54 protein-coding genes (2 of these 54 running past the window's edge) are annotated in these 55,275 nt (G+C 71.4%); 26 read left to right on the top strand and 28 right to left on the bottom strand.

The annotated features are described in order from the left end of the window. The 4 genes from ACZ60E_RS38400 to ACZ60E_RS38385 form a co-directional block, all read right to left on the bottom strand. Positions 1–111, bottom strand: partial view of an ABC transporter ATP-binding protein gene (locus ACZ60E_RS38400; protein WP_384800007.1) — the 5' portion only. 573 nt of this gene lie to the left of the window's left edge; 111 of the gene's 684 nt are visible here — the first part of the coding sequence; it begins with the start codon at positions 109–111; its stop codon lies beyond the left edge, outside the window. Positions 112–441: 330 nt separating this feature from the next. Next, complete coding sequence (locus tag ACZ60E_RS38395) at positions 442–1,926, bottom strand: ABC transporter permease (protein ID WP_469446569.1); 1,485 nt, start codon at positions 1,924–1,926, stop codon at positions 442–444. A 194-nt stretch (positions 1,927–2,120) separates the two neighbouring features. Further along, positions 2,121–3,392, bottom strand: a complete 1,272-nt coding sequence (locus tag ACZ60E_RS38390) for a L,D-transpeptidase (RefSeq protein ID WP_384800013.1) — start codon at positions 3,390–3,392, stop codon at positions 2,121–2,123. 211 nt (positions 3,393–3,603) lie between these two features. Continuing rightward, positions 3,604–3,945 carry a hypothetical protein gene (locus tag ACZ60E_RS38385; RefSeq protein ID WP_210880640.1) on the bottom strand — a complete coding sequence of 114 codons (342 nt, stop codon included), beginning with the start codon at positions 3,943–3,945 and terminating at the stop codon, positions 3,604–3,606. 110 nt (positions 3,946–4,055) lie between these two features. Here ACZ60E_RS38385 and ACZ60E_RS38380 point away from each other — a divergent pair, with 110 nt between their 5' ends. After that, positions 4,056–4,424, top strand: a complete 369-nt coding sequence (locus ACZ60E_RS38380) for a cell wall protein (protein ID WP_384800016.1) — start codon at positions 4,056–4,058, stop codon at positions 4,422–4,424. 79 nt (positions 4,425–4,503) lie between these two features. Here the strand turns inward: ACZ60E_RS38380 and ACZ60E_RS38375 are convergent, their stop codons facing one another. From ACZ60E_RS38375 to ACZ60E_RS38360, 4 genes are all read right to left on the bottom strand, one after another. Continuing rightward, the gene (locus ACZ60E_RS38375; protein ID WP_469446566.1) at positions 4,504–6,129 is read right to left on the bottom strand and encodes a DEAD/DEAH box helicase; all 1,626 of its coding nucleotides are present in this window, start codon (positions 6,127–6,129) and stop codon (positions 4,504–4,506) included. 140 nt (positions 6,130–6,269) lie between these two features. Next, positions 6,270–6,473: a cold-shock protein gene (locus tag ACZ60E_RS38370; protein WP_003969786.1), complete on the bottom strand. Its 204-nt coding sequence runs from the start codon at positions 6,471–6,473 to the stop codon at positions 6,270–6,272. Positions 6,474–6,663: 190 nt separating this feature from the next. After that, positions 6,664–8,202 (bottom strand): histidine ammonia-lyase, encoded by a 1,539-nt coding sequence (gene hutH, locus ACZ60E_RS38365; protein WP_469446585.1) that lies wholly within the window; start codon positions 8,200–8,202, stop codon positions 6,664–6,666. 98 nt (positions 8,203–8,300) lie between these two features. Then, positions 8,301–9,443 carry a GGDEF domain-containing protein gene (locus ACZ60E_RS38360; RefSeq protein ID WP_469446564.1) on the bottom strand — a complete coding sequence of 381 codons (1,143 nt, stop codon included), beginning with the start codon at positions 9,441–9,443 and terminating at the stop codon, positions 8,301–8,303. 125 nt (positions 9,444–9,568) lie between these two features. Between ACZ60E_RS38360 and ACZ60E_RS38355 the strand changes: the two genes are divergently transcribed. Together ACZ60E_RS38355 and ACZ60E_RS38350 are read left to right on the top strand one after the other, a co-directional pair. Then, positions 9,569–10,426 (top strand): enoyl-CoA hydratase-related protein, encoded by an 858-nt coding sequence (locus ACZ60E_RS38355; protein ID WP_469446562.1) that lies wholly within the window; start codon positions 9,569–9,571, stop codon positions 10,424–10,426. 615 nt (positions 10,427–11,041) lie between these two features. Continuing rightward, positions 11,042–11,605, top strand: a complete 564-nt coding sequence (locus ACZ60E_RS38350) for a hypothetical protein (protein WP_469446560.1) — start codon at positions 11,042–11,044, stop codon at positions 11,603–11,605. Between the two features lie 23 nt (positions 11,606–11,628). Here ACZ60E_RS38350 and ACZ60E_RS38345 read toward each other — a convergent pair whose 3' ends face one another. Beyond that, positions 11,629–12,735, bottom strand: coding sequence for an adenylate/guanylate cyclase domain-containing protein (locus tag ACZ60E_RS38345; protein ID WP_384800459.1), 1,107 nt, complete (start codon positions 12,733–12,735; stop codon positions 11,629–11,631). 473 nt (positions 12,736–13,208) lie between these two features. After that, complete coding sequence (locus ACZ60E_RS38340) at positions 13,209–14,123, bottom strand: biotin--[acetyl-CoA-carboxylase] ligase (protein ID WP_469446558.1); 915 nt, start codon at positions 14,121–14,123, stop codon at positions 13,209–13,211. A gap of 136 nt (positions 14,124–14,259) precedes the next feature. Between ACZ60E_RS38340 and ACZ60E_RS38335 the strand changes: the two genes are divergently transcribed. Both ACZ60E_RS38335 and ACZ60E_RS38330 read left to right on the top strand, forming a co-directional pair. Next, complete coding sequence (locus ACZ60E_RS38335) at positions 14,260–15,858, top strand: acyl-CoA carboxylase subunit beta (RefSeq protein WP_385833165.1); 1,599 nt, start codon at positions 14,260–14,262, stop codon at positions 15,856–15,858. A gap of 35 nt (positions 15,859–15,893) precedes the next feature. Next, positions 15,894–16,103: an acyl-CoA carboxylase epsilon subunit gene (locus tag ACZ60E_RS38330; protein WP_469446557.1), complete on the top strand. Its 210-nt coding sequence runs from the start codon at positions 15,894–15,896 to the stop codon at positions 16,101–16,103. A 52-nt stretch (positions 16,104–16,155) separates the two neighbouring features. Here ACZ60E_RS38330 and ACZ60E_RS38325 read toward each other — a convergent pair whose 3' ends face one another. Then, a complete protein-coding gene (locus ACZ60E_RS38325; RefSeq protein WP_469446556.1) occupies positions 16,156–17,301 on the bottom strand; it encodes an SGNH/GDSL hydrolase family protein in 1,146 nt (381 codons plus the stop codon). A gap of 177 nt (positions 17,302–17,478) precedes the next feature. Between ACZ60E_RS38325 and mmpB the strand changes: the two genes are divergently transcribed. Both mmpB and ACZ60E_RS38315 read left to right on the top strand, forming a co-directional pair. Beyond that, positions 17,479–17,607: a morphogenic membrane protein MmpB gene (gene mmpB / locus ACZ60E_RS38320; protein ID WP_107020342.1), complete on the top strand. Its 129-nt coding sequence runs from the start codon at positions 17,479–17,481 to the stop codon at positions 17,605–17,607. A gap of 33 nt (positions 17,608–17,640) precedes the next feature. Next, a complete protein-coding gene (locus ACZ60E_RS38315; RefSeq protein WP_469446554.1) occupies positions 17,641–18,261 on the top strand; it encodes a Maf family protein in 621 nt (206 codons plus the stop codon). A 50-nt stretch (positions 18,262–18,311) separates the two neighbouring features. Here the strand turns inward: ACZ60E_RS38315 and ACZ60E_RS38310 are convergent, their stop codons facing one another. Next, positions 18,312–18,836 carry a hypothetical protein gene (locus ACZ60E_RS38310; protein ID WP_385833162.1) on the bottom strand — a complete coding sequence of 175 codons (525 nt, stop codon included), beginning with the start codon at positions 18,834–18,836 and terminating at the stop codon, positions 18,312–18,314. Between the two features lie 373 nt (positions 18,837–19,209). On the opposite strand from ACZ60E_RS38310, the gene ACZ60E_RS38305 reads away from it, so the two are divergent. Both ACZ60E_RS38305 and ACZ60E_RS38300 read left to right on the top strand, forming a co-directional pair. After that, the gene (locus tag ACZ60E_RS38305) at positions 19,210–20,982 is read left to right on the top strand and encodes an acetyl/propionyl/methylcrotonyl-CoA carboxylase subunit alpha (RefSeq protein ID WP_469446551.1); all 1,773 of its coding nucleotides are present in this window, start codon (positions 19,210–19,212) and stop codon (positions 20,980–20,982) included. Positions 20,983–21,213: 231 nt separating this feature from the next. After that, positions 21,214–21,780, top strand: coding sequence for a TetR/AcrR family transcriptional regulator (locus ACZ60E_RS38300; RefSeq protein WP_384800053.1), 567 nt, complete (start codon positions 21,214–21,216; stop codon positions 21,778–21,780). A 62-nt stretch (positions 21,781–21,842) separates the two neighbouring features. Here the strand turns inward: ACZ60E_RS38300 and ACZ60E_RS38295 are convergent, their stop codons facing one another. Continuing rightward, positions 21,843–22,805: a DeoR/GlpR family DNA-binding transcription regulator gene (locus ACZ60E_RS38295; RefSeq protein ID WP_107020346.1), complete on the bottom strand. Its 963-nt coding sequence runs from the start codon at positions 22,803–22,805 to the stop codon at positions 21,843–21,845. Between the two features lie 244 nt (positions 22,806–23,049). Continuing rightward, entirely contained in the window at positions 23,050–24,498 is a 1,449-nt protein-coding gene (locus ACZ60E_RS38290) for an NAD(P)H-quinone dehydrogenase (protein ID WP_107020347.1), read from the bottom strand. A gap of 140 nt (positions 24,499–24,638) precedes the next feature. On the opposite strand from ACZ60E_RS38290, the gene ACZ60E_RS38285 reads away from it, so the two are divergent. The 3 genes from ACZ60E_RS38285 to ACZ60E_RS38275 all read left to right on the top strand — a co-directional run bounded on the left by ACZ60E_RS38285 (position 24,639) and on the right by ACZ60E_RS38275 (position 28,151). Further along, complete coding sequence (locus tag ACZ60E_RS38285; RefSeq protein ID WP_107020348.1) at positions 24,639–25,076, top strand: gamma-glutamylcyclotransferase family protein; 438 nt, start codon at positions 24,639–24,641, stop codon at positions 25,074–25,076. Positions 25,077–25,199: 123 nt separating this feature from the next. Further along, complete coding sequence (locus ACZ60E_RS38280) at positions 25,200–26,024, top strand: purine-nucleoside phosphorylase (protein ID WP_384800058.1); 825 nt, start codon at positions 25,200–25,202, stop codon at positions 26,022–26,024. Between the two features lie 477 nt (positions 26,025–26,501). After that, positions 26,502–28,151 (top strand): phospho-sugar mutase, encoded by a 1,650-nt coding sequence (locus ACZ60E_RS38275; RefSeq protein ID WP_469446548.1) that lies wholly within the window; start codon positions 26,502–26,504, stop codon positions 28,149–28,151. A gap of 55 nt (positions 28,152–28,206) precedes the next feature. On the opposite strand, the gene ACZ60E_RS38270 is transcribed toward ACZ60E_RS38275, so the two are convergent. The 3 genes from ACZ60E_RS38270 to ACZ60E_RS38260 form a co-directional block, all read right to left on the bottom strand. Further along, positions 28,207–29,013, bottom strand: coding sequence for a hypothetical protein (locus tag ACZ60E_RS38270; protein ID WP_469446583.1), 807 nt, complete (start codon positions 29,011–29,013; stop codon positions 28,207–28,209). A 169-nt stretch (positions 29,014–29,182) separates the two neighbouring features. Then, a complete protein-coding gene (locus ACZ60E_RS38265) occupies positions 29,183–30,856 on the bottom strand; it encodes a hypothetical protein (protein ID WP_469446547.1) in 1,674 nt (557 codons plus the stop codon). A gap of 237 nt (positions 30,857–31,093) precedes the next feature. Continuing rightward, the gene (locus ACZ60E_RS38260) at positions 31,094–31,762 is read right to left on the bottom strand and encodes a PH domain-containing protein (RefSeq protein ID WP_469446546.1); all 669 of its coding nucleotides are present in this window, start codon (positions 31,760–31,762) and stop codon (positions 31,094–31,096) included. Positions 31,763–32,076: 314 nt separating this feature from the next. On the opposite strand from ACZ60E_RS38260, the gene deoC reads away from it, so the two are divergent. Genes deoC through ACZ60E_RS38245 form a run of 3 tightly spaced genes read left to right on the top strand, consistent with a single transcriptional unit; the run spans position 32,077 to position 35,421 of the window. Continuing rightward, positions 32,077–33,036, top strand: a complete 960-nt coding sequence (deoC, locus tag ACZ60E_RS38255; protein ID WP_384800100.1) for a deoxyribose-phosphate aldolase — start codon at positions 32,077–32,079, stop codon at positions 33,034–33,036. 5 nt (positions 33,037–33,041) lie between these two features. Continuing rightward, positions 33,042–34,493, top strand: coding sequence for an aldehyde dehydrogenase family protein (locus ACZ60E_RS38250; RefSeq protein ID WP_469446544.1), 1,452 nt, complete (start codon positions 33,042–33,044; stop codon positions 34,491–34,493). Next, positions 34,486–35,421: an aldehyde dehydrogenase family protein gene (locus ACZ60E_RS38245; RefSeq protein ID WP_469446542.1), complete on the top strand. Its 936-nt coding sequence runs from the start codon at positions 34,486–34,488 to the stop codon at positions 35,419–35,421. Before ACZ60E_RS38250 ends, ACZ60E_RS38245 begins: the two co-directional genes overlap by 8 nt. Before the next feature lie 118 nt (positions 35,422–35,539). Here ACZ60E_RS38245 and ACZ60E_RS38240 read toward each other — a convergent pair whose 3' ends face one another. Beyond that, positions 35,540–35,944, bottom strand: coding sequence for a hypothetical protein (locus ACZ60E_RS38240; RefSeq protein WP_384800109.1), 405 nt, complete (start codon positions 35,942–35,944; stop codon positions 35,540–35,542). A gap of 127 nt (positions 35,945–36,071) precedes the next feature. Here ACZ60E_RS38240 and ACZ60E_RS38235 point away from each other — a divergent pair, with 127 nt between their 5' ends. Next, positions 36,072–36,743, top strand: a complete 672-nt coding sequence (locus ACZ60E_RS38235) for a uridine kinase (RefSeq protein WP_469446541.1) — start codon at positions 36,072–36,074, stop codon at positions 36,741–36,743. Positions 36,744–37,179: 436 nt separating this feature from the next. Here the strand turns inward: ACZ60E_RS38235 and ACZ60E_RS38230 are convergent, their stop codons facing one another. Continuing rightward, on the bottom strand, positions 37,180–37,941 hold the full coding sequence (locus ACZ60E_RS38230; RefSeq protein WP_384800115.1) for a SigE family RNA polymerase sigma factor: 762 nt from the start codon (positions 37,939–37,941) through the stop codon (positions 37,180–37,182). A 320-nt stretch (positions 37,942–38,261) separates the two neighbouring features. On the opposite strand from ACZ60E_RS38230, the gene afsQ1 reads away from it, so the two are divergent. From afsQ1 to ACZ60E_RS38205, 5 genes are all read left to right on the top strand, one after another. Beyond that, the gene (afsQ1, locus tag ACZ60E_RS38225; protein WP_099505496.1) at positions 38,262–38,939 is read left to right on the top strand and encodes a two-component system response regulator AfsQ1; all 678 of its coding nucleotides are present in this window, start codon (positions 38,262–38,264) and stop codon (positions 38,937–38,939) included. Further along, positions 38,936–40,540, top strand: a complete 1,605-nt coding sequence (locus ACZ60E_RS38220) for an ATP-binding protein (RefSeq protein ID WP_384800119.1) — start codon at positions 38,936–38,938, stop codon at positions 40,538–40,540. Before afsQ1 ends, ACZ60E_RS38220 begins: the two co-directional genes overlap by 4 nt. 185 nt (positions 40,541–40,725) lie before the next feature. Further along, the gene (locus ACZ60E_RS38215) at positions 40,726–41,292 is read left to right on the top strand and encodes a hypothetical protein (RefSeq protein WP_469446581.1); all 567 of its coding nucleotides are present in this window, start codon (positions 40,726–40,728) and stop codon (positions 41,290–41,292) included. A gap of 158 nt (positions 41,293–41,450) precedes the next feature. After that, positions 41,451–42,017, top strand: coding sequence for a VanZ family protein (locus ACZ60E_RS38210; protein ID WP_469446538.1), 567 nt, complete (start codon positions 41,451–41,453; stop codon positions 42,015–42,017). A gap of 101 nt (positions 42,018–42,118) precedes the next feature. Continuing rightward, the gene (locus ACZ60E_RS38205) at positions 42,119–42,322 is read left to right on the top strand and encodes a PspC domain-containing protein (protein WP_107020361.1); all 204 of its coding nucleotides are present in this window, start codon (positions 42,119–42,121) and stop codon (positions 42,320–42,322) included. Positions 42,323–42,403: 81 nt separating this feature from the next. Here ACZ60E_RS38205 and ACZ60E_RS38200 read toward each other — a convergent pair whose 3' ends face one another. Beyond that, positions 42,404–42,754 (bottom strand): ATP-binding protein, encoded by a 351-nt coding sequence (locus ACZ60E_RS38200; protein WP_384800126.1) that lies wholly within the window; start codon positions 42,752–42,754, stop codon positions 42,404–42,406. 125 nt (positions 42,755–42,879) lie between these two features. Continuing rightward, positions 42,880–44,034, bottom strand: a complete 1,155-nt coding sequence (locus ACZ60E_RS38195; RefSeq protein ID WP_469446535.1) for an adenosine deaminase — start codon at positions 44,032–44,034, stop codon at positions 42,880–42,882. A 113-nt stretch (positions 44,035–44,147) separates the two neighbouring features. On the opposite strand from ACZ60E_RS38195, the gene ACZ60E_RS38190 reads away from it, so the two are divergent. Then, the gene (locus ACZ60E_RS38190) at positions 44,148–44,909 is read left to right on the top strand and encodes a dienelactone hydrolase family protein (protein WP_469446533.1); all 762 of its coding nucleotides are present in this window, start codon (positions 44,148–44,150) and stop codon (positions 44,907–44,909) included. 232 nt (positions 44,910–45,141) lie between these two features. On the opposite strand, the gene ACZ60E_RS38185 is transcribed toward ACZ60E_RS38190, so the two are convergent. Further along, a complete protein-coding gene (locus ACZ60E_RS38185; RefSeq protein WP_469446531.1) occupies positions 45,142–45,615 on the bottom strand; it encodes a hypothetical protein in 474 nt (157 codons plus the stop codon). A 375-nt stretch (positions 45,616–45,990) separates the two neighbouring features. Here ACZ60E_RS38185 and ACZ60E_RS38180 point away from each other — a divergent pair, with 375 nt between their 5' ends. Beyond that, complete coding sequence (locus ACZ60E_RS38180; RefSeq protein WP_453791999.1) at positions 45,991–46,968, top strand: AraC-like ligand-binding domain-containing protein; 978 nt, start codon at positions 45,991–45,993, stop codon at positions 46,966–46,968. Positions 46,969–47,017: 49 nt separating this feature from the next. On the opposite strand, the gene ACZ60E_RS38175 is transcribed toward ACZ60E_RS38180, so the two are convergent. Both ACZ60E_RS38175 and ACZ60E_RS38170 read right to left on the bottom strand, forming a co-directional pair. Continuing rightward, a complete protein-coding gene (locus ACZ60E_RS38175) occupies positions 47,018–47,362 on the bottom strand; it encodes a hypothetical protein (protein ID WP_384800139.1) in 345 nt (114 codons plus the stop codon). Between the two features lie 89 nt (positions 47,363–47,451). After that, entirely contained in the window at positions 47,452–48,405 is a 954-nt protein-coding gene (locus ACZ60E_RS38170; protein ID WP_384800142.1) for a LysR family transcriptional regulator, read from the bottom strand. Between the two features lie 62 nt (positions 48,406–48,467). Between ACZ60E_RS38170 and ACZ60E_RS38165 the strand changes: the two genes are divergently transcribed. Beyond that, positions 48,468–49,775 carry an MFS transporter gene (locus ACZ60E_RS38165; RefSeq protein WP_469446528.1) on the top strand — a complete coding sequence of 436 codons (1,308 nt, stop codon included), beginning with the start codon at positions 48,468–48,470 and terminating at the stop codon, positions 49,773–49,775. Between the two features lie 186 nt (positions 49,776–49,961). Beyond that, positions 49,962–50,984, top strand: coding sequence for a sigma-70 family RNA polymerase sigma factor (locus tag ACZ60E_RS38160; RefSeq protein ID WP_384800148.1), 1,023 nt, complete (start codon positions 49,962–49,964; stop codon positions 50,982–50,984). On the opposite strand, the gene ACZ60E_RS38155 is transcribed toward ACZ60E_RS38160, so the two are convergent. Further along, positions 50,868–51,254 carry an STAS domain-containing protein gene (locus ACZ60E_RS38155; protein WP_469446526.1) on the bottom strand — a complete coding sequence of 129 codons (387 nt, stop codon included), beginning with the start codon at positions 51,252–51,254 and terminating at the stop codon, positions 50,868–50,870. The genes ACZ60E_RS38160 and ACZ60E_RS38155 overlap by 117 nt on opposite strands. Positions 51,255–51,556: 302 nt before the next feature. Between ACZ60E_RS38155 and ACZ60E_RS38150 the strand changes: the two genes are divergently transcribed. Further along, a complete protein-coding gene (locus tag ACZ60E_RS38150; protein ID WP_384800154.1) occupies positions 51,557–52,477 on the top strand; it encodes an AEC family transporter in 921 nt (306 codons plus the stop codon). An 84-nt stretch (positions 52,478–52,561) separates the two neighbouring features. On the opposite strand, the gene ACZ60E_RS38145 is transcribed toward ACZ60E_RS38150, so the two are convergent. The 3 genes from ACZ60E_RS38145 to ACZ60E_RS38135 form a co-directional block, all read right to left on the bottom strand. After that, positions 52,562–53,839, bottom strand: a complete 1,278-nt coding sequence (locus ACZ60E_RS38145) for a thymidine phosphorylase (protein ID WP_384800465.1) — start codon at positions 53,837–53,839, stop codon at positions 52,562–52,564. Positions 53,840–53,927: 88 nt separating this feature from the next. After that, positions 53,928–54,341 (bottom strand): cytidine deaminase, encoded by a 414-nt coding sequence (locus tag ACZ60E_RS38140; RefSeq protein ID WP_384800157.1) that lies wholly within the window; start codon positions 54,339–54,341, stop codon positions 53,928–53,930. After that, positions 54,338–55,275: the 3' portion of an ABC transporter permease gene (locus ACZ60E_RS38135; RefSeq protein ID WP_469446523.1), read on the bottom strand. 325 nt of this gene lie beyond the right edge of the window; only the last 938 of its 1,263 coding nucleotides appear in the window; the start codon falls outside the window, past its right edge; its stop codon occupies positions 54,338–54,340. Before ACZ60E_RS38135 ends, ACZ60E_RS38140 begins: the two co-directional genes overlap by 4 nt.

Genomic DNA, 55,275 nt, shown 5'->3' with positions numbered 1-55,275 from the left:
CTGGATGACCAGGCGGTCGCCGTCCGCGATGGTCAGGTCGACGCCTGCGAGGGCGTGGACGGTCTCCTTGCCCCGCTTGTACTGCTTGGTGATGCCTCTTAGTTCGTACACGTGTGGCTCCTGGGCCGGGCGCTCCGCGAGGGGCGCGGTGTGAAAAGGTGCGGGCCGTCCGTGGCTGGTCGCGCAGTTCCCCGCGCCCCTGAGGAGCGCGGGCTGCGACCGCCGTGTCGGAGGTGCGGGTCGGTCGTGGCTGAGCGCGCCGTTCCCCGCGCCCCCCGAGGAGGGGGCGGGTGGTGGCAGCCGTATGCGGAGTGCGGGTCGGTTGCGGCTGAGCGCGCAGTTCCTCGCGCCCCCTAGGGGGCGGGTGGTGGCCGCCGTATGGGAAGTGCGGGCTGTGCGTGGCTGAGCGCGCCGTTCCCCGCGCCCCTGACGGGGCGGGGGTTACTCGACCCGGCGCAGTGCGTCCGCCGGGCGGAGGCGGGAGGCTCGCCAGCCGCCGAACGCGCCGGCTATCAGGCCGCCGGCCACCGCGAGGCCCACCGCGATCACGATCGTGTTGAGGGCGACGGGTGCCGTGAGGGTCACGTCGAGGGCCTTGGAGGCCGCCTGGCGGGCCGGGCCGCCCATGCCGCCGCCACCGGGGCCTCCGCCGCCGCCGGGGCCGCCCATGCCCCCGCCCGTGGACGCGAGTTCGGCCTGGAGCGTCGGGCTGATCGCGGTGACGGCGTACGCGCCGCCGAGGCCGAGGGCGATCCCGAGGACACCGCCGACGAGGCCGTTGACGACCGCCTCCCCGACGACCTGCCGGGTGACACGGCCGGACTTCCAGCCGAGCGCCTTCAGCGTGCCGAACTCCCGTACGCGCCGGGACACGGCGGACGAGGTGAGCAGTCCCGCGACCAGGAACGCGGCCACGAGCACCGCGATCGAGAGCCACTTGCCCACGTTCGAGGCGAGGTCGGAGGCCGTGGAGAGGGACCCGGACACCGTGTCCGCGAGGTCGGCGGAGGTCGTCACCGTCGTACCGTCGATGTTCTTCTGGATGGTCGACTTGACGCTGTCGATCTGCTGCGAGTCGGACGCCTTGACGTAGATCGTGGTGACCTTGTTCTTGGAGTCACTGATCGTCTGCGCCTGCTTGAGCGGGATGTACAGGTTGGCCGCCGCGTCCCCGCTGTCGGGCGTCGCGATGCCGATGACCTTGTACTTGACGCTCTTGACGGTGACGGTGTCGCCGAGGGCGAGCTTCTTCTCCTTGGCGTAGGACTTGTCGGCGACGACGACCTTCGCGTCGGTCTCCGAGGTCTTGAACGTACGGCCGCTGGTGATCTTCGAGGAGGTCAGCGGGCCCAGGTCGGGCTTGGTGACGTCCGTGCCGTACACGGAGTAGTTGTTGACGTCGAAGTCGGCGCCACCGCCCTCGACGCGGCCCTGCGGGGACTGCTGGGCACCGGGGCCGCCACCCTGCTGGTTGCCACCGCCGCCGCCCTGCTGCTGGTCCTGCTGGAACTCGCCCCGCTGGAACTGGCCGCTGACCTTGATGACTTGGAGACTGAGCCCGCCTACGGCGTCCGAGACGCCCTTCTGCGTATCGACCTTGGAGACCGTGCCGGCCGCCAGGGTCTGGAAGCCCTGCACCATGACGCGGTCGCTGCTCTGCTCCTCGTCGGAGTCACCGTCCCGGGCGTCGAACTGGAAGCGCGGGCGCTCGCCCGTGCCCGACTGGGCCTGGGCCGCCTTGGTGACCGTCATGTCCGTGCCCAGCCCGTACAGCGACTGGAGGACCTTGCCCTGCGCCTTCTCCATGCCGGACGACACGGAGCTGACCACGATGACCAGGGCGATGCCCAGGGCGAGTCCGGAGGCGACGACGAGCGCCGCCTTTCTGCGGCGGCGCAGTTCGCGCCTCAGATAGGTGAAGAACATGGCCGCAAGCTAGGGACGGCGTGTGATGGCGGGATAAGCCCCGCATAAGAGAAGGATGAGAAGGCTGTGCAGAACCCCGGAAAGGCCCCCCAGCGGGCTGTGCGGGCCCGAGGAAGGCTGTGAAAACGCCGAGGGCGGCTGCTCGTGGTGAGCAACCGCCCTCGGCGCGAGGAGTGTTCGGGTCGGTCGGCGGGTCAGGCGGCCGAACCGGCCTTCCACGCCGCCCAGTCCAGGTTCCAGCCGTTGAGGCCGTTGTCCGGGGCGACGGTCTTGTCACCGGTGTTCCGCACGTCCACGACGTCACCGACGATCGAGTGGCTGTAGAACCAACCGCCCGGCGAGTTCGTGTCGTTGGCACCCTTGGTGTCCGACAGGCCCACGCAGCCGTGGCTGGTGTTGACGCTGCCGAAGATGGACTTGGCGCCCCAGTAGTTGCCGTGGATGAACGTGCCGGAGTTCGACAGACGCATCGCGTGCGGTACGTCCTTGATGTCGTACTCGCCCTTGCCGTCGTCGTCCGTGAAGCCCACGGTCGCGCCGTTCATCCGGGTCTCCTTGAACTTCTCGGAGATCACCATCTGGCCCTGGTACGTCTTGTTCTCGGGCGAGCCGGCCGAGATCGGGATGGTCCGGATCGTCTTGCCGTCCTGCATGACCTTCATCGTCTTCGTCTTGGCGTCGACGATGGAGACCTGGTTGCGGCCGATCTTGAAGGTGACCGTCTTCTGCTGCACACCGAAGACACCGGAGGCACCTTCGACACCGTCGAGGTTCAGCTTCAGGGTGACGGTGGAGTTGCCCTTCCAGTACTCCTCGGGGCGGAAGTCCAGGCGGTTGGCGTTGAACCAGTGCCCGACGACCTCCTGGCCGCTGGTCGAGGAGACGGTGATGCCCTTCTGGACGTCCGCCTTGTTCGTGATCGCCTTGTCGAAGTTGATCGAGACCGGCATACCGACGCCGACGGTGGAACCGTCCTCGGGCGTGAAGTTGCCGATGAAGCTGTTGGCCGGCGAGACCGTCGTGAACGACGCGTTCTCGTGGGCGGCGCGGCCGTCCGAGTCCTTGGCCGTCGCGGCGATCTTGTAGGCGGTGGCGCGCTCCAGCTGACCGCTGGGCTTCCAGCTCTTCTTGTCCGCGGATATCTCGCCCTCGACGGCGGCACCGGCCGCCGTCTTCATGGTCACCTCGCTCAGTGTGCCCTTGGTCACAGTGACCGCGGCGGCGCTGTTGATGGAGGCGTTGTCGGAGCCGTCCTTGGGCGTGATCTTGATCTGGGCCTCGGACGTCTTCTTCGCCGCGGCCTCGTCGACCTTCGACTGCGAGGAACCGTCCCCTTCGTCGTCGCCCTTGGGGTTGTCGCCGCCCCCTCCGCTGCACGCAGAGAGCATCAGCACCCCGCCGAGCAGTGCGGACGCGACCGTCAGGCCCTTGCGCCGCTTACTGTCCGTCATCACACGCTTCTCCATCGTTGCCGAATCCCCTGAACCACGAGAGTCCCCGTAACACCAATTAACGCTACGACCGGTTCGTCCCGTTCCACATCCATCACGGGTGTGGGGCATGCCACGTCGATCCACAGGGATACGCCTGGTGCGGGTGTCGGTCACTGCGTCCCATGAGACGACAGAACCCCGGGTGGCGGTTGCCGCCCGGGGTCATGAATTCTCCCGAGCGGTGTCAGCCGGTCGCTTCTTTCTCGTCCGAGGCGTCATCATCCTCGTCCAGGTCCCAATCCGGCGAATCGGGGTCGTAGTCGATGTGCTCGCTGCTCCACGAGGCCTGGGCGAGTTCGACCCCGGGCAGGTCCGCGACCAGGTCGAACGGGTCGACGAGGTACGCGAGGGCCTCGGCCGTGTTGTGCGTCACTGTGCTCTCGGCGTGGGCCCGCTCGTCGGCCGGGATCTCGGAATCCTCGGCCATGCGGGTCAGCGCCGCCTTGGTCAGCGCGTTCTCGTCGTCCACCTCGACGACCAATTCGACGTGCAACCGCACAAAACGTGATGTCTCAGGTGTGCTCATACCCCGGAGCGTACGACTCCTGGCCACCGTGACTTTCCCGTGACCCGCACCTTTCACTAACATCGCCCCACACGGCCAATTCGCCAGCGTCACAAGGGGATCGATATTCCGTGTCCGCACGTCGATCGTTGCTGACCGCCACCGCTGCGGGGACCCTCCTGGGTGCCCTGTGGTTCGTCCCGTCCGCCAACGCGACGGACGACAAGCCGGCGGAGCACACCACACGGACAACGACCACGACGGTGGTCCGCACCGCGGCACACACCTCCACGGACACGTCCGGGGAGGCCGCCACGAACACAACAGACACAGCCGAGACAACCGACACGACTGATACGACCGACACGACCCAGACCCGCCTGGCCGACACGGGAAGCTTCGACACGACCCCGTACGTGGCAGGCGGAACGCTGTTCCTGGCCCTGGGAGCGGGTTTCGTCGCCTACTCCGTCCGCAGGGAGCGCATGACAGAGCTCTGAGCCCCGTAAGGGGCGCGGGGAACCGCGCGGTCGGCCACGACGAACACGCGGCCGCCGCTCGACAAGTCCCCCCGCCCCGTCAGGCGGACCGACGCCCACCCTGCTGTCCACCCCGCGTACGCGGCGCCGCAGCGCCCCCGCGGCCACGAGCCGCACCCCCGGCGCCGGACCCGCCGCGCGCACCGCCGCCACCGGACCGCGAACCGGCGGAACGAGTACCGGCGGCAGCCGCCCCGCGGCCACCTCCGCCCCCGCCACCACCACGCCGTGCCCGGGACTTCCCCTGGGACGGCTGGGCGACCGCGGGCTCCGGTACGGGGATGACGACCGGGACGCCGGAAGGCTCCCGCGCGCCGGTGATCCGTACGAGCTCCTCGTCGCTGGACCTGACGCGGGCCGTGTGCGGGCTGATCCCCGCGTTGGCCATCAGCTGGGTCATGTCCCGCTTCTGCTCGGGCAGGACCAGCGTGACGACACTGCCGGACTCCCCCGCGCGAGCGGTACGGCCGCCGCGGTGCAGGTAGTCCTTGTGGTCGGTCGGCGGGTCGACGTTCACGACGAGGTCGAGGTCGTCGACATGGATGCCGCGCGCCGCCACGTTGGTCGCGACGAGGGCGGTCACCAGACCGTTCTTGAACTGGTCGAGCGTGCGGGTGCGCTGCGGCTGGGAGCGTCCGCCGTGCAGGGCGGAGGCGCGTACGCCGCTCGCGAGCAGCCGCTTGGTGAAGCGGTCGGCCGAGCGCTTCGTGTCGACGAACATGATCACGCGCCCGTCGCGGGCGGCGATCCGCATCGCGACGGCCTTCTTGTCCGTCTCGTCGGCGACGTGCAGCACGTGGTGCTCCATCGTCGTCACCGCGCCGGCGGACGGGTCGACGGAGTGCACGACGGGGTCCGTGAGGTACATCCGCACGAGCCTGTCGATGTTCTTGTCCAGGGTCGCCGAGAACAGCATGCGCTGACCGTCCGGCTCGACCTGGTTCAGGAGACCGATGACCTGGGGCATGAAGCCCATGTCGGCCATCTGGTCGGCCTCGTCGAGGACGGTGATCGACACCTGCGCGAGGGTGCAGTCGCCCCGGTCTATCAGGTCCTTGAGGCGTCCCGGCGTGGCGACGAGCACCTCGGCACCGCGCCGCAGCAGGGCGGACTGCTTGCCGATGGAGAGCCCGCCGACGACGGTCGCGAGGCGCAGGTTCACGGCCGTGGCGTACGGCGTGAGCGCGTCGGTGACCTGCTGGGCGAGTTCACGCGTGGGCACCAGGACGAGCGCGAGCGGCGCCTTGGGCTCGGCGCGGCGGCCTGCCGTGCGGGCGAGCAGCGCGAGGCCGAAGGCGAGGGTCTTGCCCGAGCCGGTGCGGCCCCGGCCGAGGATGTCGCGCCCGGCGAGGGAGTTGGGCAGGGTGGCGCCCTGGATCGGGAAGGGGTCGGTCACACCCTGGGCGCTGAGGGTCTTGCCGAGCGCGGCCGGCATGTCCAGCGCGTCGAAGGACTCGACGGAGGGCAGCGCGGGCGTGAGCGTCTGCGGCAGGGTGAACTCGCGCGGCGGGGCGGCCTGCGCGATGGGCTTCTTGCGTACGTTTCTGCCGCCGCCGTTGGCGGGGGCCGCCTGGCCTCCGCCGCGTGTGCCACGAGAGCCGCGGGAACCCCGGGAATTCGCCGGGCGTTGGCCGGCGGGTCGTTCAGGACGTTCGGATCGAGTCATGCTGGATCGGGAATTCCTTCCTGGGCCGCACGGATTCCCGTGCATTCACGGTTTCCCGTGCTCAAGGACACACGGACAGCACAAGCCGGGACCCGCACCCGAAGGTGCGGGCCCCGGCTCGCGTGATGCGCGTCCCGGAATTAGGCGGGAACGATGTTCTCCGCCTGCGGGCCCTTCTGGCCCTGCGTGACGTCGAAGGAGACCTTCTGGCCCTCCTGCAGCTCACGGAAGCCAGAGGTGGCGATGTTGGAGTAGTGGGCGAAGACGTCGGCGCCGCCGCCGTCCTGCTCGATGAAGCCGAAGCCCTTTTCGCTGTTGAACCACTTCACGGTGCCAGTAGCCATGTCATTTCTCCTTGGATAGGTGTGGCTCCCATCCGGAAATGACCGGAAAAACAAAACGCGCCTGAGAGAGAATCCTTTCAGGCGCACAAGTTAATGGGTACCAAAAACGTTTCGCTATGAACCCTAGCACACGAAGTGGCGGGGCTGCCGTGACGCGCACGACGGCCCCGCCCGACCGGCGGGAGTTGCGTCAGGACAGCGGGCCCGTCACCGGTTCCACGGCCGCGACCAGGCCTCCGGCGCGTACGAAGGCGTCCGCCGCGGCGAGGTCCGGGGCGAGGAAACGATCCGGCCCGGGGCCCGCCACTCCGGCGGCCCGGACGGCGGCGATGGCGGCCCGCGAGGCCGGCGCGGGCGTGAGTCCGGCACGCAGCTCGACGGCGCGCGTGGCGGCGTACAGCTCGATGGCGACGATCCGGGTCAGGTTGTCGACGGCGGTGCGGAGCTTGCGGGCGGCCGACCAGCCCATCGAGACGTGGTCCTCCTGCATCGCGGAGGACGGGATCGAGTCGGCGGAGGCCGGTACGGCGAGCCGCTTCATCTCGCTGACCAGGGCGGCCTGCGTGTACTGGGCGATCATCAGGCCCGAGTCGACGCCCGCGTCGTCCGCGAGGAAGGGCGGCAGCCCGTGCGAGCGGTTCTTGTCGAGGAGCCGGTCGGTGCGGCGTTCGGCGATGGAACCGAGGTCGGCCGCGACGATGGCGAGGAAGTCCAGCACGTACGCGACCGGGGCGCCGTGGAAGTTGCCGTTCGACTCGACGCGCCCGTCGGGCAGGACGACCGGGTTGTCGACGGCGGAGGCCAGTTCGCGGTCGGCGACCAGCCGGGCGTGGGCCATGGTGTCGCGCCCGGCACCGGCGACCTGCGGGGCGCAGCGCACGGAGTACGCGTCCTGCACGCGCGGCGCGTCGTCCTGGTGATGGCCGGTCAGCTCCGAACCCTTCAGCACGGCCAGCATGTTGGCGGCGCTGACGCTCTGGCCGGGGTGCGGCCGGATGGCGTGCAGTTCGGGCGCGAGGACCCTGTCGGTCCCGAGGAGCGCCTCCAGGCTGAGGGCGGCCGTGATGTCGGCGGACTTGTAGAGGGTGTCGAGGTCGGCGAGGGCCATGATCAGCATGCCGAGCATGCCGTCGGTGCCGTTGAGGAGGGCCAGCCCCTCCTTCTCCCTCAGCTCGACGGGTTCGATGCCGTGCTCGGCGAGCAGTTCACCGGCGGGGCGGACCACACCGTCGGGACCCTCGGCGTCCCCCTCCCCCATCAGGGTCAGGGCGCAGTGGGAGAGCGGGGCGAGGTCGCCGGAGCAGCCGAGCGAGCCGAACTCGTGGACGACCGGGGTGATTCCGGCGTTGAGGACGTCGGCCATGGTCTGCGCGACGGACGGGCGCACCCCGGTCCGGCCGGAGCAGACGGTCTTCAGCCGCAGGAACATCAGCGCCCGGACGACCTCGCGTTCGACGCGCGGCCCCATCCCGGCGGCGTGCGAGCGCACGATGTTGCGCTGCAACTGTGCCCGCAGCTCCGGGCTGATGTGCCGGCTCGCGAGGGCTCCGAAGCCGGTGGAGACCCCGTAGACGGGTTCGGGTTTGGCGGCCAGCGCCTCGACGATCTCGCGGGCCGCGGCGAGCGCCGCCACCGCCTCGCCGGAGAGCTCGACCCGGGCGCCGCCGCGCGCCACGGCCAGCACGTCGGACGCGGTGACCCCGCTCGTCCCCACCACCACAGAGTGCATATCCATATTCAGGAGCGTACGCAGTGAATGCGATGGTGTCACTAGTGGATACCGGGTTGGGTCCTTACATCTGCGTCACACCGGGGCCCGCGCGCGGCCTACCGCCGGCCCCGGAACCGCCGCCGCTCGACCGCCGCGGGCGGGGGCGCGTCGGCGAGGCGTACGACGGGATCGTCGGGGCCCTCACGCCCGGCGACGACGGGCTTCGTGGCACGTACGGCCTTGGCGCGGTACTGGGCCGCGTCGGCGAGGCGGAAGAGGCGGCGGGCCGAGCGGACGGGCCCGAGGGGATCCCCCGTCGAGGCGATCCCGCACGCGACCCCCTCGCCCAGTTCCAGCTCGCCGGCCCGGCGGCACAGCTCCTCGGCGACACGGACCACCTCGTCGGCGGCGGGGCCCACCGCGACCAGGCAGAACTCGTCACCGCCGAGGCGGGCGGCGAGCGTGCCGGGCAGCATCGCGCCGCACAGGGACAGCACCGACCCGAAGCGCTCCAGGAGCCGGTCGCCGACGGCGTGGCCCCGGGTGTCGTTGACGCGCTTGAGCCCGTTCAGGTCGCACACGACGAGACTCACGACCACACCCTGCGCGCGGTGGCACTCGATGGCCTCCTCCAGCCGCATGTCCACGGCCCGGCGGTTGGCGAGACCGGTGAGCGCGTCGGTGAAGGCGAGCCGCCGCGCCTCCTCCAGCCGTTCGGTCTGCGCGATCCCGGCGGCGACCACGGAGGCGAGGACGGTCGCGAAGTCGGCGTCGGCGCGGTCGAAGACGGGCGCACCGGCCGACCGGGCGACATACAGCTCGCCCCAGGCGCGCCCGTGCAGCACGATCGGCGCGACGACACAGCAGCCGCGTCCGCGCCGCCGCAGCGCGGCGACCCTCTGATGGCAGTACTCGGCGCTCCCGGCGGCCGGACCCTCCGCCGTCTCGACCCAGGCGTTGGGCTCGCCGCCGCCCACCCAGCGCTCGTGCAGGAACTCGGTGATCTCGGGGAACTGATGGACGGGGTACGTCTCCGACTCCGGGAACTCCTCCTCGTCCGGGGCCCGCTCCCCCGTGTTCACCAGGACCCGCAGCCGTCCCAGCTGCCGCTCCCACACGGACAGCGCGGCGAAGTTCCCGCCCAGCGCCCGGCGGGCCCCGTCCGCCGCCGCACTCCAGGACTCACGCGGGGCGTGCGCGGCGGCCATGCCCTGCGCCAGCGCCACCACGGCCCTCAGTCGCACATCGTCACCACCCATTACCCTAGGTTAGGTAGGTTTGTACGACTATGAGAGGTCGACGCGGCGAACAGGGGTTTCCTCACGGACGGCCCACTGGGATGATCGACCCGGAAGTTAACCCACGTTAACCGGGGAGCATCGACATGACGGAGCAGGACGGCAACGGGCCCGACCAGGCGGACCGGGCGGACCGGGCCGACCAGGACTCGCCGCGACGGTTCGGGGAGTACGTGGCGGTGCGGCGCCCTGCCCCGTACGTCGCGGAACTCTCCCTGGACCGCCCCAAGGCCATGAACGCCGTGTCGTCCGGGATGGCCCGCTCGATCGCCGCGGCCTGCGAGGCGCTGGCCGCCGACCGGGACGTACGCGTGGTGGTGCTGACCTCGACGCACGAGCGGGCGTTCTGCGTCGGCGCCGACCTCAAGGAGCGCAACTCCCTCACGGACGCCGAACTGGTCCGTCAGCGGCCCGTCGCGCGGGCGGCGTACACCGGGGTGCTGGAGCTGCCGATGCCGACCGTGGCCGCCGTGCACGGGTTCGCGCTGGGCGGCGGGTTCGAACTGGCGCTGGCCTGCGACCTCATCGTGGCGGACGGCACGGCCGTGGTGGGCCTGCCCGAGGTGTCGGTCGGAGTCATCCCCGGCGGCGGCGGTACGCAGCTGCTGCCGCGCCGGGTGGGCGCCGCGCGGGCCGCCGAGCTGATCTTCACCGCTCGGCGGGTGGCGGCCGTTGAGGCGCGGGAACTGGGGCTGGTCGACGTCCTGGTCGACGACGGCGAGGACCGGACGGAAGCGTTGGCGCTGGCCGCGCGTATCGCCGGGAACTCGCCCGTGGGGCTCCGGGCCGCGAAGCGGGCGCTGCGGCTCGGACACGGGCTCGATCTCCGGGCCGGCCTGGAGATCGAGGATGCGGCGTGGCGGTCGGTGGCGTTCTCCGGGGACCGGGTGGAGGGGGTGGCGGCGTTCGCGGAGAAGCGCCGCCCGGTATGGCCCGGGGAGTAACCACCGCGCTCCCCGCCCACTGACCCGGGAGCTCCGCCCCCGACCCCCCTGTGTCCTCAAACGCCGGACGGGCTGCCGGGGTTCGTCCGCGGGCCCGGTGGGGGCTGGCCGCGCAGTTCCCCGCGCCCCTAAAAGGCGGGGCTGCGCCCCGGCCCATGGAGTTGCCCGCGGGCCCGGTGGGGGTTGCTCGCGCCGTTCCCCGCGCCCCTATGACCGACGGGCCGCAGGATTTCGTCTGCGGGTCGGTGGGGGTCGGCCGCGCAGTTCCCCGCGCCCCCAGGAGGCGGGGCTGCGCCCCGGCCCATGGGGTCGTCCGCGGGTTCGGTGGGGGTTGCTCGCGCCGTTCCCCGCGCCCCTGAAATGCGGGGCTGCGCCCCGGCATTTCGGGGCGGCGGGCTGCCCGTCACCCCTCAGCCCGTCCGCTGTTTTTCAGCCCGTCCGGCGTTTGAGGACGAGCGCGTAGCGCGATCAGGGGGCGAGGGGGCGCAGCCCCCATGCAGTGACGGGAAGGGTAGGGGCGGCGGGGGCGAGGAAACCCGTTCGGGTGACGCGTCGGTGCAGATCGTCCGCAACCCCGCACGCGTGCATAACCTGCGCACCGGGGGAGGGATCAGCATGACGACCACCGCAGCAACGACGGACCCAACAACCACAGCGGCAGCGCCCCGCGGACGCCACCGCAAACCCCGCCCCCACCGCACCCTCCTCACGGTCAGCGGCCTCGCCCTGGCAGCAGGCGCGCTGGGCATGCTGCGGCTGGCGGCGGTCCCCACCCCGTCGGAGGCGCACGGCGCACGCGCGGAGGCGACGGCCCTGGATCCGACCGCGTCCACGACCCCCGAGGCCCCGTCGGCCGGACCGCCGACGACCGCGTCCCACTCCGTCACGACCCGTACGCCCCGCACGCCCCCGAAGCCGGCGCGATCGAACCCACCGAGCCCGACAGCATCGGCACCGGCACCCGCACGGGCGCAGGCGCAGGCACGGACAACCGCCCCGACGCCCGTCCACCCCTCGCCCACATCCACATCCACGCCCACCCGCCCCATCACCATCGAGACGCCCCCGGCACGCGTGGCAACCCCCGCAACCCGCACACCGACGCCCCCACCCCCGGGCCCGCCCGACGCCATCTGCGTACCGATCGTGGGCCTGTGCCTCGACAGCGACGGCACATAGGTGAGGAGGACCGGCGGGAGCTCTCAGCCCCGCCGGCTCATCAGCCAGGGCTCGACGACGCCGAGGCCACGGACCGCCCGCTGCCACATCGGCTGGATTCCGAAGCGGTACGCCGGCGGCTCCTCGCCCTCCTTCTCCGCGGCGACGGCCTCCTCGACGGCCACGGCCTCGGAGGCGGGCGCGTCGCCCGTCCGGATGAGTTCCTCCGCGAACGCCCCGTCGACCAGGACTGCGTCCTTGGGAGCTATCGACGTCAGCCGCGACGCGAGGTTCACGGTCGTGCCGAACACATCGCCCATGCGTGTCGTCACCGTGCCGAACGCGATGCCCACCCGCAGTTCGGGCATCGTCTCGTCGTTGGCCATCGTCTCGATGAGGCGCAGCGCGATCTCGGCGGCGATCCCCGCGTCGTCGGCCGCGTACAGCACCTCGTCGCCCAGGGTCTTGATGAGCCGTCCCCCGTGGGCGGCGACGAGGTCGGCGGCGGTGGTCTCGAAGGCCTCGACGAGTTCGCCGAGCTCCTCCTCCTCCATGCGCCGTGTCAGGCGGGTGAAGCCGACGAGGTCGGCGAAGCCGACGGCCAGGCGCCGGTCGACCATCTCCTCGTCGTCCGCGGCCTGCACGACCCGCCCGGTCGCGGCGGCGAGCTGGCGCCGCCAGACGTAGATCAGGAACTCCTCCAGCTCGGGCAGCAGCAGCTCGATCAGGGGGTACGTGACCTCGGTGCGCGTCATGCCCGGCTCGGGCGGCTCGGTGAGGCCCTCCAGGAACGAGTCGATCTGCCATTCGGCCAGCCGGGCCGTGGTCTGGCCGGTGGAACGGGCCACCTGCACCGCCATCGCCTCGCTGAGCAGCCCCGCCTCGACGAGTCCGGCCAGCCGTCGCAGGGCCAGTACGTCCGCCTCGGTCAGCGCCTTGGCCTGGCCGATGTCGGCGAAGCCCATGGCCCGCCAGAAACGGGAGGCCAGTTCCATGGAGACACCCGCGCTGCGGGCCGCCTGGAAGGGGGTGTAGCGGCGCTCGGCGCCGAGGATGAGCTGTTCGAGCCGGAGCGCGAGCGGGTCGTCGTCGGACTCGGCGCCGGGCTGGTCGGTCCGGCCGTCCGGCCCGCCCGTCCGGCTGTTCTGCACGTCGGTGCGGCTGTCCCGCACATCCGCCCGGCCGTTCTGCACGTCGGTCCGGCCGTCCTGCGCGTCCACTGGGTCCTGTTCCTCTTCCTCCACGCGCGCGTGGAGCTCGGCGCGGTCGACCCGCGCGGCCGCCGTGTCGGCGACAGACCCGGCGGCACGCCCCGGCTCCCCTTCGGAGGCGGGGTCACCCGTGCCCGAACCGCTGTCGTCGACCGTCACGCCTGATGCCCTTCCGATCTGCCGCGGTCAGGTATCGACCGGCCTCAACTCTACGGCAGGTGTGCTGTGGCTCACTCCCGACTGCCGAGGCCGGACGGCCCATGACCCACTCCGTCCCCGTACGTCCGGCGGCCCGCTCCCGGCCCGCCCCCTGTCGTACGGCCAGGGTGCGCCCCTTGCTCACCACCGGCACGAACAGGCACGCCACGCGGGGAGCGCACGGAACGCCCCGCGTACCCCGCTGGGCGCGTCCGTCACTCGCTTCCCGGGGATCCCGCCGATCCCGCCGGGCGCAGGTGCACGATGTCCCCGGCGCCCACGGGCTGCTGCACCCCTTCCGCGGTGGCGAGCACCAGCCGTCCGTCGCCGTCGAGGGCGACCGCCTCGCCGGTGATCGAGGTGTTCCCGGGCAGTTCGGCCCGTACCTCCCGGCCGAGCGTCGCGCAGCCTGCCGCGTAGGTGTCCTGGAGGCCGGACGCGGCGGGGTCGCCTCCCACACTCCGCCACTTCTCGAACCATTGTTCGAGCGAGCGGAGGACGGTCCGCAGGATGGTGTCCCGGTCGGTGGTCGCCGCGCCCGCGAGGGCGAGCGATCCGGCGCCGGGCACGGGCAGCTCGTCGGCGCGGAGGGTGACGTTGATGCCGATGCCGACGACGACCGCGTCGTCCCCTGCGCGTTCGGCGAGGATGCCGCCGACCTTGCGTTCGTCGCCCTCCACCGTCACGAGCAGGTCGTTGGGCCACTTCAGGGCCGTGTCCACGCCGGCCGACCGCGAGAGCCCCGTCGCCATCGCGACCCCCGCGAGGAGCGGCAGCCAGCCCCACCGCTCGACGGGAACGCCGGTGGGCTTCAGCAGCACGGAGAAGAAGAGGCCCGAGCGGGCGGGCGCCGTCCACCGCCGGTCCAGGCGCCCCCGTCCGGCATCCTGCTCCTCGGCGATCAGGACCGTGCCCTCCGCGGCCTTGCCTGCCACGGCGAGGGCGACGAGGTCGGAGTTGGTGGAGCCGGTACGGGCCACCACCTGGACGTCGGACCAGAGCCCTCCGCGCCCTCCGTCGCGCACGAGCGCGCGGCGCAGCGCCACGGCGTTGAGCGGCGGACGCTCCAGGTCGGACCACCGATTGCTGTGCGCGTTGCTGTTCGCGTCTGAGTCATCTCGCGGCGTCATGCAACCCACCCTAGGTGTGGTAAACGCCGCACTGCCGAACGGTAGGCACGCCACTACGCTACGGATGAGTAGCCAACCCCCCTTCTGAGCACCTCACCCTCACGTCCCCACTGAGCAGGCAGGGAGCCGCATCCCGATGTCCGAGCCGGAACAGCAGCACGAGATCGACATCCACACCACCGCGGGCAAGCTCGCGGATCTGCGGCGCCGCATCGACGAGGCGACGCACGCCGGCTCGGCACGCGCCGTCGAAAAGCAGCACGCCAAGGGCAAGTTGACGGCCCGTGAGCGGATCGAGCTGCTGATGGACGAGAACTCCTTCGTCGAGTTCGACGAGTTCGCGCAGCACCGCTCGACGGACTTCGGGCTGGAGGACAACCGCCCGTACGGGGACGGGGTGGTGACCGGTTACGGCACGGTGGACGGCCGTCCGGTGGCCGTGTTCTCGCAGGACTTCACGGTCTTCGGCGGCGCCCTCGGCGAGGTCTTCGGCCAGAAGATCATGAAGGCGATGGACTTCGCGCTGAAGACCGGCTGTCCGGTCATCGGCATCAACGACTCCGGCGGCGCCCGCATCCAGGAGGGCGTGGCGGCGCTCGGCATGTACGGCGAGATCTTCCGCCGCAACACGCACGCCTCGGGTGTGATCCCGCAGATCAGCCTGGTCGTCGGCCCGTGCGCGGGCGGCGCGGTCTACTCCCCCGCCATCACCGACTTCACGGTGATGGTCGACCAGACCTCGCACATGTTCATCACCGGCCCCGACGTCATCAAGACGGTCACCGGCGAGGACGTCGGCTTCGAGGAGCTGGGCGGCGCGCGCACGCACAACGCGGTGTCGGGCGTGGCCCACCACATGGCGGGCGACGAGAAGGACGCGATCGAGTACGTCAAGTCGCTGCTGTCCTACCTGCCGTCGAACAACCTCAGCGAGCCGCCCGCCTTCCCCGAGGAGGCGGACCTGGCGACGACGGACGAGGACCGTGAGCTGGACACGCTGATCCCGGACAGCGCGAACCAGCCGTACGACATGCACACGGTGATCGAACACGTCCTGGACGACGCCGAGTTCTTCGAGACGCAGCCGCTGTTCGCGCCGAACATCCTCACCGGCTTCGGCCGCGTCGAGGGGCAGCCGGTGGGCATCGTCGCCAACCAGCCGATGCAGTTCGCGGGCTGCCTGGACATCGACGCGAGCGAGAAGGCGGCCCGCTTCGTGCGCACCTGCGACGCCTTCAACGTCCCCGTCCTCACCTTCGTGGACGTCCCCGGCTTCCTCCCGGGCGTCGACCAGGAGCACACCGGCATCATCCGCCGCGGCGCCAAACTGATCTACGCGTACGCCGAGGCCACCGTCCCCCTCATCACGGTGATCACCCGCAAGGCCTTCGGCGGCGCCTACGACGTCATGGGCTCCAAGCACCTGGGCGCGGACCTCAACCTCGCCTGGCCGACGGCCCAGATCGCCGTGATGGGCGCGCAGGGCGCGGTGAACATCCTGCACCGGCGCGCCATCGCGGCCACCCCCGCCGACGAGCAGGAAGCCACCCGGGCCCGGCTGATCCAGGAGTACGAGGACGCGCTCCTCAACCCGTACACGGCGGCCGAGCGCGGTTACATCGACGCCGTGGTCCTGCCCTCGGACACCCGCGCCCACGTCGTACGCGGTCTGCGGGCCCTGCGCACCAAGCGGGAGTCCCTGCCGCCGAAGAAGCACGGCAACATCCCCCTCTAGCCAGTACGCCGGTCGTCGAGAACGGGAGCGGTCTCATGAACATCAAGGTCGTACGGGGCAACCCGACCCCCGAGGAGCTGGCCGCCGCCCTGGCGGTGGTCAGAGCACGCGCCGCGGCGGCGGAGACACCCCCGCCCGGCGCGGCACGGCGCAGGGACGCCTGGTCGGACCCGTCCCGAGTGGCCCAGACCCGCCTCCCGTCCCCGGGCCCGCAGTCCTGGTCCCACACCTTCTGGCCCCGGTAGAGCCCCGTAAGGGGCGCGGGGAACTGCGCGACCAGCCACGACGCACCCGCGGTCAAAGAACCACCCCCACGGCTTCGGCCATCACCTCGTACCCGAGATCATTCGGGTGCAGGTGATCGCCGAAGTCGTACACCCCACGCAGCGCATCGGGCGCCGCGGGATCGGCGAGCGCCCGATGGAGATCGACCACGACGTCGTACTCCCCCGAGCAACGAACCCATTCGTTGAACTCGTGGCTCACCTTCGCCGCCCGCTCCCCCCAGTGATCGGACCCCGCGAAGGGCAGCAGCGTCGCCCCGACCACCCGCAGGCCCCGCCGCCGCGCCTGCCGTATCAACTCCCGGTGCCCCGCGACCAGTTCACCCGCCTCGACCAGCGGCGCGGGCCGGTAGGTGGGCTCCGCCGCCCCCTCGCTGAACCCGATGTCGTTGAGCCCGAGCAGTACGACGAGGGTGTCGACGCCGGCCTGGGAGAGCACGTCCCGTTCCAGCCGGTGGACGCCCTTCTCCCCGTACCAGGCCGAGTCGTTGAGCAGCAGGTTCCCGCCGATGCCGGCGTTGAGCACGGGCCGCCCGGTGCGCGCGGCGAGGGCGTCGGACCATCTGCGGTTCGCACCGGGCGTGGACCCGAACCCGTCGGTGATCGAGTCGCCGAAGAGCGCCACGCCGTCCGTGCGCCCGGCAGAGACGTCGACCGCGGTCAGGAAGTACCAGGACTCGCTGACCTCGTCGAAGCCCGCGCCCCCGGTGTCCGCCAGGAGGTCGCCGGCGCCGCGGTAGCTGGTCGCGAAGGCCTGCGCGTGGAAGGTGGCGGGCCCGGTGACGGCGTCGAGGTGCAGGGTGACGGTGACGGACTCCCCGGCGGCCACGGCGAACTCGGCCGCGTCGCCGACGGTCTCCCCGCGCGCCGGGATCTCGACGGACGCGGCCCCGCCGAAGGCGAGCCGCACCGGCTCGGCCAGTACGGCGGCACCGGCACCCGTACCGACACCGGCGGCCGTACGGGCGAGGGTCGCGCCCGCGATCCGCAGCGGCGAGGTCCCGTACGCGTTCGAGAGGCGGATGCGGACGCGGTCGCCGCCCGCGGAGAGGCGGACGACCTGCCGCAGCGACTGGCGCCAGAAGCCCTCCTGCGACCAGTTGGGGGTGAAGCCGGTGCTGGGCGACTGCGGAGAAGCGGTCCAGGCGGTGGTGAACACAGCGGTTCCCTCCAGTTCCTCAGGGGACTCCCCAACCCCTAATGGGATTGCAGTCCCTTTAGTGACGCCGGGAACGGTAGCAGGAGTCGACCCCCTAATGGAACCAGCGACCCTTTTGGTCAAGATGAGTACGCGTACTCAGGCGTCCGGAGCCGTGCCGGAGTCACGATCGGAGACATGCTGTGGTCCGACCCGGAGAACGAACCGCCGAAGGAGCTGCGCGACATGCAGGACATGTTGCGGCGGCTCGGCGTTCTGATGGCGCTGGCCGTGGTGTTCGCGATGATCATCCTCGGCCTCATGTGAAACCGGCCGGCAGGCTCTCGCTACGCTGACCGCATGACTGATCAGCCACGCCGCAGGCTCGTTCTCGCCTCCCAGTCCCCCGCCCGGCTCGGACTGCTGCGGCAGGCCGGACTCGACCCCGAGGTCATCGTCAGCGGGGTCGACGAGGACGCCGTGAGCGCCCCGACCCCCGCCGAACTGGCACTCGCCCTCGCCGAGGCGAAGGCATCCGTGGTCGCGGCCCGGCCCGAGGTCGCCGGCGCCCTGGTGATCGGCTGCGACTCGGTGCTCGAACTGGACGGCGTGGCGTACGGCAAGCCGGCCGACGCCGAGGAGGCGACCGCGCGCTGGAAGTCGATGCGCGGCCGGGCGGGCATCCTGCAGACCGGCCACTGCGTGTGGGACACGGCGGCCGGCCGTCACACCTCGGGGGTCGCGTCCACCGTCGTCCGCTTCGGCGAGCCGACGGACGCCGAGATCGCCGCGTACGTCGCCTCGGGCGAGCCGCTGCACGTGGCCGGCGCGTTCACACTGGACGGCCGCTCGGCCCCGTTCGTCGACGGCATCGACGGCGACCACGGCAACGTCATCGGACTCTCGCTGCCGCTGGTACGCCGCCTGCTGGCCGAACTGGGCGTCGGCATCACGGACTTGTGGACCCCGCGCGAGAACTAGGACTCACTGGGGCAGGTAGGGGGCGGTTCAGGGACGGGCCGGGAGACGGCTCAGGAGACGGAAGGCGCCGGGGGCGGAGGCAGCACACCGTCCCCGGAACCGCCGGCACTCCCGGGGCTCCCCGGACCCTCGTGCGGTCCGGCGTCCGGCCCCGCGTCCGGCTTCGCGTCGGGCCTCGTGGCCTCCAGACGGTCGTACGTCATGAAGATGAGCACGATCAGACCCAGTACGACCATCATGAAGGCGAACGCGCCCCAGCCCACCAGGCCGACCGTGAACGCGCCGAGCAGGGCGTGCACCACCGCCGCGCTGATCAGCAGGATGCGGCCGATGCCCGCGGGCGCGCGGTCGCGCAGGCCGACGCGCAGCGCGGTGAAGCCGCAGAGCGCGAAGTAGAGGCCGAAGACCAGCCCGGCGACCTTCGACGACGTGGACATCACGTCCGGGTCGAGCCCCGCCAGGGACATGTCCTGCCGGTCGACGACGACCCCCATGAACCAGTTGACCCACGCGATGCCCACCGCCTCCACGAAGAGCACGATCGCGGTCACCCATGCCACCGGTCTGCGGACCACCGGCCCCCACCCACTTTCGACTTCCGCCCGAGCAGGGCCGCTGTTACCTCAAGTATCCGTACGCCAGCGAGCACGCTACTAACGAGTAAACCCAGGGACAAGGGATCTGCGGAGGGCAAAGAATCGTTGGGCCATTCGTAGGGTCTCCACAAAGAAACCGAGTGGCGCGCAGCACGGACTCACAGAGACCTTGGCCACACCGGAGAGCTAGGGTTCAAGGCAAGCCCCCTGCGTACCGAGGTGGGGCAAGGGAAAACGCGGGCGAGCAAGCCTTGTATCACGCTCCGTGTGGGCAAGCTCACCATCGGGGACGGGTCGAAACGACGTGTCGGCAGTCCCTAAACTCGGCTTGTTTCAAGGAGAGGGAGCCAACGTGCGCAAGGTGTTGATCGCCAACCGTGGCGAAATCGCTGTTCGTGTCGCCCGGGCGTGCCGAGACGCCGGCATCGCGAGCGTGGCGGTGTACGCCGAGCCGGACCGGGACGCACTGCATGTGCGTGCCGCGGACGAGGCGTTCGCGCTGGGCGGTGACACCCCCGCGAGCAGTTACCTCGACTTCGCCAAGGTGCTGCAGGCCGCCAAGGACTCCGGGGTGGACGCGATCCATCCCGGATACGGCTTCCTCTCGGAGAACGCCGACTTCGCCCAGGCCGTCCTGGACGCGGGCCTGACCTGGATCGGCCCGCCGCCGCACGCGATCCGCGACCTCGGTGACAAGGTCGCGGCCCGGCACATCGCGCAGCGCGCGGGCGCTCCGCTGGTCGCCGGTACGCCGGACCCGGTGCCCGGCGCGGACGAGGTCGTCGCCTTCGCCCGGGAGCACGGTCTGCCCATCGCGATCAAGGCGGCCTTCGGTGGTGGCGGTCGCGGTCTGAAGGTGGCCCGCACCCTCGAAGAGATCCCCGAGCTGTTCGACTCCGCGGTGCGCGAGGCCGTCGCCGCCTTCGGCCGCGGCGAGTGCTTCGTGGAGCGCTACCTCGACAAGCCGCGGCACGTGGAGACCCAGTGCCTGGCCGACTCCCACGGCAACGTGGTGGTCGTCTCCACCCGTGACTGCTCCCTGCAGCGCCGCCACCAGAAGCTGGTCGAGGAGGCGCCCGCGCCGTTCCTCTCCGACGCCCAGGTGGCCGAGCTGTACGCGTCCTCCAAGGCGATCCTCAAGGAGGCCGGGTACGTCGGCGCCGGGACCGTCGAGTTCCTGGTCGGCGCGGACGGCACGATCTCCTTCCTGGAGGTCAACACCCGTCTGCAGGTCGAGCACCCGGTCACCGAGGAGGTCTCCGGCATCGACCTGGTCCGTGAGATGTTCCGGATCGCCGACGGCGAGGAGCTGGGCTACGACGACCCGCCGCTGCGCGGCCATTCCTTCGAGTTCCGCATCAACGGCGAGGACCCGGGCCGCGGCTTCCTGCCGGCCCCCGGCACCGTGACCGCCTTCGCCCCGCCGTCGGGCCCCGGTGTCCGCCTGGACGCGGGCGTGGAGTCCGGCTCGGTCATCGGCCCGGCGTGGGACTCGCTGCTCGCCAAGCTGATCGTCACCGGCGCCACCCGCGAGCAGGCCCTCCAGCGGGCCGCGCGCGCCCTGGAGGAGTTCACCGTGGAGGGCATGGCCACGGCCATCCCCTTCCACCGCGCGGTGGTCGCCGACCCCGCCTTCGCCCCCGAGCTGACCGGCTCCGCGGACCCCTTCACGGTCCACACCCGCTGGATCGAGACCGAGTTCGTCAACGAGATCCCGGCCTTCACCGCTCCCGCGGACGCCGACACGGATGACGAGCCGGGCCGTGAGACGGTCGTCGTCGAGGTCGGCGGCAAGCGCCTCGAAGTCTCCCTGCCGGTCTCGCTGGGCATGTCCCTGGCCCGTACGGGACTCGCGGCGGGCGCCAAGCCCAAGCGGCGCGCGGCCAAGAAGTCCGGCCCCGCCGCCTCCGGCGACACCCTCGCCTCGCCCATGCAGGGCACCATCGTGAAGGTGGCCGTCGAGGAGGGCCAGGAGGTCAAGGAGGGCGACCTGATCGTGGTCCTGGAGGCCATGAAGATGGAACAGCCCCTGAACGCCCACCGCTCGGGCACCATCAAGGCCCTGGCGGCAGAGGTGGGCGCGTCCCTCACCTCGGGCGCGGTGATCTGCGAAATCAAGGACTGACCCAAGCCGTCACACTGACGGGGCGCGCCTCACGTGGCGCGCCCCGTCAGTGCTTTCCGGGGCACGTCCCCACACGGCCGGCAGCACCCCGTGCTTTCCAGGGGCGCGGGGAACTGCGCGACCGGCCACATGCGGCCCGCGGCACCCGGCCGGTGGTCATGGGGCAGACGGAAAGGGTTCGGGGTCGGCCCATCGCCGCCCGAAGGACCGAGGAGAGGGTAGGTAGGACACATGGCCAACCCCCCGGCAGGGATGCGCGCCGACGCCCGCAGAAACCACGACCGCCTCATCACGGAGGCACGAACCACGTTCGCGCAACACGGCGCCGACGCCTCACTGGAGGACGTGGCGAAACGCGCGGGCGTAGGCATCGGCACCCTCTACCGCCACTTCCCCAACCGCCACGCCCTGCTGAACGCGGTCTTCGCGGACGCGGTCAGCGACCTGCTGACCCGCTCACGCGAACTCCTCGACGCCCCGAACCCGTGCACGGCGCTCGTGGAATGGCTGCGCGCCGTCATCACTCATGCGAGTGAGTACCGCGGACTGTCACGCGCGCTCATGTCGGCTTCGCACGACGACGCGTCGGCGCTCGCACAGTGCAGCGGCCCGATGCGTGAGGCGGGCAGCGCCCTCCTCACACGCGCGCAGAACGCAGGCTCCGTACGCACCGGTGTCGCCATCGGTGATCTGCTCCAGCTGACCAACGCGATCGCGCTGGCCGCCGAAGAGACCCCGGGCGACCCGGAGTTGGCCGACCGCATGCTGGCGCTGACGCTGCGGGGCCTCAAGGCCTGACCTTCTGACGTACGGACTGGACCGCCGTCCGTCAGCCACGACTCCGTTGTCAGCGTCTGCTGTCAGCGTCTGCGCATGTCGGCGACCCGCGCCCGCTCGCTCTGGGCCTGATCGCCCAGCACCGCCGCGGCGCTGCGCAACTGCGGTCCCGCACCGGGGACCTGACCGCGTCGGGGGCCGGGCAGCGGCACGTCCCGGCGTGGCGGCTGGCGCCCCGCCGGGACCGTATCGCCGCCCGAACCACCCGCTCCCGCCACCGCGATCTGTACGCCCTGATCAGCAAGGGCCTGCAGTTCGGTGGCCGCGCGGTCATCCTGGGCCGGTGGCTCGTCCGTGACCAGGCGGGTGATCACATCGGTCGGCACCGTCTGGAACATCGTGTCGGCGCCGAGCTTGGTGTGATCGGCCAGGACGACGACCTCGGCGGCCGCCTGGACGAGCGCGCGGTCGACCGAGGCCGACAGCATGTTGGAGGTGGACAGGCCGCGTTCGGCGGTGAGCCCGCTTCCCGACAGGAAGGCCCGGGAGACCCGCAGCCCCTGGAGGGACTGTTCGGCCCCGCTGCCGACCAGGGCGTAGTTGGAACCGCGCAGGGTGCCGCCGGTCATGACGACTTCCACCCGGTTGGCATGGGCCAGCGCCTGGGCCACCAGCAGGGAATTGGTGACGACGGTCAGCCCCGGCACCCGCGCGAGCCGGCGAGCCAGCTCCTGCGTGGTGGTTCCCGCCCCCACCACAATGGCCTCGCCCTCTTCGACGAGACCCGCGGCGAGGTCGGCGATGGCCGTCTTCTCTGCGGTCGCGAGATGAGATTTCTGCGGAAAGCCGGACTCCCGCGTGAACCCGCCCGGCAATACCGCACCGCCATGTCGGCGGTCGAGGAGTCCTTCTGCCTCCAGTGCGCGCACGTCCCGCCGTACGGTCACTTCGGAGGTCTGGACGACGCGGGCGAGCTCACGGAGCGACACGGCTCCATTTGCTCGCACCATTTCGAGGATCAATTGACGACGTTCTGCAGCGAACACGAAACTGACAGTAACCCCAACGACCGTCTGCTTTCAGCAGTTTGCGCCGAATAACAGAAGTTGTTCGCATGGCAGTACCCGGAGTGGTATACGCGCCTAATCCGGGCGCCTATGCCGCACGAATGGTCGGCGACTCCCCGTGACCAGAGGGACGCCCGATCCACGTGACCAGCAAAAACCGTTCGCGGCACCGGTTTCCGTGCCGCGGGGCCCGGCTCGCGGACCCCGCGCCGGCCGTCGGTGCTCAGCCCTCGCCCGTGGACTTCCGGGTGTGCAGCTGACGGGCCACCTCGGCGATGGAGCCCGACAGGGACGGATACACCGTGAAGGCCTTCGCGATCTGCTCGACGGTCAGGTTGTTGTCGACCGCGAGCGAGATCGGGTGGATGAGTTCCGAGGCGCGCGGCGCGACGACCACACCGCCGACGACGATTCCGGTGCCCGGACGGCAGAAGATCTTCACGAAGCCGTCCCGGATGCCCTGCATCTTGGCGCGCGGGTTGCGCAGCAGGGGCAGCTTCACGACGCGGGCGTCGATGACGCCGCCGTCGACGTCCGACTGCGAGTAGCCGACGGTGGCGATCTCGGGGTCGGTGAAGACGTTCGACGAGACCGTCTTCAGATTGAGCGGCGCGACCGCGTCGCCGAGGAAGTGGTACATCGCGATACGGCCCTGCATGGCGGCCACGGAGGCGAGCGCGAAGATCCCGGTGACGTCACCGGCCGCGTACACGCCGGGGGCCGTGGTCCTGGAGACCTTGTCGGTCCAGATGTGCCCGGACTCCTGGACCTTGACCCCGGCCTCCTCCAGGCCCATGCCGTCGCTGTTGGGGATCGCGCCGACGGCCATCAGACAGTGCGAGCCGGTGATGACGCGGCCGTCGGCGAGCGTCACCTCGACCCGGTCGCCCACCCGCTTGGCGGACGCGGCGCGCGAGCGGGCCATGACGTTCATGCCGCGCCGCCGGAACACGTCCTCCAGGACGGCCGCCGCGTCCGGGTCCTCGCCCGGCAGCACGCGGTCGCGGCTGGAGACGAGCGTGACCCGGGAGCCGAGGGCCTGGTAGGCGCCGGCGAACTCGGCGCCGGTGACACCGGAGCCGACCACGATGAGCTCCTCGGGGAGCTCGTCGAGGTCGTAGACCTGCGTCCAGTTCAGGATGCGCTCGCCGTCGGGCTGCGCGTCGGCCAGTTCGCGGGGGTGCCCGCCGGTGGCGATGAGCACGGCGTCGGCGACGAGCGTCTCCTCGCTGCCGTCCGCGGCCCGTACGACGACCTTGCGCGAGCCGTCCAGGCCCTGCATGCCCTCCAGCCGGCCGCGACCGCGCAGCACCCGCGCCCCGGCACGCGTCACGGAGGCCGTGATGTCGTGGGACTGGGCGAGCGCGAGGCGCTTCACCCGGCGGTTGACCTTGCCGAGGTCCACGCCGACGACGCGCGCGGGCTGGTCGATGTGCGGGGTGTCGTCGGCGACGATGATCCCCAGTTCCTCGTACGAGGAGTCGAAGGTGGTCATCACCTCGGCCGTCGCGATGAGGGTCTTGGACGGCACGCAGTCGGTGAGCACCGACGCACCGCCCAGGCCGTCGCAGTCGACGACGGTCACCTCCGCGCCGAGCTGCGCTGCCACCAGGGCCGCTTCGTATCCGCCGGGTCCGCCGCCAATGATCACGATCCGAGTCACGTACTCCATTGTCCCGCACGCTTCAAGGTGCTTCCGCACGGGGGCGCTGTCCGGGTGTCGCGGGCGGACGATCGGGGTGGCACGGGTGTGCGATACGGGGCCGCGGTTACGGGAGAGTCACATGGGTTCGCTGCCGTACCCTCGGTCCCATGTCGCTCTACGCCGCGTACGCCGGCAATCTCGACCCGCGGCTCATGACGCGCCGCGCACCCCATTCGCCGCTGCGCGCCACGGGGTGGCTCAACGGCTGGCGGCTGACGTTCGGCGGCGAGCACATGGGCTGGGAGGGCGCGCTGGCGACGATCGTCGAGGCCCCGCGCTCGCAGGTCTTCGTCGCCCTCTACGACATCGCTCCCCCGGACGAGGAGTCCCTGGACCGCTGGGAGGGTGTCGGCCTCGACATCTACCGGCGGATGCGCGTACGGATCCACACGCTGGAGGGCGAGGAGTCGGCGTGGCTGTACGTCCTCAACGGTTACGAGGGAGGGCTCCCCTCGGCCCGCTACCTCGGCGAGCTGGCCGACGCGGCGGAGTCGGCGGGCGCCCCGCACGACTACGTGATGGAACTGCGCAAGCGCCCCTGCTGACCCTCGGGACACGTCCCGGAACATGCCGTCGGCGGGTTTCGTCGGAAACGACAAGACAACGATCGCAAACCCGTGACCATCAACATCTACGCGCGTAGGCCGCGAGCGGCTACCCTCATGCGCGTGAACGCATCTCTTCTTCCGGACGACATCCAGGGCGACCCGTACGCCGCCGCCGACGCCGCCGCCGCGCGCCTGCGGGAACTCTCGGGCGCCGAGACCCACGACGTCGCCCTCGTGATGGGCTCCGGCTGGGCGCCGGCCGTGGACGCCCTCGGCGCTCCCGAAGCCGAGTTCCGGGTCACCGATCTGCCCGGCTTCCCGCCGCCGGCGGTCGAGGGGCACGGCGGCACGGTCCGCTCCTACCAGATCGGCGACAAGCGGGCGCTGGTCTTCCTGGGCCGCACCCACTACTACGAGGGCCGCGGCGTCGCCGCCGTCGCGCACGGCGTCCGGACGGCCGTGGCCGCCGGCTGCAAGACCATCGTGCTGACCAACGGCTGCGGTGGGCTGCGCGAGGGCATGCGGCCCGGGCAGCCGGTCCTCATCAGCGACCACATCAACCTGACGGCGACGTCCCCGATCGTCGGCGCGAACTTCGTCGACCTGACGGATCTGTACTCGCCGCGACTGCGGGCGCTGTGCAAGGAGATCGACGCGACGCTCGAAGAGGGCGTGTACGCGCAGTTCCCCGGCCCGCACTACGAGACGCCGGCGGAGATCCGGATGGCCCGCGTGATCGGCGCGGACCTGGTGGGCATGTCGACCACGCTCGAAGCGATCGCCGCGCGGGAGGCGGGGGCGGAGGTGCTCGGCATCTCGCTCGTCACCAACCTCGCCGCGGGGATGACGGGCGAGCCGCTGAACCACGAGGAGGTGCTCCAGGCGGGCCGCGACTCGGCGACGCACATGGGTTCACTCCTCACGCAGGTCCTGGCCCGGCTGTAGCCCTGTCCCCGGGGGCTGCGCCCCCGGACCCCCTGCCGCGCTGACGCGCTCGTCCTCGGACGCCGGACGGGCTGAAAGATCCGCGGCCGGCCCGAACGACGCCGAACGCGGCGCGCAAAGATTTCGCGACCCAGGCGCCATCGGATCGGCGGCGGGCCCGAAATGCCGGGGCGCAGCCCCGCATTTCAGGGGCGCGGGGAACGGCGCGAGCAACCCCCACCGGACCCGCGGACAAATCCATGGGCCGGGCGCGGGCAATGGCGCGACCGGCCCGCCGACAACCCCATCGGCCGGGGCGCAGCCCCGCCGCCGAGGGGCGCGGGGAACTGCGCGGCCCGCCCCCACCGGCCCGCGGACGAACCCCGACAGCCCGTCCGGCGTTCGAGGACCCGGGGACCCGGGGGCCCGAGGGCAGCGGCCCCCGAGGAAAACCGGGGTACACCACCACGTACAGACGACGAAAAGAGGTCGACCCTCGTGCAGGACGAACTCATCGCCCGGGCCACGGCATGGCTGGCCGAGGACCCCGACACGGACACCCGCGAGGAACTCGCCAAGCTCATCGACGCCGAGGACACCGCGGAACTGACCGCCCGCTTCTCCGGCACCCTCCAGTTCGGCACGGCAGGCCTCCGCGGCGAACTGGGCGCGGGCCCGATGCGGATGAACCGCGCGGTCGTCATCCGCGCCGCCGCCGGCCTCGCCGCGTACCTGAAGGCGAAGGGGCAGACGGACGGCCTCGTCGTCATCGGCTACGACGCCCGTCACAAGTCCGTCGACTTCGCCCGGGACACCGCCGCGGTGATGACGGGCGCGGGCCTGCGCGCCGCCGTGCTCCCCCGTCCCCTCCCCACGCCCGTACTCGCGTACGCCATAAGGCATCTGGGCGCGGTGGCGGGCGTCGAGGTGACGGCCAGCCACAACCCCCCGCGGGACAACGGCTACAAGGTGTATCTGGGAGACGGCTCCCAGATCGTGCCCCCGGCGGACGCCGAGATCGCCGCGGAGATCGCCGCGGTGGTGCGCCTCGCCGACGTCCCGCGCCCGGACTCCGGCTGGGAGACCCTCGACGAGGGCGTCCTGAACGCCTATCTGGAGCGCACGGACGCGGTCCTGGCCCCCGGCTCCCCGCGAACCGCCCGCACGGTCTACACGGCCCTGCACGGCGTCGGCACGGAGACCCTGCTCGCCGCGTTCGAACGGGCCGGCTTCCCCGCGCCCGTCCTCGTCGCCGAGCAGGCCCAGCCGGACCCCGACTTCCCGACCGTCGCCTTCCCCAACCCGGAGGAGCCCGGCGCGATGGACCTCGCCTTCGCGAAGGCCCGCGAGAGCGACCCGGACCTGATCATCGCGAACGACCCGGACGCGGACCGCTGCGCCGCGGCCGTCAAGGTCGGCGGGAGCGGTGACGGCGGCGGCGACTGGCGCATGCTGCGCGGCGACGAGGTCGGCGCGCTCCTCGCGGCGCACCTCGTGCGCCGGGGCGCGCGCGGCACCTTCGCGGAGTCGATCGTCTCGTCCTCGCTCCTCGGCCGCATCGCCGGGAAGGCGGGTCTGCCGTACGAGGAGACACTGACGGGCTTCAAGTGGATCGCCAGGGTGGAGGGCCTGCGGTACGGCTACGAGGAGGCGCTCGGCTACTGCGTCGACCCCGACGGCGTACGGGACAAGGACGGCATCACGGCGGCCCTCGCCATCACGGAGCTGGCCTCGGAGCTGAAGGCGGAGGGCCGCACGCTCCTCGACCTGCTGGACGACCTCGCCGTCGAGCACGGGCTGCACGCCACGGACCAGCTGGCGGTCCGGGTGGACGACCTCTCCGTCATCTCCGACGCGATGCGCCGGCTGCGCGAACAGCCGCCCACGCATCTCGCGGGCCTGTCCGTCACCAGGACCGAGGACCTCGCCCTGGGGACGGACCTGCTGCCGCCCACGGACGGTCTGCGCTACACGCTGGACGGCGCCCGTGTCATCGTCCGGCCCAGCGGTACGGAGCCGAAGCTGAAGTGCTACCTGGAGGTCGTGGTGCCGGTGGGCACCCACGACGGCCTCCCGGCGGCGCACGCGAAGGCGGCGGAGCTGCTGGCGGAGATCAAGCGGGACCTGTCGGCCGCCGCGGGTATCTGAAGGGCCTGACGGACCGGCGCCACCGGAAGTGCCGGTCCGTCACGCCTTCACCTCCTCAGAGCCCGTACCGGCTCTTCAGGTGGCGCCAGAAGTCGCGGAACATCCACTTGTCGAACTCGGTGATCTGTGTGGCGCTGCCCGCGTTCATGAGGAAGCAGCACTGGCCCGTCGGCGTCCAGTCGTAGAAGTCGTCGAGGCCGAAGGTGTGGCCGACCTCGTGCAGATAGATGTGGATGTCCTCCTGGGACAGCGCGCCGGTGAAGTACTCCTGGCCGACGCGCTGGCCCCAGTCGCCGCCCGCGCCGCCCCCGAAGCCCTTGGTCAGCCAGAGGGACTGATCGTAGTGGCGGGCCGCGCCGCCCGGACACTTCGTGTAGTTGCCGTCCTGGTGGAAGAACCGGCCGCAGTCGGGCGCGCACTGCGGGGCGCCGCCGCTGTCGAGGTTTCCGGCGTAGACGTCGACGGAGTTGTCGGTCCACTGGAGGGTGGAGCGGTTCTTGACCGCCCAGCCGACGACGTTGACGGGCACGCTGGTGTACGGCCAGGCGTTGTGGCCGGTGCCGTTGTCCAGCATGGCCGCCGTCCACTTGCCGAACTGCTTCTTCAGGGCGGTGTGGATCTGGTCCCGCAGGGCTGTACTGACGGGCGCGTCCGACTCCCAGCGGACGCAGTAGTTGATGCTTCCCCGGTTGGCCATGACCTGGTCCCAGCCGTAGTTGCGGAAGCCGTAGAGGTCGGGGTAGGTCGTCGAGACGTGGTTCCACACCTCGTTGAGCGGCTGCACCAGGTTCGCGGGCGGGTTCCACTGGTCGGCGGCCTTCGCCGGGGCGGCCCGCGTGAGGGGCGAGGCGGCCAGCGCGATGAGCGCGACGAGGACGGTGACCAGACGCGCCAGGCGCCTGTGGGGCCGGCTGAGCCGAGGGTTGTGCGGACGTCCGCGCACGGTGAACTCCCTGGGTGGGGGACGGGATTTCCCCCTGAGGTCGCCACCGGCGCCGCTGCGGTTGCCCGCCGTGACCGCCGCGTTCCGCTCAGCCCCACACCACCAGGACCGCGGCCCACACCAGCGCGAGTACGACGGCCAACGGCCAGAGCGGGCGCCCTCGTTCGGGGGTGGTGCTCTCGCCGGTGGGGCGCAGCGCCGGGTCCTCGCGCATGGCCGACAACTCGGCCGCCAGCGCGTCGTACGGATGGACCAGGCCGCGCCGGCGCTCGAACCACGCCCAGCGCGGCGCCGCGACCGACCAGTCGTCGCCCCGCCAGCGCAGCTTCAGCTCGAAGGACCGGCGGCGTACGGAGCGGATGTCGTCCCAGGGCACGTGCCGGGGGCCGCGCAGCCCGGTGACCCACAGGCCCGAGCGGTCCGCGGTGATGCGCCAGGCGAGTTTCACGGGGACGCGGGCGGCTCCGTAGAGACCGAGTGCCGCGGCCAGACCCAGCTTCCAGGAGGGCAGTTCGGCCTCGGTGAAGCCGGCCCAGGTGAGCCAGACGCCCCACTGCACCAGCAGCGCGGCGGCCACCCAGTCCAGCCAGCCCGCACGCCAGCGGCGCACCGGCGCGGGCGCGCGGTCCACGACCGACTCCCTTGCCTGCCGCTCCAGTTGACGGTTCTGCTCCTCGCGGGCCTTCTCCCTGGCGATGCGCCGCACACCGGCGCTCGGCGACAACGGGCGGACCGGGCCCGCCGACCACTCCGTCAGCGGCGGCTGGTCCGGGTCCTCGTCGGCGCTGAGCACCACGACCTCGGCGCCGTCGAAGGGCGCCCCGAAGAGGACGGCCTCGCGGACCGGCCCGGGGACGTCGTCGTCGACGGCGTCGAGGAGCCGCTCCAGTTCTTCGGCCCCGGCCCCGGCATCGGGACCGTCCGTCCCGTCCTCGTCCTCGCCCTCGTCGTCCTCGTCGGATTCGCCGTCGTACGAGGTCAGTTCCACCGTGAACAGGGGCCGCAGCGCCGCGAGGTCGTCCGCCGCGTACACCTCCGTGGTGCCCTGCGCGTCGTCGCGTACCAGGACACGCAGTACGGGTGCGGGGGCCCGGCGCAGTGCGACGGCCCGGTGGCGGCCGAGCCACGCCGAGACCAGGGCGGTCAGGCCGAGCCCCGTCAGATAGAAGGCCATGACCCAGGAACCGCGCTGGTCGTCGACCGTGCCCCACAGATGCGCGGTGACACCGGTGAGGACACCGAGCACCAGCACCACCAGGCCGAGCGGGAGCAGGAAACGGCCGCGCCGCACCGGGGCCCGCCCGTCGGGGACCTGTGCCGTGCCGTCCCCTGCGGCCTCCAGCGCCTGTTCCAGCTGCGCGCCGCGGGCCCGCAGGCGTACGGCGACGGCGGCCCAGGAGGCCACCACGACGAACGCCCCGACGGCGGTCACCGCCCACGGCAGGGACGATGCCTGCACCGCGAGCCCCAGGAGCAGCGCGGGCGCTCCGGCCCAGACGAGTTCGGGGCGCGCGAGCACCCACAGGACGTACACCGCGAAGCCCGCCGCGACGAACGGCCACAGCCCGCCGAGCATCGCGGCCCAGGCGCCCGCGCAGAGCGCGAGGGTGGTCACGGCTCCGGCGATCGACCGGCGCACCCGCAGGAACGTCCAGCGCGACGGCAGCGCGGCCGACCAGTTCGCCGCCCGGCCCGCCGTCCAGTCCCGGCAGTCGGCGGGTATCGCGGCCACGGGCAGTCGCAGCGGCTCGTCGTACGACACATGCACTCCTGGATCGCGTGGAAACGCCGGTGCCGACACCGGCGCGGGCACCGGTGGTGACAGTAGCGAGCGAAACGACCCGCCCAGGCCGGCGGACGTCCCGGCGCCCGATGCGGGTGCCGCCCTCTCGTACGGGCGGGCGTGGCCATCCGCCTCAAGCGGGCTCGCTCGGAGTGCGGCGGGGTGACGCCGACGGGCGTGGGGTGGTGTGGGGTGGCGGTGGGGTGGTGTGCGGGATCAGGCCACTGACAGGAGGATCGCCAGCAGGACCGCTCCGGCCGCCGCGGGCGCCACGACCTCGTAGGCCCAGCGCACCGAGACATCGCCCTGGGCCTGCGGGTCCTTGCCGTGCGCCTCGACCAGTTCGCGCAGCTCGTCGATGATCTGGTCGCCCTGCGCGCGTACGGGGCCGGTGGCCACGGGGGTGGGGTGCGGGGCCTGCCGGGGCTGGCCGAGACGGCCGCGACCGCCGGCCGCGCCGCCGCGGGCCTCCTTGCGGGCCGCCCGGTTGCGGGCCCGGAGGGAGACCGGTACCGCCCAGACCTGGTACTTGGCGCCGGTCGTGTCGAGCACCTCGTTCGAGTAGCCGGACCGGAACGCCTCGACCGTTCCCCAGGGCAGCGTGATCACCCGGAAGGGGTTACGGACACGCATGCGCTGCTCGTTCGCGTAGACCGCGGGGCGCAGGGTGAAGGCGGCGACCAGCGGGACCAGCAGGAGCAGGGTGGCCAGCGCGACCCAGGGGGTGCGGCCCTCGCCCGTGACCAGGGCGTCGATACCGAGCCAGGCCGCGATGCCGAGCAGCAGCGCGCCGCCGGCGACACCGGAGGGGGACCGGTAGACCCTGTCCTTGAACTGGGGTTCCGGGGTGTCCGGTGCGGGTGGCTGATGGTCCGGGGTCGTCATACCCCGATTCTGCCTGACCCCTCCGAGGGGCTTCGCTCCGCGGGTGTCGGCGCTGCCGCCTGGGGGTCTGCGGGGGTGGCCCGCGCCCCGTACGTCCGTCGCCGGCTGCGGCCCGGTGGGGGGTGGCCGCGCAGTTCCCCGCGCCCCTGACGGGGCCCCAGCCAGGGGCGCGGGGAACTGCGCGAGCAACCCCCACCGGACCCGCAGACGACGACATCCCCGAGCAGGGCCCCGCAGGGAGGCGCGGGTCAGCCCCCACACCGTCTCAGGGGGTGTACAGCCGCTACGCGCGTAGATATGCTCGGGTGGTGACCATGCCCACCACTGCCCCCACCGCAGCCCACGCATTCACGGACGTGACCGCGTCAGACAGCACACTGCGCCGCTTCCTCCACGGGCTGCCCGGCGTCGACACGGTCGGCCTGGAGGCGCGCGCCGCCGCGCTCGGCACCCGTTCCATCAAGACGACCGCGAAGGCGTACGCCATCGACCTCGCCATCTCGATGGTCGACCTGACGACGCTGGAGGGTGCGGACACCCCCGGCAAGGTCCGGGCGCTCGGCGCGAAGGCCGTGCACCCGGACCCCACGGACCGCACCGCCCCGACGACCGCCGCCGTCTGCGTCTACCCCGACATGGTGGCCGCCGCGAAGGAGGCCGTCGCCGGCTCCGGCGTGCTGGTCGCCTCCGTAGCGACCGCCTTCCCCGCCGGCCGCGCCGCGCTGGACGTGAAGCTGGCCGACGTGCGGGACGCAGTCGCGGCGGGCGCCGACGAGATCGACATGGTCATCGACCGCGGCGCGTTCCTCGCGGGCAGGTACCTGAAGGTGTACGACGAGATCGTCGCCGTGAAGGAGGCCTCGGGCGCCGCCCGCCTGAAGGTCATCTTCGAGACCGGCGAGCTGTCGACGTACGACAACATCCGGCGCGCGAGCTGGCTCGGCATGCTGGCGGGCGCGGACTTCATCAAGACGTCGACGGGCAAGGTCGCCGTCAACGCGACGCCCGCGAACACCCTCCTGATGCTGGAGGCCGTGCGCGACTTCCGTGCGCAGACCGGGGTCCAGATCGGAGTGAAGCCCGCCGGCGGCATCCGCACCACGAAGGACGCCGTCAAGTTCCTGGTGCTGGTCAACGAGACCGCGGGCGCGGACTGGCTGGACAACCACTGGTTCCGCTTCGGCGCGTCCTCTCTCCTCAACGACCTGCTGATGCAGCGCCAGAAACTGGCCACCGGCCGCTACTCCGGCCCCGACTACGTGACGGTGGACTGATCACCATGACCATCGAGAAGCGGTCATCCGCATTCGAGTACGCACCCGCGCCCGAGTCCCGCTCCGTCGTCGACATCGCGCCCTCGTACGGCCTGTTCATCGACGGCGAGTTCACCGAGGCCGCCGACGGCAAGGTCTTCAAGACCGTCAGCCCGAGCACCGAAGAGGTCCTGTCCGAGGTCGCCCGGGCGGGCGAGGCGGACGTCGAGCGTGCGGTCGGGGCCGCCCGCAGGGCTTTCGGGAAGTGGTCCGCGCTGCCCGGCTCCGAGCGCGCCAAGTACCTCTTCCGTATCGCCCGGATCATCCAGGAGCGCAGCCGCGAACTGGCCGTCCTGGAGACGCTGGACAACGGAAAGCCCATCAAGGAGACGAGGGACGCCGACCTCCCCCTTGTGGCGGCGCACTTCTTCTACTACGCGGGCTGGGCCGACAAGCTCGACCACGCCGGCTTCGGTGCGAACCCGCGTCCGCTGGGCGTCGCCGGCCAGGTCATCCCCTGGAACTTCCCGCTCCTGATGCTGGCCTGGAAGATCGCCCCGGCCCTCGCGACGGGCAACACGGTGGTGCTGAAGCCCGCCGAGACGACCCCCCTGTCCGCCCTGTTCTTCGCGGACATCTGCCGCCAGGCGGGCCTGCCCAGGGGCGTCGTCAACATCCTTCCGGGATACGGCGACACGGGCGCGGCGCTCGTCGAGCACCCGGACGTGAACAAGGTGGCCTTCACGGGCTCCACCGCCGTCGGCAAGGCCATCGCCCGCCAGGTGGCGGGCACGGACAAGAAGGTCACGCTCGAACTGGGCGGCAAGGGCGCGAACATCGTCTTCGACGACGCGCCGATCGACCAGGCCGTCGAGGGCATCGTCACGGGCATCTTCTTCAACCAGGGCCAGGTCTGCTGCGCGGGCTCCCGGCTGCTGGTCCAGGAGTCGATCCACGACGAGCTGCTGGACTCCCTCAAGCGCAGGCTCTCGACGCTGCGTCTGGGCGACCCGCTCGACAAGAACACCGACATCGGCGCGATCAACAGCGCCGAGCAGCTCGCCCGGATCTCCTCGCTCGTCGAGCAGGGCGAGGCGGAGGGCGCCGAGCGCTGGTCGCCGTCCTGCGAACTGCCTTCCTCGGGCTACTGGTTCGCCCCGACGCTCTTCACGAACGTCACCCAGGCGCACACCGTCGCCCGCGACGAGATCTTCGGCCCGGTCCTGTCCGTCCTCACGTTCCGCACCCCGGACGAGGCGGTCGCGAAGGCCAACAACAGCCAGTACGGACTCTCGGCGGGCATCTGGACCGAGAAGGGTTCCCGGATCCTCGCGGTCGCGAGCAAGCTGCGCGCGGGCGTCATCTGGTCCAACACGTTCAACAAGTTCGATCCGACCTCGCCGTTCGGCGGCTACAAGGAGTCGGGCTACGGCCGCGAGGGCGGTCGCCACGGCCTGGAGGCGTACCTCGATGTCTGACAAGCCGAAGAACACCGAGAAGGCCAAGCAGGCCGAACAGGCCGCGCCGCAGCGCCTGAGCGTCTTCAAGACCTACAAGCTGTACGTCGGCGGGAAGTTCCCGCGTTCCGAGAGCGGCCGGGTGTACGAGGTGACGGACTCGAAGGGCACGTGGCTGGCCAACGCGCCGCGCGCGAGCCGCAAGGACGCCCGTGACGCGGTCGTCGCCGCCCGCAAGGCGTTCGGCGGCTGGTCCGGCGCGACCGCGTACAACCGCGGCCAGGTCCTCTACCGCGTCGCGGAGATGCTGGAGGGCCGCAGGGACCAGTTCGTACGGGAGGTCGCGGACGCGGAGGGTCTCTCGAAGTCCAAGGCGGCTCTCCAGGTGGACGCGGCGATCGACCGCTGGGTCTGGTACGCGGGCTGGACCGACAAGATCGCCCAGGTCGTCGGCGGCGGGAACCCGGTGGCGGGCCCCTTCTTCAACCTCTCGTCCCCCGAGCCGACGGGTGTCGTGACGGTCCTCGCCCCGCAGGAGTCGTCGTTCCTCGGGCTGGTCTCCGTGCTCGCCCCGGTGATCGCGACCGGCAACACGGCGGTCGTGATCGCGAGCGAGAAGTCCCCGCTCCCCGCACTGTCGCTGGGCGAGGTCCTGGCGACCTCGGACGTCCCGGGCGGCGTGGTGAACCTCCTCACCGGCGGTACGGCGGAGATCGCGGCCCCGCTCGCCGCCCACCAGGACGTCAACGCGATCGACCTGGCCGGCGCCGACGAGGAACTCGCGAAGGAACTGGAGATCGCGGCGGCCGACAACCTCAAGCGCGTGGTCCGTCCACAGCCTGTGGATTACTTCGCCGCGCCCGGCACCGACCGCCTCACGGCGTTCCTGGAGACGAAGACGGTCTGGCACCCCACGGGGGCGCTGGGCGCGTCGGGCTCGTCCTACTGAGGCGACGCCCCACCGGGCCGGTGTCCGGCCCGCCCGAGCGGGAGAGCCGCGCATCCCCACCGTCCGGGGGAGGCGCGGCTCTCTCTCGCCCGCCGAGGGGCTCGTGGACGCTCGTGGTTCAGGCGCCCAGCAGGGTCGTCACCTGGCCCACCACCGGGACGCTGCCCAGCGACTGGGCCTGCGCGATCGGCGCGGTCAGCATGGTCGTCGCCATCGGCGGGAAGTCGGCGATCTGCGTGCCGAGCCCGTTGTCGAGCGGGTCGACGCCCGTGCCCGCCAGCGGGTTGGGCTTCAGGCCCGCGACCGGACCGGTCACGTAACCGACCGTCCCGGTCAGTGCCTGCAGTCCGGCCTGCGGGTCGACGGTGCCCAGCGAGGTCGGGCGCGTACGGATCACGTCCACCACGGGGTCGGTGTCCGCGACCGCCGCGGTCGCACCGGCGCCGACCGCGATCCCCGCGGTGGTGAGGGCCAGCAACGCGCGCCGGGCGGTCGGGTTCTGGTAGGCCGTGTGTCGTGCCATCGCTGCTGCCACCTTCTGATGCGTTGAGTAATCAGGTCGACACGTAGGGTAGTTGAGGGGTGACGTGCGTTCCAAAGGCGACCCGCGGGCTCGGCCGGGAGCGCATGATGCCGCACACTGGTGTCTCGTGAGTTCTCCTCTCCCGAATTCCCCGGCAACCGCACGTGTCGTACTGCTGTGCGGCCCCTCCGGCTCCGGCAAGTCCCTTCTCGCGGCCCGCTCCGGCCTTCCGGTGCTGCGGCTCGACGACTTCTACAAGGAGGGCCACGACCCGACGCTGCCGCAGGTGGCGGGGAGTTCGGACATCGACTGGGACCATCCGCTGTCCTGGGACGCGGACGCGGCCGTCGCGGCGATCGCGGAGCTGTGCGGGACGGGGCGTACGAGCGTTCCCGTGTACGACATTTCGCTGAGCGCGCGCACGGGTGCCGAGGTCGTCGACTTCGAGGGGACCCCGGTCTTCATCGCCGAGGGCATCTTCGCGGCGGAGATAGTGGAGCGGTGCCGGGAGGCGGGGGTGCTGGCCGACGCGCTCTGTCTGAGCCGGGGGGCCGTGACGACGTTCCGGCGGCGGTTCCTGCGGGATCTTCGTGAGGGCCGGAAGTCCGTGGCGTTCCTTCTCCGGCGGGGGTGGCGGCTGATGCGGGACGAGCGGGCGATCGTGTCGCGGCAGACCTCGCTCGGCGCGTACGCGTGTGATCGCGACGAGGCGCTTGATCGGCTCGCGTCCGCCTCCCGCTCCGCGGCGTCTCGCTCCGCGACGGAGGTTGCGGGTGACGTGCGGGTGAGTGGGGGCTGAGCTCGCGCAGTTCCCCGCGCCCCTTAAAGGCAAAGGATTGCGCCGTTCCCCGCGCCCCTGAAAAGCGAAAGACTGCGCCCTTCCCCTCGCCCCTCAAGAGCGAAAGATTGCGCCGTTCCCCGCGCCCCCTAAAAGCAAAAAAGCAGCGGGACCGGTTGGGCCCCCCGGCCCCTCCGGTCCCGCTGCTCTTTCTGTTCCCCCGCGTGCTCCCCCGTGGTCCCCCCGGACCCCGTTGGTTCCCCTCGGTGTTGCTCCCCGTTGTTCCCCCGAGCCGTCCGTCGCCTCCCCCGAAGTGACGGACCGCCCCTTGTCGTCCGCCACCTCCCCCCGGAGTTGCGGACTTCCCCCGTAACCGTTCGTCACCTCCCCCGAAGTGACGAACTTCTTGTGCTGCCCGACGCCTCCCCCCGGAGTGACGGACAACCCCCCTCAGCCTTCAGGCGACGAGCTCCCCGAAGGACTCCTCCTCGTCACGGCCGAAGCTGAGGACGTCGTCCTCGCGCAGCCGGCGGAGCGACCGCCAGATGCTGGACTTCACCGTGCCGACACTGATGTCGAGGATCTCCGCGATCTCCGGGTCCGTGCGGCCCTCGTAGTAGCGGAGGACCAGCATGGTGCGCTGGAGTTCCGGAAGCCGGGCGAGCGCCTGCCACAGGACCGCGCGCAGCTCCGTGCCGCGCATCGCATCCGTGTCGCCGGCCGTCTCCGGCAGCTCCTCGGTCGGATATTCGTTCAGCTTGCGGCGGCGCCACGCGCTGATGTGCAGATTGGTCATCGTGCGGCGGAGGTAGCCCCCGACCGCGGCCTTGTCACTGATGCGGTCCCACGCCCGGTACGTCGAGAAGAGGGCGCTCTGCAGCAGGTCCTCGGCCTCGAAACGGTCACCGGTCAGGTGGTAGGCGGTCGCGTACAGGGAGGCGCGGCGCTCCTGGACGTAGGCGGTGAACTCCGCCTCCGACACCGAGTGCCGCTCCCCCGTGACCTCCCCGTACGCCGCCCCCGTACCCCCGTGGGCGACCCCCGTGCCGCTTCCCCCCGTGTGTGCGTCAACCACCGTCATGTACGACCCGGTGTGCTGACGCCCGGTGCCGCGAGCGCACCCCCGCCCGCTCACGGCACCGGACTTCTCGGTGCTCCTCGTGACGTCGTGGAGCCGCGTGACAACTGCGCCAGTGTTGGTGCTGTGCAGCGTGTTCATCTCGCGCCCCCCGTCGTGGAGTTCCGGTTCTCCGGTACTTCGTCTGCTTCGTGGCCGACCGTGTCGCCGGCTTCGCTGCGGTGCTTCCGTGCTTGTGACCAAAAGCTTGCCGGGGCCACTTCATGACGGTGTCCCCCGACTGTCACAGACCTGTCACAGGGGTCGGTCCTCGATTTCCCACAGACCGATCACAGAGAAGCGCCGTACGGCTACTCATCCGGCACACTCGGCACGCCTCGGCCACGCACTCGTACGCGGGACATGTGTGGGAGCGCTCCAACAGTCGATACCCGCCCACGTCATGGGACAGAATGACGTCCGTGCCTTCCCTGTTGCTGATCGAGGACGACGACGCCATCCGGACGGCCCTGGAGCTCTCGCTGACGCGCCAGGGACACCGGGTGGCCACCGCTGCCACCGGCGAGGACGGTCTGAAGCTGTTGCGCGAGCAACGGCCCGATCTGATCGTTCTCGACGTGATGCTGCCCGGCATCGACGGATTCGAGGTGTGCCGCCGTATCCGGCGTACGGACCAGTTGCCGATCATCCTGCTGACCGCGCGCAGCGATGACATCGACGTCGTGGTCGGGCTGGAGTCCGGCGCCGACGACTACGTGGTCAAACCGGTGCAGGGGCGGGTGCTCGACGCCCGGATCCGGGCCGTGCTGCGCCGCGGCGAGCGTGAGGCGAACGACTCGGCGACCTTCGGTTCGCTGGTGATCGACCGCGCCGCGATGACCGTGACGAAGAACGGCGAGGACCTGCAGCTGACGCCCACCGAGCTGCGGCTGCTGCTCGAACTGAGCCGGCGGCCCGGCCAGGCCCTGTCCCGGCAGCAGCTGCTGCGGCTGGTGTGGGAGCACGACTACCTCGGCGACTCGCGGCTCGTCGACGCGTGTGTGCAGCGGCTGCGCGCCAAGGTGGAGGACGTGCCGTCCTCGCCGACCCTGATCCGTACCGTGCGCGGCGTCGGCTACCGGCTGGACAATCCTCAGTGACCAAACCGCAGGACAAGCTCCGTGGCTGGGCGGCGGCCCGTCGGACGGTCATGGCGGGGCTGCGCTTCACCAGCCTTCGGCTGCGGCTGGTCGTGGTGTTCGGGCTCGTCGCGCTGACCGCCGCCGTGTCGGCGTCCGGGATCGCGTACTGGCTCAACCGCGAGGCGGTGCTCACCCGTACGCAGGACGCGGTGCTCGGCGACTTCCAGCAGGCGATGCAGACCCGCGCCAGCACGCTGCGGCAGCACCCCACGCAGGGTGAACTGCAGCGCGCCGCGGGGCAGATGGCGAACAGCAGCCAGCGCTTCAGTGTGCTGCTGATCGCCGAGGACGAGAACGGCACGGCCGTCCGCGGCAACTCCGACCTGGACACCTTCACGCTGGAGGACGTACCGCAGTCCCTCCAGAAGGCGGTGAACAAGGAACAGAAGATCTCCTCGCACAACAAGTACGCGTACCACCTGTACTGGCAGCGGACCGTGCAGGGCGACAAGCCGTATCTGGTGGGCGGTGCCAAGGTGATCGGCGGCGGGCCGACCGGGTACATGCTCAAGTCGCTTGAGCCGGAGGCCAAGGACCTCAACTCGCTCGCCTGGTCGCTGGGGATCGCGACCGGGCTCGCGCTGATCGGCTCGGCGCTGCTCGCGCAGGCCGCCGCGACGACCGTGCTGAAGCCGGTGCACCGGCTGGGGACCGCCGCCCGGCGGCTCGGCGAGGGCAAGCTCGACACCCGGCTGCGGGTGTCCGGGACGGACGAACTCGCCGATCTGTCACGGACGTTCAACCGGACGGCGGAGTCGCTGGAGAAACGGGTCGCGGACATGAGCGCCCGTGACGAGGCGTCCCGGCGGTTCGTGGCGGACATGTCGCACGAGCTGCGGACACCGCTGACCGCGATCACCGCGGTGACCGAGGTGCTGGAGGAGGAGCTCGACGCCGAGACCGGCAGCGTCGACCCGATGATCGAGCCCGCCGTACGGCTCGTCGTCAGCGAGACCCGGCGGCTGAACAACCTCGTGGAGAACCTGATGGAGGTCACCCGCTTCGACGCGGGCACCGCCCGGCTCGTCTCCGACACCGTCGACATCGCCGACCAGATCACCGCGTGCATCGACGTACGCGCCTGGCTGGACGCGGTCGAACTGGACGCCCCGCGCGGCATCATGGCGCACGTCGACCCGCGCCGCCTGGACGTCATCATGGCGAACCTCATCGGCAACGCCCTCAAGCACGGCGGTTCCCCGGTGCGCGTGTGCGTGCGCGAGGAGGGCGCCGACCTGGTCATCGCGGTGCGGGACCACGGCCCCGGCATCCCCGAGGACGTCCTGCCGCACGTCTTCGACCGCTTCTACAAGGCGAGCGCCTCCCGGCCGCGCTCCGAGGGCAGCGGCCTGGGCCTGTCCATCGCCCTGGAGAACGCCCACATCCACGGCGGCGAGATCACCGCCGCGAACTCGCCCAAGGGCGGCGCGGTCTTCACCCTGCGCCTGCCGCTCGACTCCTCCGAGCCGAAGGATCCCGAGGACGACGGGGACCACGGCGACCCGGCGGCCGAGGACGCGCACCGGGCCGACGCCGACCGCACCGAGGGGGGCGTGTGATGCCCGTACGACAGGACACGCCGGACACGCGGGACGCACAGGGCATACGCGCCCCGCGTGCGCCGCGTACGCCGCGTACGCCGCCTGTGACACGAGCCCTGCGCGCGGCCCGAGCGCTCCGTACCGTCCGAGCGGCCCGCGCTGTCCGTGCGGTCCGTCCGGCCCTCGCCGTGCCGCTGCTGGCCATGGCTCTGGCGCTGGCCGGGTGCGGGATCCGGGCGACGGAGGTGCCGACCGACTTCGGGCCCGCGCCCTCCCGGGTGCCGTGCGCGCTCACCGGACCCGACATCGGTACGCAGTCCTCGCGCGGCATCCTCGTGCAGGTCTTCCTCGTCTGCTCCTCCCAGCTCGCGCCCGTCGACCGGACCGTACGCATCGGGGCGGGTCCCGCCGAGACGGACCGGGTACGCGCCGCGCAGGCCCTCCTCGACGAGCTCTCCCAGTCCCCCTCGGACGCCGAGAAGCAGGCGAACTACTCCACGACCGTGCCCAAGGGCCTCACCGTGGCCGGCCCGCAGCGCACCGACCCGGGCGACGCGCTCCGGCTGAGCACGGCACCCGCGGACCTGACCCCGTACGCGCTGGCACAGATCATCTGCACCTTCAGCGACTCCGAGGCCGCCTCCGACGACGGCACGGTGACCCTGGGCGGCCCCGGCGACGACGCCTCACGGCGCTACGAGTGCACGGAGGCCGTGCGTACGCGGCCGGGCACGGAGACCCCGCCCTCCACGCGGACCGACAGGGCCTGAGCCCTTCCCGTACCGCGGGCGGGGGGGCTTTCCGGGGCTTTCCGGGGTTGTCCTGAGGCGGTCGGCCGGAGCCCGTCTGTGGCGCACGCCTCACCCGTGCGGACCAAGCGCCGCCGTCACACGGAACCGATCCTGCCGGTGGTCGCGTCCTTGGGGTCGTGCAGCGTCAAGGCTTGAACGGCGGAACCGCCGTGAACCGCGTCCGTGTGACGGGAGGTCTCCTCCTCGTCGCACATCTCGCGCTTGTCGCCTGGGTCACGCTGCGGCCCCTGGACGTCCCCTGGGTGAGCGCCGCGAACCTGCGGCCGTTCGCCGGCATCAGGGCCGATCTGGCGATGGGCCCCGGGGCGGCGGCCCACGCCATCGGCAAGGGTCTGCTGCTGCTCGCCCCGCTCGGGGTGCTGCTGCCCCTCACGGGCGGCCGGCTTGCCGTCTCCCCGCTGCTGTCCCTGCTGCGGACGGTCGCCGCGGGCGCGCTGCTGTCGCTGGGCATCGAGCTCCTGCAGACCGGGGTGCCCGGCCAGGTCGTCGACGTGGACTCGCTGCTGCTGAACACCGTGGGTGTGGCACTGGCCCATCTCGCCTTCGTGCCCGCCGGGCGGGCCGCGCTGCGCCGCCGGGCCGTGCTGCGGCGCAAGGCCGCCGCGCTGCGCCGCAGGGAAGCGGTGGAGGAGTCGACTCAGGGTCTGACCCCGACGATTCCCAGGGTCGGTATCGCTCCATAGAGTGACGCCCGTGACTCTTCGTATCCGTACTGTGGATGTCAGACGGGGCGACCGCACCGGAAGCCCCGCACCCATCGGACGACGCTCACGAAGGAGTCGCAATGAACCGCCTTGCCCGCCCGACCGACGGCCGGATGATCGGCGGAGTGTGCGCCGCGCTGGCTCGGCGCTTCGGCACCTCCGCGACCACGATGCGCGTGATCTTCCTGGTCTCCTGTCTGCTGCCCGGCCCGCAGTTCCTGCTCTACATAGCCCTGTGGATCCTCTTCCCCGCAGAGGGCAAGGCGACCCGCACGGCCTGGTGACGCGTACCTGAGCATGCCGATGGGGCGCACCCGAGCGGGGGTGCGCCCCATCGGCGCGTACGAAGGCGGTGCGGGCCGGGTTCAGCCCAGCGGGATGCCGTTGACCGGCGCGCCGTGGGTGGGCAGGCCCTGGATGGGCAGTCCGCCGAGCAGACCGGCGACGGGCGCGGCAGGACCTTCGGCGAGGAGGTTCGCGACGGCCGGCTGGGCGGCGGTGACAGCACTGCCGAGCGCGTTCTGGCCCTGGGTGACCGCTTCGCCCGTGCCGGGCAGGGCCGAGGCGAGGCCGTCGACCGGCAGCGTGCTGGTGGCGTTGCCGAGCGCCGGGACCTCGGGGAGCGCGGGAGCGGCGTTGGCGGCGCCGGCTCCGGCGGCGGCGAAGGCGGCACCGAGAGCGGCGACACCGAGGGTCTTGGCAGCAGACTGCTTCATCTTCGTCCTTGCATGCTGTGACGGGGATTCGAGCGGTCCGAAACGGTAATCACGTGCGAGCGCGCCCCGCAAACATCGAAAAGCGGCCGAGTCGTCATCACCCGGCCGCTTCCCGTCCTTCGACTTCAGCCCTCGTCGCGCACAGAACCGCTGGTGGAGGCGGTCTGCTGGAACAGCCATTCGGACTTCAGCTCGGCATAACCGGGCTTGATCACGTCATTGATCATGGCCAGTCGTTCATCGAAAGGAATGAATGCTGATTTCATCGCATTGACTGTGAACCACTGCATGTCGTCGAGCGCATAACCGAAAGCGTCGACCAGGTGCTCGAATTCCCGGCTCATGCTGGTGCCGGACATCAGACGGTTGTCGGTGTTCACGGTCGCCCGGAAGTGCAGCCGCCGCAGCAGCCCGATGGGGTGCTCGGCGTACGAGTCGGCGGCGCCCGTCTGGAGATTGGAACTGGGGCACAGCTCCAGCGGCACCCGCTTGTCGCGTACGTACGAGGCGAGGCGGCCCAGTTTCACCGTGCCGTCGTCCTGCACCTGGATGTCGTCGATGATGCGCACGCCGTGGCCCAGCCGGTCGGCGCCGCACCACTGGAGCGCCTGCCAGATGGAGGGCAGCCCGAAGGCCTCGCCCGCGTGGATCGTGAAGTGGTTGTTCTCCCGCTTCAGATACTCGAAGGCGTCCAGGTGACGGGTGGGCGGGAAGCCCGCCTCGGCGCCCGCGATGTCGAAGCCGACGACGCCCAAGTCCCGGTAGCGGTTGGCCAGTTCGGCGATCTCCAGGGCGCGGGCCGCGTGCCGCATGGCGGTGAGCAGGGCGCCGACGCGAATGCGGTGGCCGTTCTCGCGGGCCAGCCGTTCGCCCTGGCGGAAGCCCTCGTTGACGGCCTCGACGACCTCTTCGAGGGTGAGCCCGGCTTCGAGGTGCTGCTCGGGCGCGTACCGCACCTCGGCGTAGACGACGCCGTCCTCGGCGAGGTCCTCGGCGCACTCGGCGGCGACGCGCACCAGCGCCTCGCGGGTCTGCATGACGGCGCAGGTGTGCGCGAAGGTCTCCAGGTACCGCTCCAGCGAACCGGAGTCGGCGGCTTCGCGGAACCAGATGCCGAGCTTGTCGGCGTCCGTCTCCGGGAGGCCCGCGTAGCCCGCGTCACGGGCGAGGTCGACGATCGTCCCGGGGCGCAGGCCGCCGTCCAGGTGATCGTGCAGCAGGACCTTCGGCGCCCGGCGGATCTGCTCCGAGCTCGGGGTGTTCTTGGTCTGGCTCGTCATTTCCGCACTCTAACGCCTACGCGCGTAGATCTCTCCTTGCGCGGATCCGTCGATATGTAACGGTGACCGTGCGGACGGATGGCGTACACCATTACTTCTGACACTGTTTTGTCATGGCACAGCAAGCGACGCCGGTTCGCACGGCACGGCTGGGGCGGGCGCTCGGCACGGAGCCGACGGCGGTGAGCGGCGTGGTGCTGCTGCTGCCGGGCGGCAAGGAGACCTCGTCCCGCAGACCTTCACCGATGCTGGCGGCCGCGTCCGTCAGGGCGTTGGGCCGCCGGCTCACCCGCGCGGGACGCACGGAGGGGCTGGCGGTGCACGTGGTGCACTACCGGTTCCGCGGCTGGAACGGGAGCGAGGCACATCTGGCACAGGACGCCACGTGGGCCGCGGACGAGGTCGTACGGCGGTACGGGGACGTGCCCGTCTGCCTCACCGGGGTGGACATGGGCGGGCGGGCCGCCCTGCGCGCGGGCGGCCACGACGCCGTCAACTCCGTGCTCGCACTGTCCCCCTGGCTGCCCGAGGAGGATGTCGCGGCACCGCCCGAACCGGTGAAACAGCTCGCGGGGCGGCGGGTGCTGATCGTGCACGGCACCAACGACCAGCGGACCGACCCCGAGTTGTCGTTCCGGCTCGCGGCGCGGGCCAAGAAGGCGAACCGGGACATCTGCCGGTTCGAGGTGCACTCGGACCGGCACGCGCTGCACGCGTTCCGCGACGAAGTGCACGCGCTCGCCGAGGACTTCGTGATGGGGGCGCTGTTCGGGCGGGCGTTCTCACGACCCGTGGAGGACGCGCTCGCGGCCCCGCCACCACTGGGCCTGCGAATGCCACTCGCCTCCGGCTTCGGACGCTCGCTCCGACGTTAGCGCCCGCCGTGGCCGGCGGGGGGGGGGGGGCGGGGGGGGGGGGGGGGGCGCGGCGGGGGGGGGGGGGGGGGGGGGGCCCCCCCCCCCCCCCCCCCCCCACCCCCGTGGGCGACAAGGTCCTGGAGGAGATCGTCGACACGGTGTTCCAGCCGCTGGTGTGCCGACCGCGGCGCGGTGCGGCCCGCGGGGGCCGTCCCCGGCCGTCGGCACCCGGGGACGGCCCCCGCGGCCGTCAGGGGCGCCAGCCGTCGGCGACGCGCCCCTGCTTGACCTGGAAGGTGCCGCTGCACGTCCCGGTGTCCGGGTCTCCCCATATCTTGATGGCGTCGGCGTCGTTCGCCCAGGTGGTGCCGTTGGGGTGGGTGTAGTTGCCGAGGTTGACGGCGGTGTTCCGCGGGATGCAGATGTACGCGTCCGGGGAAGCGCCCTGGTCGATCAGCCAGACGGAGTCGTCGTTACGGGTGTTGACGACCGCGTCCACCCGGTTCCCGCCGCCGATGATGGCCTGGTAGGTCGTGTCCTGGTAATAGCTGAAGATGCTGCCGCTCGCGTAGGAGCCGTCGTACAGACACACACGCGGGTACGAGCAGCCGTGCATGGTGTCGGCGGAGGCGGGTGAGGCACTCATGGTCACGGCACCGGTGGCAAGGGCGGTGACGGCGAGGGCGGTGGCGCCCAGGCGGGTACGTATCGCGCGGAGGGTCATGCGTGTCCCTTCAATTCGGTGAGCCGCGAAAACGCAGCGGAATTCTTCCTTCAGCAGGCACGCACTTCTTCGGTGAGCATTGCTGCTCCCCTCGTCCTTCGACAGGAATGACGGCCTCGCTCTGGACCCTAGAACCGTCACGGGCCGCGGACTTTGTCATTCGTGCAGGGAACTTTGTCCATGGTGCACAGCCAGGAATTGACGTCGTATCAGCTGGCGGACCTGCGGGTACGGCCGCCGGTGCCGTTGCGGGGGATTGACGAATCCTGTCAAAATGACGTCGGGAACCGGCCGTGCGGAGGGGTGTCTTGTGGGGGAACCGTCCGAGGTGTCGTCCGGCCTGCTTCACGACCGATACAGACGACGGCTCGCCGCATGAGCCCTGTTCTGGACACCGCGCTCATGCCGCCGCGGGACCGGGAGGAAGTGGTCCGGCACGCGGTGTGGGAGTCCGTGGTGGCGGTCGACATCGACCATCCCGTCCCGGCGGAGGACATCTCCGTCCGCATAGGGCTCGGCAGCTTCGGGCCCCTCAGGATCTGTTCGGCGCGGGCGACCTCGGTCACCGTCCGCCGGACCGAGCAACTGGCCCGGGAGGACGAGGAACCGCTCGTCTTCCTCGGCCTGCAGATGTCGGGCACCAGCCTGGTGGTGCAGAACGGCCGCGAATGCCTGCTGGGGCCGGGAGACTTCGCCGTGTACGAATCGGTCGCTCCCTACACGCTCCTCTTCGACGAGGGAGTCGACCACCACTTCTTCCGTCTCCCCCGCGCCGCGCTCGCACTTCCCGAGCGGCTGTTACGGGACGTCAGCGCGATCACTCTGGGACCCGGCAATTCCGTCGCGCGCCTCGCCTCCACCTACTTCTCCCAACTGGCCGCCGACGAAGAACTGCAGCTCGGCGTGCACGCCGAGGCCGTCGTGGAACCGAGCATCGAACTCCTCCGTGCCGTCCTGACGTCCCAGCACGGTGACTCCGCACGTGCCAGGGAGCCGCTGGAGGCGACACTGAGCCTGCGGATCACCCACTGGATCCGGGCGCACCTGGCGGACCCCGATCTGTCGGCGGCACGGATCGCCGCCGCGCACGGAATCTCCGTACGCCACCTGTACGCCGTGCTGTCCCGGTCGGGCATCAGCCTCGGGGACTGGATCCGCGCACGCCGCCTGGCCGAATGCCGGCGGGAGCTGGCCGGGCCGAACGCTCGGCTGCGGACCGTCGCGGCGACGGGACGACGGTGGGGCTTCGTGGACGCGACCCACTTCAGCAAGGTGTTCAAACGGGCCTACGGAATCTCGCCCCGGGCCTGGCGCGAGCAGAACCGCCACGACGGCCCGCGCTTCCCCGGGTGAGGGCTGCCGCCCGACCGCGGTCGGGCGGCAGCCGGAACGGACTACGGCCTCAGCACTGGCGCAGGCCGGTCGCCGGGTCCTGGCCGGTCTTCAGCGAGACAGCGGGGACGTTGCCCCAGGAGCCGTTGTCGAGCTGGGTCCAGTACCAGATGTCGTTCTGGCCCTGGTGCGGATCGCCGTGACCCCAGCACACGAACCAGTTGAACCCGGTGTTGAGCGTGCCGCGGGTGGCCGAGCGGTAGGAGCGGTCCGCGTAGCCCTTCGCGCCCACGGTGTTGCCGCAGTACAGACGGCCGTCGGAGCGGACCCCGCACTCGGCGGCGTGGGCGGTGGTGGCGGGCACGAAGAGTGCCAGCAGGGCGGTGGCGATCAGGGCGCCCAGTGTCCTGGTCATGCGTGAGGTATTCATGATCCGTCCAACGGACCGGCCGGGGCGAGGTAACGACCGGTTCCGGCCACCGGGGCGGAACGAAACCGGCCTGCTCACTCCGGGAGCAGGTTGCCCCTTCTCGACAGCAGGAACTTCTTGAAGGCCGCCACCGGCGGGGTGTCCGGGTGGCCGTCCAGCCACGCGACCCCGATCTCCCGGGCCGCCCGGGGGGCCGTGACCGTCAGTTCCACCACCCCCGGGCGGGGGACGGCCGGCGGGGGCAGGAGGGCCACTCCCAGGCCCGCCGCCACCAGGCCGCGCAGGGTCTCCGCCTCCTCGCCCTCGAAGGCGATCCGCGGGCGGAAGCCCGCCTGCCGGCACAGGTCGTCGGTGATGCGGCGCAGGCCGTAGCCGGGTTCCAGGGTCACGAATGCCTCCTCGGCGGCCTCCGCGAGGCGGATACGGCGGCGGGAGGCCAGGCGGTGGTCGGCCGGGACCACCAGACGGAGCTTCTGCTCGTCCAGGCGGCGGCCCACCAGATCGGGGGCGTCCGGGACGGGGGACGTGAGGCAGAGGTCGAGTTCGCCGGAGCGCAGGCGCTCGATCATCGCCTCGCCGTAGTTCTGGACCAGGCTGAAGCGGACGCGGGGGTGGTCGACGCGGAAGGCCCGGATCAGCGCCGGGACCGTCTCGGAGCCCATGGTGTGCAGAAAGCCGAAGGCGACCTTTCCGGTGGCGGGGTCGGCGTCGGCCCGTACCTCGTCGGCGGCCCGCTCGATCTCGGCGAGCGCCCGCTCCACGGAGCCGAGGAACGTGCGGCCGGCCGGGGTGAGGGAGACCGTGCGGCCCCGGCGGGCGAAGAGGTCCACCCCCAGGTCCTGTTCGAGGCGGACCATCGCCCGGGACAGCGTCGACTGCGGGACCTGCATCTCCTGCGCGGCCCGCGTCACATGCTCGGTGCGGGCGACCCCGGCGAAGTACGCCAGACGCGGGGCGAGCACGGCGACGATGTCTTCTGTGTCACCGGATGGTGACAGGCGACCCTCTGACCTCTGTTGATGCATCACGGGAACGATTATGACGATTCCATGCATTGGACGGATGACGGGGAGGACTTTAGGTTCGAAACATGCCTTCCGCCAGTACCGGGGCGTCCACCAGCGTGGTCGCCCCCTCCGCCGCCGCTCGCACCGAAACCGTCGCCCCCACCGAAGTGGTCCCCGTCGACACCCGGCTGACCCCGGGCGGACCCGGCTACCGCCGGATGAGCTTCGCCCTCTTCCTCGCCGGGGTCGCGACCTTCGCGCTCCTCTACTCCACCCAGGCCCTCCTCCCCCTGATCTCGCACGACTTCGGGGTCACGGCGAGCACCGCGAGCTGGACGGTGTCGGCGGCGACCGGCGCACTGGCCCTGTTCGTCCTGCCGCTGAGCGCGCTCTCCGAGCGATTCGGACGGCGTACGTTGATGACGGCGTCCCTCGCGGTCGCGGTGACCGTCGGACTGCTCGTGCCCTTCGCCCCCTCGGTCGGCTGGCTGGTCGCACTGCGGGCCGTCCAGGGCGCGGCACTGGCCGGACTGCCCGCCTCGGCGACGGCGTACCTGGCGGAGGAGGTACGGCCGAAGGCGCTGATCACCGCCATCGGCCTGTTCGTCGCGGGCAACAGCGTCGGCGGGATGAGCGGCCGGGTCATCACCGGCTGGGTCGCGCAGGAATGGGGCTGGCGGGTCGCCGTCGGGACGATCGGCGTGATCGCGGTGGGCTGCGCGGTCGCCTTCCGGCTGCTGCTCCCGGCGCCCCGGCACTTCAAGGCGGGATCGCTGCACCCCGCGGCGCTGGCCCGCACGGTCCGCGACCACCTCGCGAACCCGCTGCTGCGCAGGCTGTACGCGATCGGCGCGCTGTTCATGACGGTGTTCGGCGCCGTCTACACCGTGATCGGCTACCGCCTCACCGACGCCCCGTTCTCCCTCCCCCAGGGCCTCATCGGCTCGATCTTCCTGGTTTACCTGGTCGGTACGGTCTCGGCGTCGACCGCCGGAAAGCTGGTGGGCCGGCTCGGCAGGCGCGGCGCGCTGTACCTCGCGGGCGCCACGACGACCGCGGGTCTGCTGGTGTCCCTGGCCGACTCGATACCGCTCGTGCTGCTCGGTCTCGTGCTGATCACGGCCGGGTTCTTCGCCGGGCACGCGGTGGCGTCCTCCTCCGTCAGCCACACGGCGAAGGAGGGCCGCGCCCAGGCCTCGGCGCTGTACCAGTCCGCGTACTACCTGGGCTCCAGCGCGGGCGGCACGCTCGGCGCGGTCGCCTACCACTCCGGCGGCTGGGCCGGGACGGTCTCGCTCGACCTGCTGGCGGTCGTCGGGGTCGTCGGCATCACGGTGCTCGGGTCGCACGCGGCCCGGACGCAGCGGCGGCTGGTGGCGGTGCAGCACTGACAGACCCGGGACTCACCGGGGGCAACCGGCGCACATGTGGGTGCAGGTCAGGACAGTAACTGTCCTGACCTGCACCTTTTCCGTCTCGGGGGGCCATTGTCAGTGGGCTGCGGTAGCTTCCGGAGTGCCGGTGTCGCAATGGGGCGACGCTCGCACGGCGGACAAGGCCACAGGGGTGGGTTGGCTATGAGCGACGGTACGGCGACGGTGGAAGACCTCGATGTCCGGCTGGAGAAGCACCGGGTCGAGCTGACGGGGTACTGCTACCGGATGCTCGGCTCGTCCTTCGAGGCCGAGGACGCGGTCCAGGACACGCTGGTGCGTGCCTGGCGCAGCTACGACAAGTTCGAGGGCCGCTCCTCGATGCGTTCGTGGCTGTACCGGATCGCGACGAACGTCTGCCTGGACATGCTGACCGCCGGCAACAAACGGGCCCGGCCCATGGATCTGACGGACTCGACGCCCCTCGCGCAGGCCGCCCTGACGCCGCGCGCGGACAACACCTGGCTGGAGCCGATGCCGGACGCGCGCGTGCTGCCGACGGTCGCCGACCCGGCCGAGGCCGCCGTCGCCAAGGAGTCGGTGCGCCTCGCCTTCATGGCCGCCCTGCAGCAACTGCCGCCCAAGCAGCGGGCCGTGCTCATCCTGCGTGAGGTGCTGGCGTGGAAGGCGAGCGAGGTGGCCGAGCTGCTCGGCACGACGGTCGCCTCCGTGAACAGCGCGCTGCAGCGGGCGCGGGCGACGCTCTCGGAGAGCGGCAGCGGGAGCGCGGCGGCGCGGGCCGTCACCTCCGATCCGCTCGACGAGGAGCAGCAGAAACTGCTCGACCGCTATGTGGCCGCCTTCGAGGGGTACGACATGGCGGCGCTGACGGCCCTCCTGCACGAGGACGCCGTGATGACGATGCCGCCGTTCGACCTGTGGCTGACCGGGCCCTCGGACATCACGGGCTTCATGACGACGCTCGGCGCGGCCTGCGCGGACTCCCATCTGGTCCCGGTCGCGGTGAACGGACTGCCGGGCTTCGCCCAGTACAAGCCGGATCCCGAGACGGGCGGCCGGACGGCGTGGGCCGTGCAGGTCCTGGAGATATCAGAGGGGCGGATCACGGGATTCCACTGCTTCCTCGACACGCAGCGGTGGTTCCCGCTGTTCGGGCTGCCGCTCCACCTCGAAGGGCAGGGCGACGAGGGCGAGCAGCGCCCGTAGGGCCGGGTCCGGGGCGCGGAGTCTGAGGCGGCCTCCGGCGCGGCGGGCCGCGAGCTGCATCCTTGCCAGGGCGTCGACGGTCGTCAGGCCTGGTGGGCCCAGGTCTTGGACGTCGCAGACGACGACGCGGGCCGTGGTGTCCTGCAGCCGTGTGCGCACGGCTTCGCAGAGCCTCGGCACGTCGTCCTTGGTGACGGGGCCGGGCAGTACGAGTACGGGGGGTGTCGTGGCGTCCACGTGCGGTAGACCGTGACGGGGCGCGGAACTCATCGCTTGAGCGTTGCGACCTGCGGTCGGCTGGGCTGTTGTCGGGTGCGGGCCGGTGGGGGTTGCTCGCGCCGTTCCCCTCGCCCCTGAAAAGCCGGTTGATCGTCGGCTGACGGCCGGTGGGGGTGACCCGCGCCGTTCCCCGCGCCCCTGAAGAGCCGGTCGATCGTCGGCTGGCGGCCGGTGGGGGTGATCCGCGCCGTTCCCCGCGCCCCTGAAAGACGGGCCCCACAGCCGGTGGGGGCTCCCCCCGGCCCTAGGGTTGGGTGTATGACCCATGAATCACCGGGCCCGCTGGAGGTGCCGTGCAGGGGGTGCTGAACGGGTTCGCCGTCATCGCCGTCGTCATCGCGGTCGGGTATCTGATCGGGCGTCGCGGGTATCTCGGTGACAACGGGCGGGAGGTGCTGACCAAGCTCGCGTTCCACGTCGCCACGCCCGCGCTGCTCTTCACCACCCTCGCGCGGGCCGACCTGTCGGTGATCCTGTCGAACCGGCTGCTGGTGACGGCGGTCAGCACGTTCGCGGTGGCCGGGGTCTTCGTCGCGGTCGGTGCCGTACGCCGCTGGGGCGTGGGCCGGACGACGATCGGCGCGCTCTGCTCCAGTTACGTCAACGCGGGCAATCTCGGTATCCCGATCGCCGTGTACGTCCTCGGGGACGCCTCACTCGTCGCGCCGGTCCTGCTGTTCCAGCAGATCGTGATGACGCCGGTCGCGCTGACGGTCCTCGATCTGTCGGGCGCGGGCGAGAAGCAGCCACTGTGGCGGCAGGTCACCGCTCCCCTGCGCAACCCCGTCGGGATCGGCTCACTGGCCGGAGTGGCGGTCTCGGCGACGGGGCTGACCGTCCCGGGGCCCGTCATGGACCCGCTGACCCTGATCGGCAACATGTCCGTACCGGCCGTGCTGCTCGCCTTCGGCATCTCCCTGTGCGGCAGCACGATGCCGGGCCGCGGCGCGGATCGGGCGCCCGTACTGCTCTCCGTGGCCCTGAAGTCCGTGGGCCAGCCCCTGGCGGCCTGGGCCCTGGCGGCGGGGGTCTTCGGCCTGCGGGGCGAGCCGCTGCTGGACGTGGTCGTCACCTCGGCCCTGCCGGCCGCCCAGAACCTCTTCACCTACGCCTCGCGCTACCGCGTGGGCGAGGTCCTGGCCCGCGAGTCGATCCTGCTGTCGACGATGCTGGCGGTACCGGTGCTGGTGGTGATCGCGGCACTGCTGGGGTGATGTCCCCCGGACCGTCGCCCCGGAATCGCGGAACGGGACCGGTGGTCGCCCGCCGGTCCCGTTCCGCGATCCGCTTCACCCGCCTCAGGCGATACGTTCCCGCACCACCGGTGTCGGGGTGAACGGCGTGCCGGGGGGTGCCACATCGTACGCGTCCGTCACCGCTTCCAGGGCGTAGGCGAAGCGTTCCGGGGTGTCCGTGTGGAGGGTGAGGAGTGGTTGGCCCTCCGTCACCGTGTCGCCGGGCCTGGCGTGGAGTTCGACGCCCGCGGCGGCCTGTACCGGGTCCTCCTTGCGGGCGCGGCCCGCGCCCAGGCGCCAGGCGGCGACGCCGATGTCGTACGCGTCGAGGCGGGTCAGGACGCCCGAGGCCGAGGCCTTGACGACGTGCTGTTCGCGGGACGTGGGGAGCGGGGCGTCCGGGTCGCCGCCCTGGGCCGCGATCATGCGGCGCCACGCGTCCATCGCCGAGCCGTCGGCCAGCGCCTTCGCCGGGTCGGCGTCCTTGATCCCCGCCGCGTCCAGCATCTCGCAGGCCAGGGCGAGGGTGAGTTCCACGACGTCGGACGGGCCGCCGCCGGCCAGGACCTCGACCGACTCGCGGACCTCAAGGGCGTTGCCGGAGGTCAGGCCGAGCGGGGTGGACATGTCGGTGAGGAGCGCGACGGTCCGTACGCCGTGGTCCGTGCCGAGGCCGACCATCGTGGACGCCAGTTCGCGGGCGTCCTCGATCGTCTTCATGAAGGCGCCGGTGCCGACCTTCACGTCCAGGACGAGTGAGCCCGTACCCTCCGCGATCTTCTTCGACATGATCGAGGAGGCGATCAGCGGGATCGCCTCGACCGTGCCGGTCACGTCGCGCAGGGCGTAGAGCTTCTTGTCCGCCGGGGCCAGGCCGTCGCCCGCCGCGCAGATCACCGCGCCGACCGAGTCCAGGACGGAGAGCATCTCGTCGTTCGAGAGCGCGGCGCGCCAGCCCGGGATCGACTCCAGCTTGTCGAGCGTGCCGCCGGTGTGGCCGAGGCCCCGGCCGGACAGCTGCGGGACGGCCGCGCCGCAGGCCGCCACGAGCGGGGCCAGCGGGAGCGTGATCTTGTCGCCGACGCCGCCCGTGGAGTGCTTGTCGGCCGTCGGGCGGGACAGGGACGAGAAGTCCATGCGCTCGCCGGAGGCGATCATCGCGGCGGTCCAGGTGGCGATCTCCCGGCGGTTCATGCCGTTGAGCAGGATCGCCATGTTGAGGGCGGCCATCTGGTAGTCGGCGACCTCACCGCGCGTGTACGCGTCGATGACCCAGTCGATCTGTCCGTCGCTCAGCTCGCCGCGGTCCCGCTTGGTGCGGATCACGGAGATGGCGTCCATCGACAACGCGGTCATGGCTTCCCTTCGGTAGTGCGGTGGTGCAAGCAGTGCGGCGGCGGCCCCGGAGTCCACCGGGGCCGCCCGTGAATTACCTGGTGAGGTGGTCCGGGCCGAAGGCCTGCGGGAGCATCTCGGAGAGCGGGAGGAGACCGTCCGGGGTCTCCAGGACGAGGTCGGGGCCGCCGAACTCGTACAGGAGCTGGCGGCAGCGGCCGCACGGGACGAGGATCTCGCCGTGGCCGTCCACGCACGTGAAGTGCGTGAGCCGGCCTCCCCCGGTGTTCTGGAGCTGCGAGACCAGCCCGCATTCGGCGCAGAGGCCGAGTCCGTACGAGGCGTTCTCCACGTTGCATCCGGAGATCACCCGGCCGTCGTCGACCAGGGCCGCGACGCCGACCGGGTAGCCCGAGTAGGGGGCGTACGCCCGGGACATCGCCTCGCGCGCCACCTCCCGCAGGGCTTCCCAGTCGACGGGCGTGGACGCGGTCTCGGCAGTCGTCACTTGCCCTGCCCTCGCCGGTACGGCATGCCGTCCGCCTTCGGCATCCGCAGGCGCTGCGCGGAGAGCGCGAGGACGAGGAGCGTGACGACGTACGGGGTGGCGGTGACGACCTGGTTCGGGACCTCGTTGGTCGTGGTGTACCAGAGGAAGACCAGGACGCCGATGAGCGTGGTGACCGCCGCGTGCACGTACCGCTTCTTCCAGACGAAGTAGGCCGCGCCGATGATCAGGAGCAGGGCCAGCAGGAGGAGCAGCGCGTGGACGTTGGTGCCGCCGCCGCGGAGCTTGAGGCTGTCGGTGTAGCCGAACAGGCCGGCGCCCAGCGCGAGTCCGCCCGGCATCCAGTTGCCGAAGATCATCGCGGCGAGGCCGATGTAGCCGCGCCCGCCGGTCTGGCCCTCCAGGTAGATGTTGGAGGCGACCAGGGAGAGGAACGCGCCGCCGAGTCCGGCGAAGCCGCCGGAGATGACGACGGCCAGGTACTTGTACTTGTAGACGTTGACGCCGAGCGACTCGGCGGCCACCGGGTTCTCGCCGCAGGAGCGCAGGCGCAGCCCGAAGGAGGTGCGCCACAGCACCCACCAGGTGACCGGGACGAGCAGGACGGCGATCACGGTGAGCGGCGAGAGGTCGGTGAAGAGGCCGCCGACGAGACCGGCGAGGTCCGAGACCAGGAACCAGTGCTTGCCGTTCAGGGTCTGCAGCCAGTCCGAAAGACCTGGGATGTCGAAGGTGCCGAGCGAGTCGACGGGCGGCGACTGCTTCGACGTACCGCCCTCCTCGCCCTCGAAGGCGAAGGTCGACAGATAGCGGGTGGCGCCGAGGGCCAGGATGTTGATGGCCACACCGGAGACGATGTGGTTGACGTTGAAGGTGACGGTGACGACCGCGTGCAGCAGGCCGCCGAGGGCGCCGCCGATGATGCCGAAGGCGA

It is taken from the genome of Streptomyces sp. NPDC102514, from assembly GCF_055584525.1.
This window is presented reverse-complemented; position numbering and strand designations above follow the sequence as displayed.

Excerpts from the sequence above, each read along its gene's own strand:
- ACZ60E_RS38395 (WP_469446569.1), bottom strand. The coding sequence starts at position 1,926 with ATGTTCTTCACCTATCTGAGGCGCGAACTGCGCCGCCGCAGAAAGGCG.
- ACZ60E_RS38390 (WP_384800013.1), bottom strand. The coding sequence starts at position 3,392 with ATGGAGAAGCGTGTGATGACGGACAGTAAGCGGCGCAAGGGCCTGACG.
- ACZ60E_RS38385 (WP_210880640.1), bottom strand. The coding sequence starts at position 3,945 with ATGAGCACACCTGAGACATCACGTTTTGTGCGGTTGCACGTCGAATTG.
- ACZ60E_RS38375 (WP_469446566.1), bottom strand. The coding sequence starts at position 6,129 with ATGACTCGATCCGAACGTCCTGAACGACCCGCCGGCCAACGCCCGGCG.
- ACZ60E_RS38370 (WP_003969786.1), bottom strand. The coding sequence starts at position 6,473 with ATGGCTACTGGCACCGTGAAGTGGTTCAACAGCGAAAAGGGCTTCGGC.
- hutH (WP_469446585.1), bottom strand. The coding sequence starts at position 8,202 with ATGCACTCTGTGGTGGTGGGGACGAGCGGGGTCACCGCGTCCGACGTG.
- ACZ60E_RS38360 (WP_469446564.1), bottom strand. The coding sequence starts at position 9,443 with ATGGGTGGTGACGATGTGCGACTGAGGGCCGTGGTGGCGCTGGCGCAG.
- ACZ60E_RS38355 (WP_469446562.1), top strand. The coding sequence starts at position 9,569 with ATGACGGAGCAGGACGGCAACGGGCCCGACCAGGCGGACCGGGCGGAC.
- ACZ60E_RS38350 (WP_469446560.1), top strand. The coding sequence starts at position 11,042 with ATGACGACCACCGCAGCAACGACGGACCCAACAACCACAGCGGCAGCG.
- ACZ60E_RS38340 (WP_469446558.1), bottom strand. The coding sequence starts at position 14,123 with ATGACGCCGCGAGATGACTCAGACGCGAACAGCAACGCGCACAGCAAT.
- ACZ60E_RS38335 (WP_385833165.1), top strand. The coding sequence starts at position 14,260 with ATGTCCGAGCCGGAACAGCAGCACGAGATCGACATCCACACCACCGCG.
- ACZ60E_RS38330 (WP_469446557.1), top strand. The coding sequence starts at position 15,894 with ATGAACATCAAGGTCGTACGGGGCAACCCGACCCCCGAGGAGCTGGCC.
- mmpB (WP_107020342.1), top strand. The coding sequence starts at position 17,479 with ATGCTGTGGTCCGACCCGGAGAACGAACCGCCGAAGGAGCTGCGCGAC.
- ACZ60E_RS38315 (WP_469446554.1), top strand. The coding sequence starts at position 17,641 with ATGACTGATCAGCCACGCCGCAGGCTCGTTCTCGCCTCCCAGTCCCCC.
- ACZ60E_RS38300 (WP_384800053.1), top strand. The coding sequence starts at position 21,214 with ATGGCCAACCCCCCGGCAGGGATGCGCGCCGACGCCCGCAGAAACCAC.
- ACZ60E_RS38290 (WP_107020347.1), bottom strand. The coding sequence starts at position 24,498 with ATGGAGTACGTGACTCGGATCGTGATCATTGGCGGCGGACCCGGCGGA.
- ACZ60E_RS38285 (WP_107020348.1), top strand. The coding sequence starts at position 24,639 with ATGTCGCTCTACGCCGCGTACGCCGGCAATCTCGACCCGCGGCTCATG.
- ACZ60E_RS38260 (WP_469446546.1), bottom strand. The coding sequence starts at position 31,762 with ATGACGACCCCGGACCATCAGCCACCCGCACCGGACACCCCGGAACCC.
- deoC (WP_384800100.1), top strand. The coding sequence starts at position 32,077 with ATGCCCACCACTGCCCCCACCGCAGCCCACGCATTCACGGACGTGACC.
- ACZ60E_RS38250 (WP_469446544.1), top strand. The coding sequence starts at position 33,042 with ATGACCATCGAGAAGCGGTCATCCGCATTCGAGTACGCACCCGCGCCC.
- ACZ60E_RS38245 (WP_469446542.1), top strand. The coding sequence starts at position 34,486 with ATGTCTGACAAGCCGAAGAACACCGAGAAGGCCAAGCAGGCCGAACAG.
- ACZ60E_RS38240 (WP_384800109.1), bottom strand. The coding sequence starts at position 35,944 with ATGGCACGACACACGGCCTACCAGAACCCGACCGCCCGGCGCGCGTTG.
- ACZ60E_RS38230 (WP_384800115.1), bottom strand. The coding sequence starts at position 37,941 with ATGAACACGCTGCACAGCACCAACACTGGCGCAGTTGTCACGCGGCTC.
- ACZ60E_RS38215 (WP_469446581.1), top strand. The coding sequence starts at position 40,726 with ATGGCTCTGGCGCTGGCCGGGTGCGGGATCCGGGCGACGGAGGTGCCG.
- ACZ60E_RS38205 (WP_107020361.1), top strand. The coding sequence starts at position 42,119 with ATGAACCGCCTTGCCCGCCCGACCGACGGCCGGATGATCGGCGGAGTG.
- ACZ60E_RS38200 (WP_384800126.1), bottom strand. The coding sequence starts at position 42,754 with ATGAAGCAGTCTGCTGCCAAGACCCTCGGTGTCGCCGCTCTCGGTGCC.
- ACZ60E_RS38195 (WP_469446535.1), bottom strand. The coding sequence starts at position 44,034 with ATGACGAGCCAGACCAAGAACACCCCGAGCTCGGAGCAGATCCGCCGG.
- ACZ60E_RS38190 (WP_469446533.1), top strand. The coding sequence starts at position 44,148 with ATGGCACAGCAAGCGACGCCGGTTCGCACGGCACGGCTGGGGCGGGCG.
- ACZ60E_RS38185 (WP_469446531.1), bottom strand. The coding sequence starts at position 45,615 with ATGACCCTCCGCGCGATACGTACCCGCCTGGGCGCCACCGCCCTCGCC.
- ACZ60E_RS38180 (WP_453791999.1), top strand. The coding sequence starts at position 45,991 with ATGAGCCCTGTTCTGGACACCGCGCTCATGCCGCCGCGGGACCGGGAG.
- ACZ60E_RS38175 (WP_384800139.1), bottom strand. The coding sequence starts at position 47,362 with ATGACCAGGACACTGGGCGCCCTGATCGCCACCGCCCTGCTGGCACTC.
- ACZ60E_RS38165 (WP_469446528.1), top strand. The coding sequence starts at position 48,468 with ATGCCTTCCGCCAGTACCGGGGCGTCCACCAGCGTGGTCGCCCCCTCC.
- ACZ60E_RS38160 (WP_384800148.1), top strand. The coding sequence starts at position 49,962 with ATGAGCGACGGTACGGCGACGGTGGAAGACCTCGATGTCCGGCTGGAG.
- ACZ60E_RS38155 (WP_469446526.1), bottom strand. The coding sequence starts at position 51,254 with ATGAGTTCCGCGCCCCGTCACGGTCTACCGCACGTGGACGCCACGACA.
- ACZ60E_RS38145 (WP_384800465.1), bottom strand. The coding sequence starts at position 53,839 with ATGGACGCCATCTCCGTGATCCGCACCAAGCGGGACCGCGGCGAGCTG.